This window comes from Methanosarcina sp. MTP4 (genome assembly GCF_000970045.1).
Classification (GTDB): Archaea; Halobacteriota; Methanosarcinia; order Methanosarcinales; family Methanosarcinaceae; genus MTP4.
The window spans coordinates 3228441-3286111 of record NZ_CP009505.1 but is presented as its reverse complement, the minus strand read 5'-3'; the positions used below and the strand labels follow the sequence as shown (position 1 = coordinate 3286111).

General features: G+C 42.7%; 48 protein-coding genes and 5 pseudogenes (1 of these 53 only partly in view). 33 read left to right on the top strand and 20 right to left on the bottom strand.

Translation table 11 applies throughout. From position 1 onward, the window contains the following. Window positions 1–682: 682 nt before the first annotated feature. On the bottom strand, window positions 683–1897 hold the full coding sequence (locus MSMTP_RS13740; RefSeq protein ID WP_231582793.1) for a mechanosensitive ion channel family protein: 1215 nt from the start codon (window positions 1895–1897) through the stop codon (window positions 683–685). 150 nt (window positions 1898–2047) lie between these two features. Between MSMTP_RS13740 and MSMTP_RS13735 the strand changes: the two genes are divergently transcribed. The 4 genes from MSMTP_RS13735 (at window position 2048) to MSMTP_RS13720 (ending at window position 7312) form a co-directional block, all read left to right on the top strand. Then, window positions 2048–2866, top strand: a complete 819-nt coding sequence (locus tag MSMTP_RS13735; protein ID WP_048180498.1) for an ArsA-related P-loop ATPase — start codon at window positions 2048–2050, stop codon at window positions 2864–2866. A gap of 622 nt (window positions 2867–3488) precedes the next feature. Further along, window positions 3489–5321, top strand: a complete 1833-nt coding sequence (gene iorA / locus MSMTP_RS13730; RefSeq protein ID WP_048180495.1) for an indolepyruvate ferredoxin oxidoreductase subunit alpha — start codon at window positions 3489–3491, stop codon at window positions 5319–5321. Beyond that, window positions 5318–5959 (top strand): indolepyruvate oxidoreductase subunit beta, encoded by a 642-nt coding sequence (locus MSMTP_RS13725; protein WP_082090629.1) that lies wholly within the window; start codon window positions 5318–5320, stop codon window positions 5957–5959. The genes iorA and MSMTP_RS13725 overlap by 4 nt, the downstream gene beginning before the upstream one ends. A 255-nt stretch (window positions 5960–6214) precedes the next feature. Continuing rightward, window positions 6215–7312 (top strand): acyltransferase, encoded by a 1098-nt coding sequence (locus MSMTP_RS13720; RefSeq protein ID WP_048180492.1) that lies wholly within the window; start codon window positions 6215–6217, stop codon window positions 7310–7312. Window positions 7313–7361: 49 nt separating this feature from the next. On the opposite strand, the gene MSMTP_RS13715 is transcribed toward MSMTP_RS13720, so the two are convergent. After that, complete coding sequence (locus tag MSMTP_RS13715; protein ID WP_048180490.1) at window positions 7362–7865, bottom strand: VanZ family protein; 504 nt, start codon at window positions 7863–7865, stop codon at window positions 7362–7364. Window positions 7866–8258: 393 nt separating this feature from the next. Between MSMTP_RS13715 and MSMTP_RS13710 the strand changes: the two genes are divergently transcribed. After that, complete coding sequence (locus MSMTP_RS13710) at window positions 8259–9248, top strand: UDP-N-acetylglucosamine-1-phosphate transferase (protein WP_231582792.1); 990 nt, start codon at window positions 8259–8261, stop codon at window positions 9246–9248. An 86-nt stretch (window positions 9249–9334) separates the two neighbouring features. On the opposite strand, the gene MSMTP_RS18100 is transcribed toward MSMTP_RS13710, so the two are convergent. Together MSMTP_RS18100 and MSMTP_RS20060 are read right to left on the bottom strand one after the other, a co-directional pair. Beyond that, the gene (locus tag MSMTP_RS18100; RefSeq protein WP_082090628.1) at window positions 9335–10615 is read right to left on the bottom strand and encodes a PGF-pre-PGF domain-containing protein; all 1281 of its coding nucleotides are present in this window, start codon (window positions 10613–10615) and stop codon (window positions 9335–9337) included. A 599-nt stretch (window positions 10616–11214) separates the two neighbouring features. Beyond that, window positions 11215–14565, bottom strand: a complete 3351-nt coding sequence (locus MSMTP_RS20060; protein ID WP_231582791.1) for a putative Ig domain-containing protein — start codon at window positions 14563–14565, stop codon at window positions 11215–11217. Window positions 14566–16301: 1736 nt separating this feature from the next. Between MSMTP_RS20060 and MSMTP_RS20050 the strand changes: the two are divergent. After that, a pseudogene (locus tag MSMTP_RS20050) lies at window positions 16302–16684 on the top strand (IS1 family transposase); the annotation flags it as partial. A 73-nt stretch (window positions 16685–16757) separates the two neighbouring features. Here MSMTP_RS20050 and MSMTP_RS13680 read toward each other — a convergent pair. The 4 genes and pseudogenes from MSMTP_RS13680 to MSMTP_RS13655 all read right to left on the bottom strand — a co-directional run. Further along, window positions 16758–17042, bottom strand: coding sequence for a transposase (locus tag MSMTP_RS13680; RefSeq protein ID WP_369799643.1), 285 nt, complete (start codon window positions 17040–17042; stop codon window positions 16758–16760). Window positions 17043–17237: 195 nt separating this feature from the next. Then, window positions 17238–18593, bottom strand: a pseudogene (gene tnpC, locus MSMTP_RS13675) (IS66 family transposase); the annotation flags it as partial. A 122-nt stretch (window positions 18594–18715) separates the two neighbouring features. Next, window positions 18716–19156 (bottom strand): annotated as a pseudogene (locus MSMTP_RS13660) (IS21 family transposase); the annotation flags it as partial. A 457-nt stretch (window positions 19157–19613) separates the two neighbouring features. Beyond that, a pseudogene (locus MSMTP_RS13655) lies at window positions 19614–20453 on the bottom strand (IS256 family transposase); the annotation flags it as partial. 49 nt (window positions 20454–20502) lie between these two features. On the opposite strand from MSMTP_RS13655, the gene MSMTP_RS13650 reads away from it, so the two are divergent. Continuing rightward, window positions 20503–21318, top strand: a complete 816-nt coding sequence (locus tag MSMTP_RS13650) for an IS5 family transposase (protein WP_048180469.1) — start codon at window positions 20503–20505, stop codon at window positions 21316–21318. Here MSMTP_RS13650 and MSMTP_RS13645 read toward each other — a convergent pair. The 11 genes and pseudogenes from MSMTP_RS13645 to MSMTP_RS13595 form a co-directional block, all read right to left on the bottom strand. Then, a pseudogene (locus tag MSMTP_RS13645) lies at window positions 21314–21665 on the bottom strand (transposase); the annotation flags it as partial. The gene MSMTP_RS13650 and the pseudogene MSMTP_RS13645 sit on opposite strands and share 5 nt — an antisense overlap. Window positions 21666–21672: 7 nt before the next feature. Then, complete coding sequence (locus MSMTP_RS13640; protein WP_048180463.1) at window positions 21673–22068, bottom strand: hypothetical protein; 396 nt, start codon at window positions 22066–22068, stop codon at window positions 21673–21675. Between the two features lie 374 nt (window positions 22069–22442). After that, on the bottom strand, window positions 22443–23585 hold the full coding sequence (locus MSMTP_RS18095) for a glycosyltransferase family 4 protein (protein ID WP_052718405.1): 1143 nt from the start codon (window positions 23583–23585) through the stop codon (window positions 22443–22445). A 24-nt stretch (window positions 23586–23609) separates the two neighbouring features. Further along, window positions 23610–24719: a glycosyltransferase family 4 protein gene (locus MSMTP_RS13630; RefSeq protein WP_048180460.1), complete on the bottom strand. Its 1110-nt coding sequence runs from the start codon at window positions 24717–24719 to the stop codon at window positions 23610–23612. Between the two features lie 22 nt (window positions 24720–24741). Then, window positions 24742–25881 (bottom strand): glycosyltransferase family 4 protein, encoded by a 1140-nt coding sequence (locus MSMTP_RS13625; protein ID WP_048180458.1) that lies wholly within the window; start codon window positions 25879–25881, stop codon window positions 24742–24744. Further along, window positions 25869–27464 (bottom strand): hypothetical protein, encoded by a 1596-nt coding sequence (locus tag MSMTP_RS13620; RefSeq protein WP_048180454.1) that lies wholly within the window; start codon window positions 27462–27464, stop codon window positions 25869–25871. The genes MSMTP_RS13625 and MSMTP_RS13620 overlap by 13 nt, the downstream gene beginning before the upstream one ends. Beyond that, window positions 27436–28320 (bottom strand): glycosyltransferase family 2 protein, encoded by an 885-nt coding sequence (locus MSMTP_RS13615; protein ID WP_048180451.1) that lies wholly within the window; start codon window positions 28318–28320, stop codon window positions 27436–27438. Before MSMTP_RS13615 ends, MSMTP_RS13620 begins: the two co-directional genes overlap by 29 nt. A 443-nt stretch (window positions 28321–28763) precedes the next feature. After that, entirely contained in the window at window positions 28764–29795 is a 1032-nt protein-coding gene (locus MSMTP_RS13610) for a DUF354 domain-containing protein (RefSeq protein WP_048180450.1), read from the bottom strand. After that, window positions 29792–30907 carry a DegT/DnrJ/EryC1/StrS aminotransferase family protein gene (locus MSMTP_RS13605; protein WP_197076090.1) on the bottom strand — a complete coding sequence of 372 codons (1116 nt, stop codon included), beginning with the start codon at window positions 30905–30907 and terminating at the stop codon, window positions 29792–29794. The genes MSMTP_RS13610 and MSMTP_RS13605 overlap by 4 nt, the downstream gene beginning before the upstream one ends. Before the next feature lie 119 nt (window positions 30908–31026). After that, a complete protein-coding gene (locus MSMTP_RS13600; protein ID WP_048180445.1) occupies window positions 31027–32049 on the bottom strand; it encodes a peptidoglycan bridge formation glycyltransferase FemA/FemB family protein in 1023 nt (340 codons plus the stop codon). 2 nt (window positions 32050–32051) lie between these two features. Next, window positions 32052–32876, bottom strand: a complete 825-nt coding sequence (locus MSMTP_RS13595) for a hypothetical protein (RefSeq protein WP_048183621.1) — start codon at window positions 32874–32876, stop codon at window positions 32052–32054. Between the two features lie 331 nt (window positions 32877–33207). On the opposite strand from MSMTP_RS13595, the gene artC reads away from it, so the two are divergent. Next, window positions 33208–34044 (top strand): archaeosortase C, encoded by an 837-nt coding sequence (gene artC, locus MSMTP_RS13590; RefSeq protein ID WP_048180442.1) that lies wholly within the window; start codon window positions 33208–33210, stop codon window positions 34042–34044. 127 nt (window positions 34045–34171) lie between these two features. On the opposite strand, the gene MSMTP_RS13585 is transcribed toward artC, so the two are convergent. After that, window positions 34172–35359 (bottom strand): M48 family metalloprotease, encoded by a 1188-nt coding sequence (locus MSMTP_RS13585; protein ID WP_231582790.1) that lies wholly within the window; start codon window positions 35357–35359, stop codon window positions 34172–34174. A gap of 408 nt (window positions 35360–35767) precedes the next feature. On the opposite strand from MSMTP_RS13585, the gene MSMTP_RS13580 reads away from it, so the two are divergent. From MSMTP_RS13580 to MSMTP_RS13460, 25 genes are all read left to right on the top strand, one after another. Continuing rightward, on the top strand, window positions 35768–38284 hold the full coding sequence (locus tag MSMTP_RS13580) for a DUF1616 domain-containing protein (RefSeq protein WP_048180439.1): 2517 nt from the start codon (window positions 35768–35770) through the stop codon (window positions 38282–38284). Window positions 38285–39028: 744 nt separating this feature from the next. Continuing rightward, window positions 39029–39592, top strand: coding sequence for a PEF-CTERM sorting domain-containing protein (locus MSMTP_RS20045; protein ID WP_052718404.1), 564 nt, complete (start codon window positions 39029–39031; stop codon window positions 39590–39592). A gap of 161 nt (window positions 39593–39753) precedes the next feature. Then, the gene (locus MSMTP_RS19760; RefSeq protein ID WP_197076089.1) at window positions 39754–39909 is read left to right on the top strand and encodes a hypothetical protein; all 156 of its coding nucleotides are present in this window, start codon (window positions 39754–39756) and stop codon (window positions 39907–39909) included. Between the two features lie 679 nt (window positions 39910–40588). After that, window positions 40589–44563: a PASTA domain-containing protein gene (locus MSMTP_RS13565; RefSeq protein ID WP_048180433.1), complete on the top strand. Its 3975-nt coding sequence runs from the start codon at window positions 40589–40591 to the stop codon at window positions 44561–44563. Window positions 44564–45053: 490 nt separating this feature from the next. After that, window positions 45054–45668: a hypothetical protein gene (locus MSMTP_RS13560; protein ID WP_048180430.1), complete on the top strand. Its 615-nt coding sequence runs from the start codon at window positions 45054–45056 to the stop codon at window positions 45666–45668. A gap of 144 nt (window positions 45669–45812) precedes the next feature. Further along, entirely contained in the window at window positions 45813–46217 is a 405-nt protein-coding gene (locus MSMTP_RS13555) for a hypothetical protein (RefSeq protein ID WP_048180427.1), read from the top strand. 21 nt (window positions 46218–46238) lie between these two features. After that, complete coding sequence (locus MSMTP_RS18085; RefSeq protein ID WP_082090625.1) at window positions 46239–47834, top strand: PASTA domain-containing protein; 1596 nt, start codon at window positions 46239–46241, stop codon at window positions 47832–47834. 61 nt (window positions 47835–47895) lie between these two features. Further along, the gene (locus tag MSMTP_RS13545; RefSeq protein ID WP_197076088.1) at window positions 47896–48141 is read left to right on the top strand and encodes a hypothetical protein; all 246 of its coding nucleotides are present in this window, start codon (window positions 47896–47898) and stop codon (window positions 48139–48141) included. Window positions 48142–49199: 1058 nt separating this feature from the next. Then, window positions 49200–50213 (top strand): 50S ribosomal protein L3, encoded by a 1014-nt coding sequence (rpl3p, locus tag MSMTP_RS13540; RefSeq protein ID WP_048180421.1) that lies wholly within the window; start codon window positions 49200–49202, stop codon window positions 50211–50213. 6 nt (window positions 50214–50219) lie between these two features. After that, complete coding sequence (gene rpl4p, locus MSMTP_RS13535; RefSeq protein WP_048180418.1) at window positions 50220–50981, top strand: 50S ribosomal protein L4; 762 nt, start codon at window positions 50220–50222, stop codon at window positions 50979–50981. After that, window positions 50978–51226 carry a 50S ribosomal protein L23 gene (locus tag MSMTP_RS13530; protein ID WP_048180416.1) on the top strand — a complete coding sequence of 83 codons (249 nt, stop codon included), beginning with the start codon at window positions 50978–50980 and terminating at the stop codon, window positions 51224–51226. Before rpl4p ends, MSMTP_RS13530 begins: the two co-directional genes overlap by 4 nt. A 10-nt stretch (window positions 51227–51236) precedes the next feature. Then, on the top strand, window positions 51237–51953 hold the full coding sequence (locus tag MSMTP_RS13525) for a 50S ribosomal protein L2 (RefSeq protein ID WP_048180412.1): 717 nt from the start codon (window positions 51237–51239) through the stop codon (window positions 51951–51953). A gap of 16 nt (window positions 51954–51969) precedes the next feature. Beyond that, complete coding sequence (locus tag MSMTP_RS13520) at window positions 51970–52380, top strand: 30S ribosomal protein S19 (RefSeq protein WP_048180409.1); 411 nt, start codon at window positions 51970–51972, stop codon at window positions 52378–52380. 11 nt (window positions 52381–52391) lie between these two features. Next, window positions 52392–52847: a 50S ribosomal protein L22 gene (locus MSMTP_RS13515; RefSeq protein WP_048180407.1), complete on the top strand. Its 456-nt coding sequence runs from the start codon at window positions 52392–52394 to the stop codon at window positions 52845–52847. Continuing rightward, window positions 52848–53801: a 30S ribosomal protein S3 gene (locus MSMTP_RS13510; RefSeq protein ID WP_048180405.1), complete on the top strand. Its 954-nt coding sequence runs from the start codon at window positions 52848–52850 to the stop codon at window positions 53799–53801. It abuts the gene before it with no gap. Then, window positions 53801–54004 (top strand): 50S ribosomal protein L29, encoded by a 204-nt coding sequence (gene rpmC / locus MSMTP_RS13505; protein WP_048180402.1) that lies wholly within the window; start codon window positions 53801–53803, stop codon window positions 54002–54004. Before MSMTP_RS13510 ends, rpmC begins: the two co-directional genes overlap by 1 nt. Then, window positions 53994–54326 carry a ribonuclease P protein component 1 gene (gene rnp1 / locus MSMTP_RS13500; protein WP_048180399.1) on the top strand — a complete coding sequence of 111 codons (333 nt, stop codon included), beginning with the start codon at window positions 53994–53996 and terminating at the stop codon, window positions 54324–54326. The genes rpmC and rnp1 overlap by 11 nt, the downstream gene beginning before the upstream one ends. A 4-nt stretch (window positions 54327–54330) precedes the next feature. Further along, window positions 54331–54660, top strand: coding sequence for a 30S ribosomal protein S17 (locus MSMTP_RS13495; protein WP_048180397.1), 330 nt, complete (start codon window positions 54331–54333; stop codon window positions 54658–54660). Beyond that, window positions 54657–55055 (top strand): 50S ribosomal protein L14, encoded by a 399-nt coding sequence (rpl14p, locus tag MSMTP_RS13490; protein ID WP_048180395.1) that lies wholly within the window; start codon window positions 54657–54659, stop codon window positions 55053–55055. The genes MSMTP_RS13495 and rpl14p overlap by 4 nt, the downstream gene beginning before the upstream one ends. Window positions 55056–55065: 10 nt before the next feature. Continuing rightward, on the top strand, window positions 55066–55416 hold the full coding sequence (gene rplX / locus MSMTP_RS13485; protein WP_048180392.1) for a 50S ribosomal protein L24: 351 nt from the start codon (window positions 55066–55068) through the stop codon (window positions 55414–55416). Between the two features lie 13 nt (window positions 55417–55429). After that, window positions 55430–56137 carry a 30S ribosomal protein S4e gene (locus tag MSMTP_RS13480; protein ID WP_048180390.1) on the top strand — a complete coding sequence of 236 codons (708 nt, stop codon included), beginning with the start codon at window positions 55430–55432 and terminating at the stop codon, window positions 56135–56137. A gap of 4 nt (window positions 56138–56141) precedes the next feature. Continuing rightward, window positions 56142–56639, top strand: a complete 498-nt coding sequence (locus MSMTP_RS13475; protein ID WP_048180388.1) for a 50S ribosomal protein L5 — start codon at window positions 56142–56144, stop codon at window positions 56637–56639. A 1-nt stretch (window position 56640) separates the two neighbouring features. After that, window positions 56641–56793: a 30S ribosomal protein S14 gene (locus MSMTP_RS13470; RefSeq protein WP_048180385.1), complete on the top strand. Its 153-nt coding sequence runs from the start codon at window positions 56641–56643 to the stop codon at window positions 56791–56793. 11 nt (window positions 56794–56804) lie between these two features. Next, window positions 56805–57197: a 30S ribosomal protein S8 gene (locus tag MSMTP_RS13465; RefSeq protein ID WP_048180382.1), complete on the top strand. Its 393-nt coding sequence runs from the start codon at window positions 56805–56807 to the stop codon at window positions 57195–57197. Between the two features lie 18 nt (window positions 57198–57215). Further along, on the top strand, window positions 57216–57671 hold the 5' portion of the coding sequence (locus MSMTP_RS13460; RefSeq protein WP_048180379.1) for a 50S ribosomal protein L6. It continues 75 nt past the right edge of the window; only the first 456 of its 531 coding nucleotides appear in the window; it begins with the start codon at window positions 57216–57218; its stop codon lies off the right edge, out of view.

The window sequence follows — 57671 nt, the reverse complement described above, 5'->3', positions numbered from 1 at the left end:
ATCTGTATAATTTATATTGAATGTTTAAGACACTCAATTTTCGTTTTTCTGTTTTTCCGTTTTTCTGTTTTTCCGTTTTTCTGTTTTTCCGTTTTTCCGTTTTTCCGTTTTTAGGTTTTTCCGTTTTTAGGTTTTTCTCACAATCCTATGGGGTTAGGCGTGATCGGAAGATTTCGTTTTTCCGTTTTTCCGTTTTTCCGTTTTTCCGTTTTTCTGTTTTTCCGTTTTTAGGGTTTTCTCACAATCCTATGGGGTTAGGCGTGATCGGAAGATTTCGTTTTTCCGTTTTTAGGGTTTTTATCTCAATCGTACGGGGTTAGATGTGATAGGAAAAATTCGTTTTTCCGTTTATCTTAACTTCCCTGCTTCCCTAATAAATTCTATATTATATAAAATTTATTGACTTTTTTATATTCTTTATTTTTATGAAAATAAGGTAAATTTAAATCGCCTTATGTTAAGTTTATAGTCGGCGCAGGCCGAAAATGGAAAAAGAGTATCCTCATCAAGTTCTTTCAAGCTCTCAAATTTTGTGCAGGTATATGTACCTATTCCCGATTTTTCTCCACACTTATACTTCATTCATGGCGGGATTGAGGATTGAGGTTTCGGATGGAATTTTTAATTTCTTATGAGTTCGGAGGTATTCGAAAAAACCACTCAGGCAATCATCCTTCTTTCTTCATCCTTCAAGCAGCTCTTTTTCCTCGAATATCTTTTTCAACTCTCTTTCGAGCTTTCTCCTTCTGATGTCCAGGTGATCGGCTTTCAGGTTGAGGCTCTGGACCTGCCTTGAAAATAATTCGGGATCGGTTTTTTCTTCCTCTCCTTCTTTTTGTTTTTTCACCGTTTCAAAATCGGCTTTTACTTCTTCTTTCCGGTTTTTGAGGAGTTTCAGCTTCTCTTTTAGGGCTTCTTCCCGACTTTCATCAAGGACGCTGTTGACCTGCTGTTCGAGTTCTTTTTCTTTATTTTCGAGGCTTTCCAGGAATTTTTCGATCCGGTCCAGAATTTCGGCTTCTATGGCTTTGTCGAAGATTATTTCTTCAGGCTTTTTTTCCGGAGTCTTTTCAGCTGCTTCGGGTTTTTCCGGTTCTTTTTGGGGGATGCAGACAATCCCGTCCTTTAACACCCGCTGATTCATGAAATTGGGGGAAACGATCTCGATATCATTCCCATGGAGGGCGTCGAGTATCCCTTTTTTAAGTTCCGAACGGACCGATATGAGGTTTTCCACTTCTTTCAGGAGTCCGCCTACCTTGTAGGTGACCGAAAAGTCTCCCAGTTCCAGGACCTGGACAAAAGGGGTTTCAAGCCCGGTTTTTTCTGCGGCAAGGAGGAGGTTTTTTTCAATTTTTTTCCAGGAAACATCATAGCCAAGCGAAACGCTGGTACTTATGATCGTGCCCGAAGTCCGGATAGTTTTCAGGGGGTTTGAAACCAGTTTGAGGTTGGGAAGGGTCACCAGGTCCCGGTCAATAGACTGGACTTCCGTATGCAGGATGTGGATGTCCGTAACTCTCCCGAATACGGTTTCACTTTCAATGTAGTCCCCTACTCTGAAGGGCTTTATAATCCGGAGCATAATTCCGGACATGGCGTTTGCAATGAAGGTGGTGGAAGAAAGGGCGATCGCAGCCCCGGCAATGATTCCCAGGAGCTGGAGAATTGATTCTTTGTCGGCGTAAGGGATCGGGAGGCTGAAGATTATGAAAACAAGGCCAATGCCAAGGACTGCAAGCTGAATAAGCTGCCGGACAAGTTTCACATCTCCTGTGACCATTTTTGCCCTGCGAAACAGGTATTCGATCCCAAAAAGGAGAATAATTGTAACTCCCAGTGCAATAAAGCTTGCCAGGTACTCTTCCAGAACCAGATTCCCCTCTCCTATTCCCACTCTCTCCTCTCAATGAAATTTATCTCTTCTTATTCATATAGCTATTATCCGGAATACCTTTTTTCTATTCCTTTTCGGCATCCTAAAAAACAGGTTTTTTAACTTATTACGGAGTAACGTACTGAAAACAATTCTAATGGATGATCCTGGATGAAAATAGCAGTATGCGGAAAAGGCGGAAGTGGTAAGAGCACTGTTTCGGCTCTCCTTGCAAAGCAGATGGCAAAAAAGAAAAACGTCCTGGTGCTCGATACGGACGAGTCGAATTACGGCCTGCACACCCAGCTCGGACTGGCAGCCCCAAAAGATTTGATGGAATACTTCGGGGGAAAACAGGGTTTCAAGCAGAAGCAAAGAGCCCCGAAGACCTCTGCAATCGGCGGGCTGGGCGGTCCGGGCAGCTCGGGTGGCTCGGGTGGCTCGGGGAGTGCTCCTCAGCAACAGCAGTCCCGTTTTTTCGAAGAAAGGTGGAAACTTTCCGATATCCCTTCGGAGTTCGTGGAAGTATCCGGAAAAATCAGGCTCATGGCAATTGGCAAGATCCACGAGTTCGGGGAAGGCTGTGCCTGTCCCATGGGTGTCCTTACCCGGGAGTTCCTGGAAAACCTTGACCTCTCAGCAGACGATATCGTGATCGTGGACACGGAAGCCGGGGTCGAACATTTCGGGCGGGGCGTTGCCAAAGACTTTGACACGATTCTGGTTGTCGTTGATCCTTCCTACGAATCCCTGAAATTGTCCCGGAAATTCGAGGAACTCGGGGACCAGGCAGGAAACAGGGTTTTCTTTGTGCTGAACAAGGTCGAGGAAGATATTATGGCCGAGCTTCTGGAAGCCGTTGATTCTTCCAAAGTTGCCGCGGTAATTCCTGCAGACAGGGGGCTTTTCAAGGCGTCCCTGAAAGGGGAAGAATTCGAAATTGAGCTGGAAGAAATTGTAAAGCTTGAGGAATTTCTGGAGAATAACTAAGAGTTTCTGGAGAATAACTGATTCATGGGCAAGGTCTGTGAATCAGTGCATTTTAATTTTTCCGGGCAGCATATTTCTTTTTTGATGCTTTCACTTAGCCGGAGCTCACTTTTTTGTGACGCTTTCGCTTTGCCTGGGCTGCAGTCCCGGGTGCAAGCCCGGCCTGAGCATGTGTAAAATTATGAGATGGAATATCCTGAAGGACCACCCGTAAGTGTTCCGTGAATGTAAATGAATATTAAAATCTTTTGAATTACGGGAGGTGTCTTTTCATTCGGTCAAAGGCATTTTCTCTGTTTGCTCTGGCGGTTTATTTTTAATACTTTTTTGTTCATTCTTTGTGCAAGGGCCGCTCTCCGAGCGGAAAATCTCCATCGGGATGCGGTATTCACGCTGCTCTGGCTTTTTGAAACAATCTCATTTGAGAAACCCTTGTCCTGAATCTGATCTCCTAATGAGAAATTCCCTTCTCTATTATCCGAAAGTATATTATTGATCGTGTTATTTTGAATAGTGCAAAGTTTATGCCTGTCCGGTTACGGATGTTTTCAAAAACTCTATAATTAACTTTGTGAATACGCTACTAGACTAAATTCTTCTCATCATTCACTGGAGACTTATTATGACGACACGCGAGTACATGCTTGGAAACGTGGCAATTGCCCGGGGACTTCTTGAAGGAGGCGTACAGGTGGCTTCAGGCTATCCGGGGACTCCTTCTTCGGAGATCATCGATACCCTTGCAGCCCGGAAGGACCGGGACTATTATATCGAATGGTCCGTGAACGAAAAGGTGGCAATGGAAGTGGCTGTGGGAGCCGCCTGGGCCGGGGTGCGCTCGGTGGTTACCATGAAACATGTGGGGCTGAACGTGGCAGCCGACCCCTTCATGACCCTTGCCTACGCCGGGACAAAGGGCGGGCTGATCGCTATTGTGGCTGACGACCCTTCCTGCCACTCCTCCCAGAACGAACAGGACACCCGGCGCTACGCCCAGTTTGCCCTTGTGCCCTGTTTTGACCCGTCCACTCCCCAGGAAGCCAAGGACATGATCCCCTATGCCTTTGAGTTTTCGGAAAAGTTCGAGATGCCCGTGATCTTCCGGCCGACGACCCGGATCTCCCACGGGAAGTCCGACATCGAACTCGGGGATATCCCGACCGACAAACCGCCCGCTAATTTCGAAAAGCTGCTTGACCGCTGGGTCATGCTCCCGAAGAACGCCCGGCCTCGCCATACCCACATACTCTCGATCCAGCAGGCCATGGAAGATGCCCTGGCTGAATCCCCCTGGAATTCCCTTGAGCTGAACCCGGGTGCGAAGTTTGGGGTAATCGGGGCAGGGATCGCTTCGGTCTATGCAAAAGAAACCCTTGAAGAACTCGGGGTTGAAGCTTCCTTCCTGAAGATCGGTGCATACCCAATCCCGAAGAAGCTGATCAGGGAGCTTCTTGAAACCGTTGACGCCGTGCTCGTATTTGAGGAACTGGAACCGATTGTGGAAGAGCAGGTCAAGATGATCGCACAGGACGCCGGGCTTCCGGTTTCTATCCTCGGGAAAATGAACGGCTTTGTCTCGCGGGAAGGAGAATTGAATATAAGCAGTTTCCTGAAAGCTCTCGGGAAAGTCTTTGACCTTCCCGAAGAACCTGATTCCGAAGCTGCTTCTGGTGCTGCCGCTGGGACTGAGCCTGAAGCTCTCGAGCTTGCTCCCCGCCCGCCTGCCCTCTGTGCCGGCTGTTCCCACAGGGCAACTTTCTACTCCATGAAGAAAGTCTTTGGGAAGGACGCGGTTTACCCAAGTGACATCGGCTGCTACACCCTGGGCATCCAGAGCGGGACGGTCGAGACCACCCTCTGTATGGGTTCAAGCATCAGCGTAGGGTCCGGGCTTTACCATGCAGGCGAGAAGCGGCCGATCTGCTGCTCCATCGGGGACTCGACTTTTTTCCATACCGGCATGAACTCGCTCCTGAATGCCATCTACAACAAGGCTGACATCACGGTCACCATCCTGGACAACCGCATCACAGGCATGACAGGGCACCAGCCAAACCCGGGCATGGGCTTTACCGCAACCGGGGAGCCGACCGTGGAAGTCTCCCTTGCCGAACTCTGCAAAGCCATGGGAGCCGGGCTTGTGACCGTTGCCGACCCCTATGACCTTGAAGAAACCCAGGAAGCCTTTAAAGCCGCAAAGGAATTCAAGGGCACAGCTGTGGTAATTGCAAAGCAGCCCTGCGTGATTGTGGCAAAGAGGGCAGGAGTCAGGCGCGTCCCCTATGCGGTTGACCCTGAGAAGTGTGAAGGCTGCAAGCAGTGCGTGAAGTTCGGCTGTCCTGCAATCGAGTTTGACGAGGAAAAGAAGGTCGCGGTAATTACTGCTCTTTGCAGTGGGTGCGGGGTCTGTGCCCAGATATGCAAGTTCGATGCAATCGGGGAGGTGAAGAAATGAGCGAAAGTGGAATTAGTGGAAGTGAAGCAAATGCTGGTGAGGCCGGAAGCCCGAAACAGAGTTTCGACCTCCTGATTACCGGAGTAGGCGGTCAGGGCGCAATCCTTGCCTCGGACATCATTGGAAAAGCCGCAGTTTTAGCAGGCCTTCCCATCCGTGCCGCCGAGACTCACGGCATGGCCCAGCGCGGGGGCTCGGTCGTAAACCATATCCGGATAGGAGCTGACCTCGGGTCCATGATCCCTGAGAAAGGCGCGGACATGATGCTTGCCCTGGAGCCCATGGAAGCGATCAGGTACCTGGACTTTTTGAAAGACGGCGGAGTCGTGATCGTAAACACCGAAGCTGTAATTCCGGTAACCGTAACTTCGGGCCAGGCTTCATACCCTGAAGTCTCGAAGATTCTGGAAACCCTCTCCGAAAAATATACCGTGAAAGCCTTCAACGCGGATGACCTTGCCGCAGAAGCCGGGAACAGGCTTGCCATGAATGTGGTGATGGTGGGCGCGGTTTCAAGTTACCTGCCTATTTCAAAAGAGGTCCTGCTGGAAAGTGTGAAGGCACTTGTGCCTCCGAAGACGGTTGAAGTGAACGTGAACGCGTTTGAACTGGGAAGGGAGAAGGTTCGGGAAAGCTGAGTAGAATTCACACTTCTTAAATCTTTTAATTTAATCTCTTCCTTTTTGGCTTTCTAAGCCGTTTTTTATTTTTTTCTTTTTGATTATTTTTTCATAACTGTTTGAAGAATTCGTCGTATCTTCTATTATATCTTTTTTTTGAATTTTTTATTTTCAAACAGTTTATATAGAGTTTTACCTACTAAAATACGTATTAATTATGACTACGCTAAGATTGTGATTCTTCTATTTTCTTTTTATTCATAAGTGATATCTATGGTAACCCGTATTCAGGAAATTGACGTTCTCCGGTCAGTAGCTATTATTTTTATCATTTTTGCACACATTGATAGCTTTACCAGCTTACCCATTTTTGATGAACTTGATGAAATTTTCGCTTTCTTCGGGATTAGCATTTTTTTCTTCATTTCCGGATTTTTAATGCAAAAAAATAATAACTTTGCTACTGATAAAGACGTCTCTTTCTTTTTTAAGAAAAGAGTGCTAAAAATCTATCCTTTGTACTGGCTTTCCATAGTTGCTATTTATGCTATGGACAAAATTGGGTTTGATGTTGTATACTCAAATGACATTGCTGCGGATAAGTTTTTATTACTTTCATACATATTTGGCTTTCAAGGGCTTATTCATGAAGATTATGCTCTGTCCGTCTGGTGGTTTGTCGGTGTAATCTTGTTATACTACTTTTTGTTTTCAATAATTTTACATTATTCAAAAAGTTTTGGTGGCTTACTTGCATATTCTTTTTTTATGGTGCTCCCTCTTTTATTCTTGAGGAATGAATTCAACCTGGTAAATGTTAATGTTTTCAGTTATTACTTCATCTTTATTGCCGGAATCCTGAGTGCCGCTGCAGAAAACCTGGAATCTTTTAAGAAGATCACATTGTCTTACTCTGTTTTATTGCTATCTTTTTTGTTAATGTCATATCTAGGGATCAACACAAACTATCTTTCGGATATTAGCAAACGAGACCTCGTTTTTCTGATATTTGTGCTTATTTTTACACTATATAATATCAAATTTTCCTGCCAAAACAAGTTCAAGATACCTATGTCTGTACAAAAATTAGCTGACAGTTCTTACTCTATATACTTATTTCATATACCGCTTTTGACATTGTTTCAATCTTTTATCCTTATGTCATTTTCTCTGGAGATTCTCAATCGACACTTATTTGATTATTTGACGCTATTTCTTGGAATCCCTTTTACCTTATTTTCTGGATATTTCATCATGATATATCTCGATAAACTATGTAATAAATATAAAAAAAAGTTTAATATTATTCACATTCGTCACTTTATTGGTTTGATGCGTCAAATTATGAAAAACCGCGATTTTGTTAAGTAATACATGGATACAGTGGATGCAACATACAAATTTTCTATTATTGTGAAGCTTATTTGGTATCTCTACCTTTGGAAATTCCTTTTAATCCCAGGACAAAAACTATTGCAAGAACCTGAGCAATCGCAAGCCCGATAAAGTTCGATATCACATCTGCCATGCTTGCTACACGGAAGGGAAGATACATCTGAAATATCTCATTGAGAATGCCGTAAACTGTGCCCGTGCCTATGGCGTAAACTGCCGGGTATTTTACCAATGATGGGTTTTTGGAATTCGAGAATGCAAGATACAGTAAAACCCCGAATACGAAGTACACGGCGAGATGGGCCGGGTCTATGGACAGACCCATGACAAACCTTAAGGTTTCAAGCAAAAAATCCTTGATAAAAGAAAGGTTGTTTTCGACCAGGGCGTCTCTTGTTTTGTAACCCAGGGTCATCACCAGGAAGTGTTTCAGGTCTCCCAGGTCTGAAGTGACTGATAAGTAGAAAATCAGGACTGCGTATGAAACTGCGACTAAAGTAAAAATACTGGTTTTTTTTATTTTTGACATTTTACCTGGGATATTTATGAAAGGTGCTTATTTAAATCTATTTGAAATGTTTAAGTTCTTTGATTATTTATTAACTGTTTGATTATTTATGGACATATTTTAGATATTAATTCACCTCGGATATTCTAATTTTTGGCAGCCTCGTCAATAAAAAGGCAAGCTCGTTATATTTAATAAGATTTTTATATATGTTTTTACGATAGCTTACTGGATATTATTATCATGTGTAGCCTTGACATCGATTGATTTCAATGACTATGGCGTAAAATTCCTGAATTATGCATGGTAAAAATAGTAACGAGTTTTCACCTGGTAATTTTACGCCATTCTAAATAAAAAACAATACGAATCAAACGTAAAAATTGGAACTAATGTAAAAAATGGGAACCGGATGTGGTCATTTTAATTGATTTCCTTCTTAATTATAGGATCGGAGTAATTGAACTCTTTAGTAATTTTTTGTTTCCCTTCTTAGTTACAGCAGTGACTATGCCTTATTTCATTAATAGGCTGAAGGAAAATAATTTCGTAGTTAAAGACTACTACAAGAAAAAGCCTACAATGGTGCCGACCTCAGGCGGGCTCATAATCTTACTCATAGCGTTACTTTCGATATCCTTAAATTCTCTCTTTTTTAAGTTCACAACCCAAAACTATGTTATCCTGGTGATTATCGTACTTTTCGGGCTTTTCGGGATCCTGGATGATATGATAAACATAGGGCGCCTGTCCAAACTCATAATTATGTATTACTGCACCTATCCGCTTATCCAGTACGTACCTCATCCTCTGGTTTTATATTCCGGGGATTGGGCTATTTCTCTCGGGGTCCTCTCACTTCAGTTTATAGTTCCCACATACGTGCTTGTTGCGTCAAACCTCGTGAACATGCACTCCGGATATAACGGCCTTGCATCCGGCTTATCCGTAATTTTATTGTGTTCCCTGATCATTAAATCCCTACTACTAAACGATGTCGAAAATATAGTAACAGTAGTCGCTTTAACCGGGGCTCTGATCGGTTATTATATCTATGACCATTACCCATCAAAAATATTCTGGGGAAATGTGGGTTCCCTGGTAATAGGGGCTGCCATAGGCGCTATCATAGTCATACAGGGATTTTTGATAAGCGGGTTCATAATGCTTATTCCACACACGGTAAACTTCCTGATGTATGTGTACTGGAAAGTTAAAAAATTCCCTCCCGCCAAGTTTGGAAAGGACCGGGGTGATGGTATTCTGGAAGTCCCCAACCCTCTTACATTGAAATGGGTCCTGCCTTACTACTATAATGTAACTGAAAAACAGGCAACTTATGCAATGTTCTTGCTAACTTCGGTTTTTTGCGCTATAGGCATTTTCATTCCTGGAAGGTTGTAACGGAATGAGGATTGTAAAGAAATAAATATTGTAACCCGGATTAAAAATAAATGAAAGGTGATTTGACGAAAAAAGCGCAATCACCATCAGCTTCTTTTGAATATCAGGAGTACGGGCAAGAAAAGGATTATTCCTACTGCAACATAGATTATTGCGGTATAGTCTTTTTTACCTGCCTCTGCCTCTTTTTCCCCTTCAGGACTTTGAGTTGCTTTTGAAGTAGCTTCTGACCTCAGGGCATCGTTTGAACCCTGCATATCATTTGAACCCTGGGTTGTACTTTCAGTGCTCTTTAAGATCCCTGAGCTTTGCCCGGTTATCGCAAACGGGGAAAAACCCGGTGTTCTGGCTTCAAAATACAGGTAGAGTTTATCTTCGCCGGTCTGGCAGGTCTCAAGCACGTCCCACTTTCCATTGCTGAAATGGTTCAGGGTGATGGAGGTAAGGTCAATTTCATTTTCATCTATCCAGGCTCTTTCAACTCTAAAGCCCACAGCTCCATTTTCAATATTTTCGGGGTTTGAAATCCCGTCCGTCCCTATCCAGATGTTCATGTGCTGGTATACCTGGCCTTCCGGTTCCCCAGAGGTCAGTGCGGATTTTTCTTTGAGCATCTCGATGATTGCGGTGGTCTTCCCAAAGCTTTTTTTGGGGTCAAATTCCACATACCTTATGTCATTGATGTCCCCTCTAAACATATATCTGGCCCGGACCCCGTTGGTTATGAAGCACTGGGAAAGCTCTTTTAGCTTGACATTCTCTGAGGGCTCGGGAGAACCTGCTCCTCCCCCACCTCCTCCGCCTCCGTAACTCCCTGCGCTTGATATTGTTTCAGCAGGGGATATCGAAACATCTCCTACCCTTACAGTACCGGGTATGGCTGTTACCGGCATTGAGCAACCGCTTGAGTTGCTTACCTCTACATTTGAAAGCTGTAATTTGCATATCCCTGAACTGTCTGTCGAACTGAGATAGACTGTTGCAAAGGTCCCGGGTGTCGTCACCATATTTTTGCGCAGGACGAGGCCGTAAATGCCTTTAACAGTGCCCTGTGAGTTGTCAATGGTACCCTGGCTAAACATAGTGGTTCCTTTCTGCTTAAACAGGTCTCCTTCCCGGATTTCCCTGACATTGACCAGGGATTCATCGAAAATGAGGTTAAACTGAGCTCCGGATATAGGTGCGTCAGGTTCGATATATATACTCAGGATGAAATCCTGGTCCTCTCCAACGGATTGCGTTTCCGGTGATATGCTTACGATTGTCTCTGCCAGAGCAGTACCCGTGAATATGGTGCTCAAAGAGGCAAATAATAGTAAAATCAGACTCAGGCGTAATGTATTGTTCTGCAGGCTCTTCCTGTGCATTCGAGTTACCCCCACTCGCTATTCAAGCCAATTCGTTTTACATCTGTTATATATCTCTTAATATACATTGATCTTTATTTTACACATTTTATTATAAATTTATTTTGTCTGAAGCTGGCATTTTTATGCTGAAAGAAAGGGTTGAATAAGTCTGCATTCATGAAAATATCCGGATCTGCCAATCAGAGATATTTATTATTTGAAATTTCCAGGGCGGCAGGATGTATTTTGAAGCCTTTTTGCGAAAACTTCCAGTACTTTTGGACAGAATTTCTCATGAACCGAATTTATTCATGGATAGAGCTAGTATTGCTCAAATTAATCCGGTAACCCCTTTGCTATTACCATTCCCTCCCTTTTATTAGCCTTGCAAAGTATAAGTAACTTTTTTTATACAGTCCTGGCATATAATTATAAATAAAATATCAATGTGTTAAAAATGTAATAATATGTCAAAAAGAAGAAGAATGTCTAAAAAGTAATATGTTTCAAAATAGGACGAATTTCAAAAAGAGTAACAATATCTCAATAAGTTATATGCATTTTAAAAAAGTAGTTCTGACGCAGGTCCCCCTTAACCTGCGTCAGGTCTTTTCAATCTATTTGTATTTTTCTCCAAAGTGGTATCCTACGAGGGTAAGGTCATGGATATTTACTCTTCCATCCTGGTTTACGTCATACCTTGGATAAGGTTTGCTTACAGGGGTTTCAAAATTCTGGCCGACTGTGGCAAGGTCCACAATATCTACCTCTCCATTCATAACCACATCCCACGGAGGATAGTAGTCATTGATGTAGATTGTGTGCTGTTCTGTTACCTGGTCGATTCCATCGCTTACCGTTACTTCCACCGTATGCTCCCCACTGCTCGAGTAGTTGGTCTTCCAGATATAACTCGGATCAGTGCTGCATTTTATCCCATTGATCTTGATGATGTAATTCAGGAACTGCCCGTCCAGATCAAATGCGCTAACTGAAATGTCGATTTCTTCACTCTCATTGAAACTTGATCCGTCTTCCGGTTCAAATGAATCAATAACAGGAGCACGATTTGGCGATTTCACGGTTATTGTGGCATCTTCCGGGTTCGTGAGGTATCCATCACTTACCTCAAAGGTGACTGTATAAGTTCCCGCCTGTCCAGTTGCCGGTGTCCAGCTAAACTCCCCGGTTGCAGGATCAAAGTTCGCTCCTTCCGGAAGGCCTGCGGCTGAATAAGTCAGGCTGTCGCCGTCAGCATCGCTGGCATCCACCGTGAAGCTCAGGGTGTTCGACTCGGAAACCGATTTATCATCGATCGGATTAAGGACAGGTGCGGTATCTACCAGCACACTTGCATTTCTAATACTAACTGGCAAGTCTGTTATACTGGTGTCAAGAACCCTCACATTGGAAAGGTCGAGTTCTGATATGCCTGTTTTGTTTCCTGCAGTCATGCTGATGGTTGCAAATACCCCTTCTGAAGAGACATTTGTTTTTCCAACTATCACGCCATAGACATCTGTGACCGTTCCTTCGCTGTTGTTTATGGTGCTGTTGAATAAGGTTCCAGCTCCATCCTGTTTGAGCAGGTTTCCTTCGCTTACACTATTCGCTCTTACCATTAAACTGTCGAATTGCAGGTCAAACTGGGCTGCGACTATGGGTGTTGAAGGATCGATCCTTACATCGATGGTAAATGGCTGGTTTGGAGTGACGATTTGATCGTCCGGAGTTACCGTGACGGTTGATTCATCTTGGGATTTTAACGAATCGATTACATCCACTGTCCAGGTATGTACGATTGGTTCTTCGCCGCTGTACCCGTTCACAGTAACGTTGTATGTGCCAGGTATATCCCAGCTCTGGGTTATGGACGTTGTATTGTTCTGGATCAGCTCCCCGTTGATAGACCAGTTCGCTGTCAGAGGTTGATCCGAGCTAACACTGAAAATGACATTTTCTCCAGTGTTCCGGGTAAGTATAGTATCTGTCGGAAGGAATTCTATGATTGGTGCAGGCAGGGCACCGGTATATTCTCCGATGTTCCAGCTCTGGCTGACAGTGCCGTTTTCATTGGAGCCAATGAATTCAATTGCATGTCCACCTTCTGTGACCTTCCATGTGTAACTTAGGGATCCTTCTGATACAAGTGATCCATCAACATACCATTCCATACTGGTCAGATTTTCATCTGTCCAGACCCTGAAGATCTTTTCATCACCCGGGTTGAAGGGGTTTTCTTCACTGGGTGCGAAGCCAGTTATGTGTGGGCCGGGAGAGTCATCAGGGATTATTGCGGTGATGGTATAGGTTGGGATGTTGGGGTCGGGGCGGTACCATGAGGAATCATGAGCAGACGCACTAGTAGCAATTCCGTTTAGGTGAATTTTGGACCCTGTTGGAAGTTCTACGGTAGCAGTATGAGTGAATAAGTTATAACTTCCGTTATTCAGTCCTTGAGTAGCTATAAGTGCAGGAGAATTTTCACGGTCTTCATCCGGTAAAGGGGTTCTGCCTGAAATATCAGTGTTAAAAGTAGTTTTATTTGTTCCATACCCATCTACGCTGGGGAATCCTGAATCATCTACTTCGTTATTGAATGTTATTGTTGCACTATCTACAGGACTTCTATCACTGTCTACTACTATCATGTCTATATAATAATATTTCGTGAACTTGGAGTGGTAAATACTTTTATACATAAAGTTAATTAGTTTTGTATCCCACTCACCATCTGCATCCAAATGGTAGACATTAGTATCAATTATGAAATTATTCTTTGCGTAATAAGGTGGCAAAGAATACAACCCCAACGCAGCATTCCCATCATTAGATGTGCTTGTTGCGTTGATTAATGTATAGTTTTCTGAATTTATACCAAATCCATCTTTGATTCCTTCCTGAAGCACATTCTCAATGTGTATGTCGTATGAACCGACATCAGAGACTATTCCACCATTTAGGGTATATACGTTTTTCATGGTAATGTTTTCGGCTATAGGGGCATCCACAGTTCCGCCAGTGATCATAACGTTATTGCTATCTGGATCATACAGACTTACATTACTTATAATTGCATGTTTTGTATTGTGCATATCAATACTGTTGTGACCTGATCTATAAATTGTAATATTTGAGAAGTTACAGTATGAACTTTGTTGGGGTGCAAAGCTACTCCAAGTTGTGTTATAAATATAAAAATCTGCACCACTTATGTAATAAGAGTCTGACCACCAAATGCCCTCCCCAATGTTAATTGCGGTTATATTGTTGAAGGTTGAATGATTTGTCATACCAAAAGCTTGATCTCCAGGAACATTCTCAAATCTCAAATTGGAAAAAGATGAATTTTCTATACATTCCGTTACAAGAGATCCAAATGTATCATGCATATAGATGTCACTAACAGTTATATTCTCACTATTCCTTATGTAGAAAGTATTACTGCAATTAGTGACTTCCAAATTAAAGATTTCAGCATTTCTAAGACCCGATATATCCAGACTTGAAATATTTTCAAATTTGGAGTTTTTTATTGTACAGTTGTACACCACAAAACTCTGTTTTGATGGGTCGGATGTAACAGGACCATCTCCACTCCACCCAATTACATTCACCCCGTCTATTACAATTGAGCCAGTTGTGCTCATCATCAGCCATGAGTTCCCAGGAGCAGACCACCTAATATCTGTGACTTCTGGAGCTGTAATATACAATGTGGAGTTGATTATTCTAAGACTGGTATTTATATGCCATAGGCTACTTTCTTTATTTGAGATCAATGAATTTCCGTATTTTACAAGTAGCGTGTTATGGATGTCTGTAAGACTTATTGAAGGCTCATTCTCGATGTAAAGCTGTTTGTACCCGCTATCGTAATAAATTGCTGCGGAACTTATGCTTACTGTGTTTATAATCAATCCTATCAGTAAAGCAGAAGAAATGAATTTGTATTTTATTTTACACACTTATATTCCCCCTCCCTTCTTTCCATTTTTTTGTGCAGATTTGATTATTATTGGCCTGGGCCTGGGGTAAGGCTGTAAATTGTACTATGATGTTATCCTATTTATTAACTTTCTACTTTATACACTATAAGTGTTACTTAATGTTATTTTTATCATCTATTTTTGTTACATTTGTTTAATCTTACAGCATTGTTCTAATGTTATTTCACTGCTTTAACCGGAGTTTATAAGATGCCATGAAAATCCTGCTATAGCTATTGAAATTGTGTAGGTATAACAAAAAATTAATTAAGTTCCAAACCCATTAAGGAACGATTCAAATATAACATCAAGGATTTTTACTGCCAAGAACCACAGATGGACACGGATAAACACGGATTAAAGCCATCTGTGTGCATCTGTGTGCATCTGTGTGCATCTGTGTTTATCCGTGGTTTATTGAGGTTGTATGATTGATATACACAGAGCAATCTCAAATGAAAACTTGAAGATATGTTTTCACCGTTCCTAAATTCAGTTTTGACGCCATCACGTCTTGAATTCGCCCAAAGATTGGCACTATAAGTATTCCCCCTCCTTGTAAGGAAGAAGACAATATAGCAGGCTGTCTCAAAACTCAAGCCATTTCTACAATTGGATAATGGACAATGTTTATTTTAAATTTAAAGAAGATATTTTTCCACACTTTAGGCACAAATTAACCTTATAGTCGAATATTTTGCCCCAATTGTAGAACCAAGTTTACTTTTGAGACAGGCTGATAGGACGTCTTTTTATAGGGATTAAGGGTTATACCCTACATAATGGGAATTCAGAGATTTGTTATACACCTAATTATATTAATAGTTCCATATTTCTCTATTTTATACTAAAATGTTTTGAATTGGTGCCAAACATAATTAATTTCTTGTTATACACTACATTTTATGCGCCGCTTGATGCGGTTTTATACTACAAAATATAAACTCCGGTTTAATATGCTTGTTTATTCTCATATTAAAATTTCAGATCTTTGAGAAATCTTATTTTGTATTCAATAATAGGTCACTCTTCTTTAGGTTATTCCGAAAAGGATTATGTTCCTATTTTCCTAAATCCCAATATTTATGGATATTTTTATAAAAGTGTGGCTAAAACTAATATTTCTGGACGTCTTCTTTGTACTTCATTTAATCCACTATCCAAGGTTCAATACTTTAAAGAGGGTATTCCTGTATATTGTTCAAGCTTCAAATTTAATTGTACAAATTATCTTGGAGTGGAAGTCTATGGTTAAGTGTGGATTTATCGATCCATTGGAAATGTGATTGCTGACACAATCAAGCCTATATCAAGGAATCTAAGGGAAAACGAAAGTAGAGTTTCAATCCCGTACATTAAGGAAATCGAGGCAAAGAAGAATCGATTTCTAAGTTTCTGAGATCTCAAGCGTGCGACCTGAAGCATTCCCTTCTTTATGAGGGGTGGTTGCACGCAATTTGATTTGAGTATCTCGAATTTTGCAACAATTTGCTGATAGATTCTGATTTCCTTTTTGTTTTTTGAGTCATACAGGTTCAAAGAATATTGTAACATATTGAAAAGCTTTTTGAAATTACGCTTTTTCCTTGGGAATACAAGTTTGTTACTTTGAATTTCCTTATCGAAAAATCGTATATTTTATTGAAGAGGATATATAATGGCGGTCCATTTGTATTTGGTTGATACTATATAATAGAAGAATATATATTATTACCATGGGAAAACGAGGTCCAAAACCACAGTTCACTAACATTGTTTGTCCAAATGAACAGTGTGATCTCTATGGGCTTAAAGGTCAAGATAATGTTATTGGTAATGGAACATATGAAAGCAGAGGCGAAAAAACTCGGAAATACAAATTTAAGCATTGCGGCAGAGTTTTTAATGGCCATACAGGTTCTTATTTTTCCAATCTTCGCAAGGATGAAAAACAATTCTTCTAGCTCTAAAAATGGCTATGAAATGAATAAGTATCGAAGCCATTGCCGAAATTTTGGAGATACAAGCGGCTACTGTCACTCGTTGGTTAGCTCTTGAATCTGAATAATGCGATAAGGTAAATGATAATTTGATGAAGAACCTTGATGTACCAAAAATATAAATGGACGAACTGTGGCTTATAGTCAAAAAAATAGTTCCACGAATTGTAGATTAATAGTAACAATTCACGTTTAAGAAGCTGAGGTATTTCTACTCCTTTCATTCGGAGGTATCTCAAATTTTTCCTTCAACATTTCCATAAATCTTTCTCCCCTTATCTTTGACGTCTCATAAATGCTCAGAAGCACTTCAAATACTCCCGCACCGGACCATGTCCTTCTCCCGCCACTAATTTTCCTATGCAATACTCCTTTACGCATCGCACGCTCTGCGTCATTATTGTGCCAGGGTACTCCCTCAAACTCCATGAACGTAAATAGCATCGACTGTCTCTTTCTAAGAGGCTGTCTTAAAATTCAAACCATTTCTACATTTGGATATTGGGCATTGTTGATCTTAAGTTCATACTGTAAATTAATTACATCGGACTTATTCACCCTATGAATAAAATCAAATGCATTAGACATCATGGTTAAAATTTATACTTTAGGCATTTAACGGTTTAATGCTACCGTTTTTCGGTTCAAATACGTGAGTCATATCCCAATTGTATAATCAAATTGAATTTTAAGACACGCTCTAAGCTCCTTTGATATCCTGATGACATCCACATCAATCCATTCTCTATTGAGTAGAGCCTTCATCTCTTTTTGGAACTCTTTGCAAGCATTTTTACGTATTTCCATTGATGGAGGTGGATCTTTCTGCGTAAACTCAACTGCTCTTTTCAGAATTGATCGAACACCATCAACGAATTCTATGAACTTTTTAGGTGGTCTTCCCGGTTTTGCCTTTTTTGCAGGCTTGGATGTTAAAAGACTTCGAGGTTCTATTTTGTGTTTAATTTCAGCTCTTTCCAACCACCTATTCACATGAAGAAGGTCAAGCTGATGTCCTGCACATTTTACTACATCATATGGTTTCCAGGCATCTCTTCCCAGAACACCTTTAAATCCTTCAAGTATTTTTTCCGGTACTATGTGACCACGAGTTGGAGAAACTTTATAGTAAGTACCTAATAAAGAAGTAAACCCCCATAACCAGCTATTCTTACCGTTTATTCTAAATCCCGTTTCATCGCCATTGATAGCCTTTGATCTTACTATTTCTTCATGAAGCTTCTCATAGTCTTCCTTAAGTGTATCTGCCACCCATTTTTCCAGTTTAAGAATAGTGGCTTCACTAATCTTGATATTATATGTCTCGTACAAGCTGGATTGAATCTTTTCTATACTCAACCCTAACATTCGCTGATAAGCAACCCAGGAAGCTATGGAAGGTCCAAACTCCTGGTTTGGTGGTATCCATGAAACATCTCCACGAACCATCTTTTTGCACTTTTTGCACCAATATCTTGCATAAATAATTTCAAAGATAGTAGGTTTTGGAACTGGGATTTCAGTGATGGTACGGGTTTCTTCGGCACCCTTGACAGGTTTGCCCAGAGGAGTGCCACAGCATGGACATTCTTCCGTTTCGACATACAAAGGAGGAGAGTTGGGAATTGGTGTTTTTCGCCCGTGACCAACATGTCCAGGCTGACCACCTCTGGCTTTTTTCGGCCCTTCGTGCCGATTTCGCCGGTAATAAGTTTTAGATGAGGGGACACCACCTGCTTCAGAAGTCTTGTCAGATGATGCGAGAAAAGGTGCAGAACCCTAAAATTGAGCAAGTTGTTTTTTGAGATACTTATTTTCATTTCGGAGGTTTTTTGCCCGCTCTTTGAAGCGTTCAGTTTGCTTTTTGAGGTTGTCATTCTCTTCGGTGAGTTTTTCTACGTGTTGCAAACTGCTTTGCTTTTCGTTACGCTCTTTTTCGAGTTCTTCCTTTAATTGTGTGATTTTTTGTTCCAAATCACTGAATTGTTCCTTCATGTCTTTTGTTTCATCTTGAGAAACGTTCGTCATTGAATGGTTAATATATTTTTCAACGTAAAAAAATGTTTTGAAAATATTATTTTTTAGTTGCGGACCTTTGAACAAAGTTTAAAAATTAATATGGAAATCTTCTAAAACGTGAATTGTTACAATTCAACAAATCTCATCCTGGAATATCCAAGAATCATGTTGAAGCAAAAGAGTTTCTTTACCTTTCCATCAACCTCAACTGTTCCTAACTCTCCCCAGTCAACCTGAGCCTGGACACCTGGTTTTGTTTCATAGCGGAGTACGGCAGGGATTCCCCGCTCAGGTCGGACTTTTTGGACGAAGTCCTTGACTATGGTTTTTCCTCCCTCAAAACCCATTTCTTTGATTTCCCGATAGAGGCGAGCAGCAGTATAGGGACCTTCTTTGAGTTTTTCAAGAATGTAAGGTTTGAAAGGATCAAGCTTGCTCTTTCTTCCAGGACGTTTCTGGGGTTCAGGCAAGGTTTTCAGCCGAAGATATTTCCTCACAGTTTTCTTGTCAAAACCTGTTTGTCTGGCGATTTCATTGATGCCAAAGCCTCGTGAATACAAATCTCGTATCAATAGCCATTCGTCGAATAAGAAAGAGCGATTGCTCGCTCTCCCTCTTCTAAGAACCGTACGTGAAAGTTTCCCTTCATACGGCTCAAGCGTTCTATAACCCTTTCTGCATCGGGCAGCTGTTAGACTTTCCGTTATATTTATCTTGGCACCATTTGTCTCTGCTTTCTCAGATAATTTGTTCTCCATTTGAAATATTCTCTGTCTACATAGGGATTCTTATCCATTTTTATACATGGATGTCTTATAATCTTTGTATCTACAAAAGACTTGAGTTTACACCCATCTGCAGAGAATACCCAATTCCTTGACCCTATCCTGTGCCAATATCTATTTACTATCCATTGGTGAGATTTGTTTGGATGTCGCCTTTTAGCCCACGTCCATAGCATATTCCATAAGGGCAGTGTGCTTAATTTTCTGTAAAATCTACTCTCTACCCCTTACTCTTCTTTTTTGATTACTGTTCCATTACTATATACTTGTTTCCTGTGATCCAGTCTTCATTTATATCAATTAGTATCGAGACTACCAGTCTCAATACTGAGTCCTGGTTAGGAAATGCTCCAACTACCTTACTTCTTCTTTTGAGTTCCTTGTTGGTCCTCTCCATCATATTTGTTGTCCTTATTTTTTTCCAGTGTTTTTGTGGAAACTGCATATAATTCATTACATCATACTGAAAACTTTCAAGGGTATCAGCTGCGCTTTTATACCCCAAACTATCCAGTTCCATAATCAGGTCATTCAACTTCTGACGGTCTACTAATGCTTCTTTTATCTTCTCAGCCACTTCTTTCTGCTTCTTTTTTGGCACTTTCTTGAGAACTTGTCTTGTCAGATGTACATGGCACATCTGCCAACTTGATCCAATAAAGGATTCTCTTACTGCTTTCTGTATTCCTTTATGGCCATCAGAAATAATTAACTTGACACCTCTTAACCCTCTTTTTTTCAGATCATCGAATAGATCTTCCCAGAACATAGAGGCTTCACTGTCTGCTAATCTTGTTCCAAGAATCTCACGGTAACCGTCATCCCTGATCCCAGCAACTACAAAGAGAGCTTTGTTTTCGTAATGAAGCCCATCTCTTACCTTGAAATAAGTCGCATCGATAAGCAAGTAAGGGATTTCATGTTCTATTGGCTTTGAGAGAAATTCTTCAACCTTCTCATCCAGTTCTTTTGTAATCCTGGAAACAGAAGAGGCTGAAATTTCTCCTACTCCTAATGCAGTCATGACCTTTTTCACCCTTCGGGTGGAAACTCCTTGCAGGTAAGATTCAGCTACAGCGGTTAAGAGCCTATCCGAAAAGTAAAAATACTGCTATGAATGGTAATGATTATTAGTGACAAAACGAAAAACAGGACACGACTACGAGATCTCAGACGAATTCTGGAATGTAATCAAGTGTTTACTACCAATTCCAAAACCGAAGAAGAAGCTTGGAAGGCCGCGAGAGGATGATAGGAAAATAATGAACGGTATTTATTATCTCCTTCGCACTGGCTGTCAATGGAAAGCCTTGCCAAGATGTTATGGAGCTTCAAGCACTGTACATGACAGATTTCAGGAATGGCAAAGGGCAGGATTATTTGAGACAATGTGGCAAGCTGGTCTGATGGAGTATGATAACAAAAAAGGATTAGAGTGGGAGTGGCAAGCAATGGATGGAGCTATGACAAAAGCACCATTGGGTGGAGATGGAACCGGAGCTAACCCCACTGACCGTGGCAAAAAAGGAACAAAAAGGAGTATGTTAACTGAGGGTAAAGGCATACCACCTTCTGTTGCCGTGGATGGAGCCAATCGGCACGATAAAATGCTTGTAAAAGAGACTCTTGATGACATAATTATTGAAAGACCTTCACATGAAGTAATTCAGAATATATGCATGGATAAGGGATATGATTTTCCTGATATCAGAAAATTGGTTGAAGAATATGGATATACTGCCCATATCCCAAGACGTGGAGAAGAAAAAATAGAAAAAAAGATACCAGGTCATAAGGCAAGAAGGTGGGTTGTAGAAAGAACGCATTCTTGGCTGAATAGATTCAGAAGACTGCTTATTCGATGGGAAAAAAAGCTTGAGAATTACTTTGCTATGCTTCATTTCGCATGCTCCTGGATTACTTTCAGAGCTGCGGGACTTTTCGGATAAGCTCTAAGATGGCCTTTTCAACTCTTGAATATTTCTCAAAAACCTGAGTTTCAAAGGGAAACTCACGGAATTGAGGCTTTAATAATTCGAGTTTCCCATGCTTGGTCAGGAGAGTTCGGGGTTTGTAGCCATTTCTACTAGCTTTACGTGAATCTGTCCTCTCATAACGTTGTGCACCAGCTTGGAGAAGGGCTTCCTCCTCCATTACAAGGTTTAAAAACCAGGTAATTAGCTGGCGAATTCCATCTTCCTGATCGACAAGATAATCTTTTATGAGTGGGAATAAATTAACCATTAACTCTGCATCCTCTTTTTTTTGTGGTGAAAGGAAAAGGATACAGAGTCAATCATATTTTACAGAACTTTCGGTACACTGCCTTTCCCGTAGTAAGGATCATCTGTAAGATCAATAGCAAATGCATACTTTTTGCCGGGTTTTATGAAAGGTTTAACTTGTTCAGCAAGCATAAGATGATTTACTGTTTCTAACTGCTCTATGTCGATTTTTTTCAGATTATGATGTAACGAGTTTTCGCTGGGTATGTTTGAACCTGGACGTTGAATTGAGTGAAGGGATAATTTTTGGATAGCCAGTGACGTTAGAACCTTGAAAAATTGATTAGGGGTTTGGCTTGATCTAATAGAAATTGGAACATGCTTAACAAGCAATTTAACAACGGGGGTTATACATTTGGCTCCATCCAAAGTACAAACACCAATATTTTTTGATTTGTGTTTTGTCTTAGCCATAGGTTGTGAATTAAATAACCCAGATATGTATAATTTGGGTATTATATTGGAAAATCGATATTAAAATCGCTGCTTACGAGTTGGTGAAGTACTGGATGAGGACAAGTTCAGATTTAATAAGTTTATAATTCTCGTTGAGGAATGGATCCCACATTTCTAATTAGGGCATTTTTGTACAAAATCATGGTACAAATATGTTACTTTGGTGATATTCAATTAAGTAATTGGCCAATATACATGAATTATGTTCCCCTTTTGGCAGGGGGTAGAAATGTGGGTGGATGAGACGGAAGTTGAAGGTTAGGACAGTAGTGGAGTGTCTGAGGTAAATGAAGAAGAGGAAAGGAGGGGTGATTTTTAGAGAAGTACTGAAGTTACATCAATTTGTCAAATTTAGACCCCATTTTTTTAACAACTTTGTCCCAAGTAAATCTTTCTTCAACTCTTTTTCTCCCAGCATCCCCCATTTTTTTCATTAAATTTTCATTGTTTAATAAGTATATGATCCTTTCTGCAAGCTGACTGGATTTATAAGGTTCTACCAAAAATCCAGTTTCAGCATCTTCTATTATTTCTGGAATACCTCCCACTCTACTGCCGATACATGGTAGCCTATAACTCATAGCTTCGATAAAAGCATTAGGAAACGGATCTCCAAAGGAAGGCATTACAAAAATCGACGCCAAGTTGTAATATTGGATCTTTTCTTCATAGGACACAAAACCTTTAACTTCAACACCTTCAATATTCAACTTTGGATTAGATCCCAATATAATTAATCTTGCATCTTTTATTTCATTTTTTACTTTTTTGAATGCATCTAATAGGACATATCCTCCTTTTCTCTCAAAATCAATCCCAACAAATAATATGATTTTTTTATTGTACTCTTTTTTTATGCAAGGTAAATAATCTACGTTTGTACCAGAATATACTGTAACAACTTTGTCTTCGCTAATCTCATAGTCATTTATCATTGATTGTCTGGTATGATTACTAAATGTAAAAACAATATCCGCATTTTCATAGGATTTTGTCTCCATGTCAGTCCAATATTTTCTATCATTTTCACTCAAAAATTTACTCCATTGGGGCAATTCTTTCTCAGATAGCTTCGTGGTATAGTCTGTGTAAATGCAACGAGGTACATCATTTTTTTGTAATATTGCAGGTAACCATCCCGTCTGAAGAATTAAATTGTAATTCTTTTTATTTTCTTTTAGCATTTTATTTGCAATTTTTGTTCTCTCGCTCACATAATAATTATTTCTGAATCTGTAATAAGCTACACTACCTTCTAGAATTTCATTGTAAGGGTGGATGTATTTTTTGTATCCAGGTGTTCTTAAAAAGGAATATATTGCATCATAGTACTTTCCAAATCCATAAAGTTTAGTGTCAAAGACTTCTATTAATTCACAATCTTTTGCGATTGTATTGAAAAGTTTTCCATTGACGCCTGAAAAGCCTTTTAATCCTCCTGAAGTTATTCCTATGATCTTTATAGTGGTTTTCATATCAATTTCACTCTCTGATTTTATTTAAGAATTGTTTATCGCGTTTTCGAGGGCCTTAAACATTTTCTCATAGTCGTTTTTTTCCTCGAAAATGATTCGTGAGTTTTCACCCATCAATTTTAGCACTTCACTGTCCGATAGTATCTTTTTCATAGCTTCATACAATTCCATGATATTTTTTTCTTGAGCTACGTATCCATTATGCCCATTTTGAATTAGGTCTTCACTTGCTCCAACAGCATTTGTAGCTATAACGGGTTTACCAAAAGCCATAGCTTCATTTATGACTAAACCCCAGGGTTCGTACGAATAATTGTAAAAAATAGAAGGTAAAACAAAGATATCACATGCTTTGTAATATGAGGCTTTTTCATTTCCATAACTTGAGCCTAAAAACATAACGTTTTTAACTTTTAATTGATCAATGACCTTTTCACATTCATTCCTATGAGGACCTTCTCCGATTACTATTAGAAAAATATTGTCATAATTACTTTCTAATTGAGAAAATGCTTTGATTAAGTAATCTAGCCCTTTACTTTGTACAATTCTACCTAGATATAATATTATTTTTTTATCTTCTAATCCTAACTTTTTCCTAGCATCAAAAGAGGTTTGTTTACTATAGTCAACGGAGCATTGAGTATGTGCGAATATTTTATCTTCACTCACTCCAAATTCAAGATAAGATTGATAGGTTTTTGTTCCCATTGCAAAAATAGAGTCAGAAGATCTCGCAATATATTTCGTAAATTCATTCAAAACTTTCCTAGTAAATGATGTGTTTTTCCAATACCAAAATTCCGTAATAAGTATGAATTTGTTTCTACATAGCTTAGACATTAGCCAACATACATGCCAACTGGTTGATGTCAAAATAAGGTCGTATTTTCCAAATAGTAACTCCTTCATCAACAATAAATACATCCCAATATCTCTATTACCAAAAGTGAGTCTTGTTCTTAATATTTTGCTCTTCCATTTCAAAGGAATGCTTGCTTGTTTTTCTTTTACATTATCCTGTCCTCTCCCATGTTTTGTAAATATGAAAGTAACATCGTATCTATCATCTAGTTTATCAAAAATCTCTTGTCTATAATCCATATGGGCAGGGTGTACAAGTGCAATTCTCATAATAAGAACTCACAACACAGATTTAGTTACTATTAATATCATCTATGACATTAGTGTACAATTTTATGTAGTCAAATACCACAGAATCAAAGGTATACTTCTTAGCAAATTCTTTTTGTAATTCACTTTTATCAACAAATTCTTTTTGTTCGATTATTTTTATTATGTTTTCTACAGAAGGTTCAAAAGCATGTAATTTAAAACCATCTTTTATGACAAAATTGTATATTCCTGCTTTTTTCGAAAAATAAACATTGCAATTAGAACAGGATAAAGCTTCTAATATCGCCAGAGAAAAAGCATCAAAACGAGAGGGATATATTGCCACATCAACATCTTTGAGGAACCACTTTATAGTTTTTTTATCTAAGTTTCCTAGAAACACTACATTATTCTCTATGCCTAATCGGCAGCAAAGTTTCTCCAAATATCTCCTACTTGGGCCATCACCTGCAAGATAAAGTATAATGTTTGAATAATTATTCTTTAAACAAAAAAATACTGCGTCTATTAATAGATCCACTCCTTTTTCCCAGGAAAGTCTCCCATGGTAAAATATGTTGTAGCTCTTTTTATTAATTGATTGTTCAATGCAAATCTCTTTTTCCAAAGGTTTTAACCAATCTGTTTCGATGGCATTTGATATCACAAAACTTTTATTCACCCCATAATTGTGAATAATGTCATTCATATAATTAGAATGTACTAATACGGCGTCGGCACTTTTCAAGATATTGGGTACAAATAAGTATGTAAGAATGTGAGCCAGTGATACAACATCTTTATAACTTATTTTAAGTTCTCCCCTTACGTCACCATGATATTGTAAAACAACTTTTGTTTTTTTAATATGAGTGCAATAGATGTAAAGTAAAAACTTGCTATTAGGAAGTATTGAAGGTAATACTGGAATATGAATCAGACTATTATGAGATATTTTTCCAAGATCAGAATAAGTAATTATATTTACATCTTTTAATTCCTCTTTTATTTTTGTAACATTTTTTTTTTTGCAAAATATCTTTATGTTCTCAAAAGGCAGATCTTCCCTATGGACTAGTAAATATTTAAAAATTTTTCTGCTTATGTCAGATGGAGCACCACTTCCCATTGGATAGTAATAAATCAAATCTTTGTTTGAAGTCAGTTTTAGATTAACCATAACCTCATCCTTCCTCCATCATATATTTTGTTTTTATTATAGGACAACGAGTTAGTAAAAGTGCTTGGTACATATCCATCTTCAATAAAAAATGAAACATTAAGTTTATTTAAGAAACCTTCAACTCTCATATCTGTAACTGGAAACTCGGAAAGCCAACTAAGTAAGCCAGCAGAATCAGTATTATCTTCCAAAAAATAAACACCTTCAAAATAATAATTTTTGGAAAAAATTGGGGTTTTGCATAAGTCCGATTTATTGAAGGTAATGAAACCGTTTATGTAGTTCCAGATACTACTTCTACTATATAATGGAGGTATTCCACCATAGGATGCGTACATTCTGTCAGTCTCAAACCCATTAGAAATACCGATTATATCGGGGTTTAAATTGTTTTTCATCCACTGTCCAGTTAAGTAGCTTTCTTCTGTCATGTACCAGTCAGTGTAACCTCCTTGGGTTCCAAGTTTCCAATGGGCAAAGAAACCTGAAAAAGTGATATTTACAATTAAAATCAAAACTATAAAATACAGTACAAGTTCCCGATCTTTTCTATAACTTCTAACTAAATTTATTATACCCTCAGCACCTAAGATTATAAAGAGTAAATAAGTAATCAGATATCCATATGTTTGATTGTAAGAAAACACAATTGTAGGCAGAATGCATGCAAGTATTGACCATTCTTGGTAACTTTTAAATTTTTTAAATGAGATGTACACAAAACCTCCTATTGATAGTGGAAAAACTGGACCTAGATTACGAATGGAGGTGATCACAATTGAGATAATCCACGAGTATCTTGAGCCATATTCAATCAAACCAATTTGGCCCGAAAACAAAAAAGGGGTTATAATAAGAAAGAAAGCTATTGCAAAATATAGATTATTTAGATTTAAATATTTTATATCTGGTATTTGTATTTTTGAGCCTAGTTTGTAGAAAAGGAAAGTAATGACAATTAAAGCTGAAAAAAATATTAAAAAATAAGCATAATGATGAGTGGCAAACACAAATAAAAAAGTTATAATTAGCAACAAACTGAATTTTTTTTCTCCTTTCAGTGCTTTATATAATTGATACATAAAAAATGGGAAGAATACTAAAAATTGGGCACGTGTTGTTATTTGCCACGTAGTGAGAGTCATAGTTGACGCTGAAAGCGAAAATAAATATGAAAATATATATCTGGAAATAAAACTTTTATGAAACACACCTGCAAATAAATACGATGCAAAAATGGTGAAAATACCTAAAAAAATACAAAATATAAGTATTGTAAATTCCATTGGAATTCCCGTAAGCTGAGATATTCCAGAAAGAGAAAAAGGCACAGAACTTGCGTATGAATAAGGATATAGTCCAAAAATAGACAACCAGCTGCCCCACCATTGAGCTTCTCCAAAATTTGTAATTGAGTTCGCAAGTCCATGGATGAAAAAAGAATCGTATCCTTGCTCATGAGGCACGCTCGGAATTCTGATAACTATATTTAGTAAAAGAAGTAAACTAATCAATAATAATTTCATTTTTAGGGATACATTATAATTTAAATTACTGGTTAAACTGGAACTTTCTTCCATAGTAATCAATTAGCTCTTTGTGTTTGTTTCTATAGTACTTCCTCACTTCTGGGATTTCTATCTTATTTTTAATTTTGAAAATTCCATCTATGTATCCACATAGATATGGAACCCCAAGATAGTGTGGAGATCTAAATGTATATTTTAAAAACTTGAAGATAATATATGCTGGGTGATAATCTCTGTAGTAGTCTGATTTCCCTTTCGTTTTAAATCCCTTCCACATGCCTTCTGCACTACTTGTTTCTCTTGTTTGAATCCCAATGATATCTCTATATTTTACTGTATCCCACCCACGCAGGGTTGCAATAACATTTGAAACCGAATCTGCAGAATAAGAAATAGGGAAACCTCCTGTGTCCAAAAAACATTCTTTCCTCCAAACTCTTAGCCCACCAATCGGAAGATTATCTCTTCCTTTTTCGAAGACTTTTTTTTCTCCTTTCTGATACACGACGGATCCACTTGCAACGCCGAGCTTGGAATTACTTTCAAACTTACCCATTATTTTTTCAAAAAAATCAGTATATAATATCATATCCGCATCTATTAAGCCGATATACTTACAGGAAATACCATTTTCTTCAGAAATACCCAATGCAAGATTCAAACCATCATTTACAACTTCAGCATAATGGAAACTCAGATCTCTTTTTCCATTTCCAAGAACATTTACACGAATCCAATCATACCTTGAGGTCAGAGTTTCTAGAAGTCTAGGAGTAGAATCCGTGCTCCCGTCATCTACAACTACCCACAGCTTAGGCTGAATTGTCTGGTTTATAATAGATTCTCCAAGCTGTAGTATATTATCTTCTTCGTTTTTGCATGGTGTTACAATTATGTAATCTTTCATACTCCCAATTCCACTATGTTACATTATGTTTGAGTTTCCACAGTTTTGTCTGAAGCTAACAATTGATATAACTTTTTGAAATAATAACTTCTCGTAGATATATATCATCTTTTAATTAGTACAAATTATAAATCATACCTTTTTATTACATCGGGAGCACGGAGGGCCACGAATACCCCGCTCTTCAGGTCGGGGATGAAGTGAACCCTCGCACTTTTTTTTGTGCTCCTTTAGATAGATAATCCCTTACTCCTTTTTAATTTGAGGTTTCTTGGTATCATGATTACAGGAGTTCGAATTGTTACTCTAATATTAAGGAAACTTTGTTAAACCATACTAAAAACTTCCCAAGAAACCGGGCAGGCGGCTCGAAGCATACCCCGTACTTTAGGCGGGGTGGTTGCCCACAATTTGATTTCACACAAATTACCTTATGAAAAATTTTATTTTTTTCCATGTTCTCTGATAACACTCATTATAAATTCCACAATGTCAATTTTCTCATCAAGCATTTTTTCTCTCTTTGAATGCCACAGCTTTTTTAAATTCTCTTCTTTAAGCAAGGATATCGCTTTAGTGAGTGCTTCATCTTTGTTAGGAATTGTATATGCCATATCGTATCTTTCTTCAAGCTCATCGAGATATCCTCTCCTTGTGTTCGAAACATATATTGAAGGAACTCCCAGTATTGCACCTTCAGAGGCGGTTTTTGCTCCCTCTCCAATGTACATTGTTGCATAGTAGAGAAAATCGTGCCATTTGTCAGAGGGTACATTCAGTTTGTACTTCTCGAATTTACTTCCCATTTTTAGTTCTGATGTAATAACTACTCTCTGAAAATCTTCAATTCTTTCTATGAATTCTAGCACCTCGCCCTCGTTTTTGAAATCGAACCCTTTTGCTGATAGGTCGTGATGTGAATCCAGAGCTGAGAATCTGATGAGAACGTAACGGTCTTTCTGAAGTCCCAGTTCTTCTACAATACTCTCGTCAGGAGTGAAATGATTGGGGTGCAAATAAGTTAGCTCATTAAAACTGTTGAAGCGTTTCTGCTTCTTACCAAAATCCCTTTTAAAAAAAGTAGGTGTACATATCAGGTCGGTGAAGGGTTTACTTAAATATATAGCAAGTTTAGCATGCTCGGTGTTCGGAAAAGCAATATGGGGTTTTCCTAACATTTTGCTAACCTGCGCAGCATAAGGTGTTCCTGCACTAACAAAAACATCCGGCGAGAATTTTTTTGCTACTTTATATACGAAATAATCAGCTCTTGGAAGCCCTAAGGCTTTGTTCATCATACCTTTATAATGTGGGCTGACTTCGTAGTCTAAACCATATGTCTTAAGTAACTCAACAGTATTTTCTTTATCTCTTGCCGTTACCTTTGTTGAATGTCCTTCTTTTTCTAACTTTTTTATGACATTCCTGAATACATTGACATCCGTGGGATGTCCTACATCAAATAAAACCCTCAAACCTTAGCCCACCCTGTCATTTTTATTGCATTTATTATATGGTCAAGCTCTCTTTTTTTAAGAGTAAAATGATTAGGTATAACAAGTATGCTTTCTGCAACTTTTTCGGTATTTGGGCAGCCTTCTTTATACCCATAATTCTTTTTCGCTATCTCAGGTGTTTTACTGAAGAGTTTGGCTGTATCTATTCCTTTTTTTCTGAGTAACTCACTAACTTCATCTCTCTTTAATTGGCTTTCTACTTGTACCGGGAAAAGGTAATAGTTGCAGTAAGTATCTTTAGTTTCGAAGGGTAATTTTAGACAAGTGTCTCTCAGATTTTCGATCAAATATTGAGAATTTTTTCTCTGCTTTTCGACTTTTTCCTGGAAACTCTGTATCTTTTTAGCAGCAACCTGAAGGTCAGTATTTCGGATTTTTGCAGTTTTGAATGAGTACTTGTTCATCAGGTCAACTTTATTTTCAATCCTGCTCCCTATTGGCAGCGATACCAATCCGAACCACGGTCTGTGATATAATGTGGAACGTGCACAGGTTTTTATTATGTGTTTGATTTTGTCGGTGCCGGAAGGTTCTGGTAGTTTCTGTATCTCTTTTTTTATGTTCTCTGCAAGCTCCAGATTTCTGGTGGTTACCATCCCTCCTTCTCCGGCTGAGATGTACTTACCAGTTCGGAAACTGAAGAAGCCTGCAGTTGCGATCGTTCCTGTCAGTTTTCCTTTATATTTACTTAAAAGGGCATGTGCACAGTCTTCAAGAACCGGCTTCTCGCCTGCAATTTTTTGGATTTTGTCCAGGTCTGGAGGCCTTCCGAAAGTATGTATTGCAATAACGGCTTCGATTTCTTCAATTTTCTCTTCAAGGTGCTCAGGACTTATTGTATAATTGTCAGGATCTATATCAAGAAATAGTGGCTTGTGACCAGCCTGGATTATAGCGTCAAAGACACTCGGGCAGCAATAAAGTGGAACGCCAATGTTTGAATTCTGGGGGAGATCTAAAGCCTTCAGTATTACATAAAGGGATGTTCTTCCGCTATTGGTAAATCCTATGGATGAATTGTGAAATAGTTCTTTTATTTTTGTAATATCCGCTTCAGAATTGAGATTCATTAGAGAATGCACGAAATCTTTCGTACCATAGTCTATATTGAACCGCGGAATCAACATCGGATTTGGTTTAATGAAATTCATCCCCTTAGCTCTCGAATTGAATTATTGGTTTTGAATAATTATGCTTTTATGTTCATGTATTTCCCAACAGTTTTGTAAATTTTCAATCCCGATTTCATAATTTCTTCTCTACTTTTATTATGGACTTTCTTATATCTCCCATGGTTGACTTCCTTCCCGCCAAACCTCTTTTTAAACTCCCTTACGCCGTAGGGCTTGCCCGGATGGCCTGCTCCCCCGAAATCAAACACTTTTTCTTTTTCGGCATACTCACACAGCATGTGCCACACAGCCGCCTCATTAACATAATTTATTTCCTGTTTTGAACCTGCATACCAGTCGTGGACCAGGCCTTTGTACTTCAAAACCACTCTGGACCCGACAACTTCTCCATCTAAAGTGGCCAGGTAGAAATCAATAAATCCTATATCAAAGAATTTTTCGTATGCACTTTCAAGAAGAGAAATATCTGCAAGAGGCAGCCTTACATTTTTGTAGGTCTCCTCAATTAGCCTGTAACAGTCTTTTATTTCATTTTTATTTTCAATTTTTCGAAGCTTGATGCCTATTTTTTCAGCCCTGTTGATCCCTTTTCGGCGGGGTTTGTGGATGTCTTTCCACATCTCTTCGCTGGGACGGTCGAGGTCAATAAGGTAATTTAAGTGCGGTTCGTACTGGTATCCGAGGGGTTCCAGAGTACTTCTGGAGTTTTCCATGTCCCATATATTGCGTATCTGGGTGTAGATCGCTCTGTTTTGAAGAACCTGCTCATAGTAATTGAGCAGTTTTGTAACTGCTTCGAATCCTTTTTTATCTTCGATAAAAATAGGGCCGCCATTAATTATTGATCTTGAAGAAATAGCTCCGATCATTCCCGAGGCATCCCTGATGATTACTGCCAGGAGAACTGCCACTATTTCATCATTCTCTGATTCAACTGCAGCCAGGGAAATTGGCTCATAGTTCTTAGTTGAGCTGTAAACATCTGCCATATAACTTGTTTGAAAAATATTCCCCTTTGGATGCTTGAATACAAAATCATCCCATTTTTCCCGGTCGATTGAATCTTTAATTTCAATCATCGTTAAACCCCGTAATTCCTGCTTTTTTGAACCCTGTTCCTGTACCACACAATTCCCGCTTTCCCGACATTTTTTATGTTCTGGAATGCCAGTTCCCTGGCCCAACCCCCAAAATCATCACACCATCTGTTGGGATGTGCAAGCAGGCATATCCGGGAAATTTTTTCACTTTGGATCAGCCGGATGACGTCATCAGTAGAGGAAATGATCTTAAGGTCGGTGCATGCTGCATTAACTCCGGCCCCGTCAATCGTATCTTTTACTCTGATATTCAAATCTGCCCAGGTCCGTCCGGTGTCTGTGAGGTAGAGGACTTTGTTATAATCGATTGAAAGGTAAGGCTCTCCCAGAATTCCGAAATCCCTGAAATCGTATTTCTGCCACAGATCCCGGTTTGACCAGGGCTTGAGGGGGTTTCCGTGCATGCATACCGTGTTTATTTCGGTGATGTTTTCGGTTACTTTCCTGAGGTCTTCGAGTTCTTCTTTGAATATCTCGATTGCTTTTTTGGGGTTCCCGTTTGCCTTGTCCATTACTTCGTAGTGGAAGCCGATCTCGTGCCCCATGTCTGCCATCTGGCGGATGATCTCGGGTTTGAATGTTTCTTCCACATGCCGGAAATAGTAGGTTGACTTTATTCCGTAGCTGTGCTCAAGCTTTGCCATTTCCAGGTTCCGCCTGACTGCCCGGTCCACGTCGTGCCTGAGTATTATACACTTTTCGGGTTCTAATTTCAGGAAATCCCGTACCGTGCAGGTGGAGTAATCCGTGTTTCTGATTGTCTGCAGCAGGAATTCATATTTTTTTAAGGTGAAATCCCTCACCATCTGCCCCCAAATCATTCATTTTTGCAGGAGAGTCACAGTTTATTTTCCTTTCCGGGTTGGGAATATTCCGGAGTAAATAAACATTAATAGTCTCTGTTTTGCAAATTTTCAGCTTTATATAATCCCCTTAGATTGAATTTGTTTATTTAGTTTGTGATTTTCTTCTGTAGAATATTTTGCAAGTGGGTATTTTTTCCGTTGTTTTTTTGTTTGAGGGTTATTTCGGTTTCCCTGGTCTAATTTCCTGGCAATCGATAAGAAATATTTAAAAGGCTTAATACAAAATAGAATAAATAAGTGCAAAAATGAGAGTTTGAAATGAGAGCTTGTAATGGGGAATGAAACTAAAAACCTGATACTTATTTTGCTGGTACTGGCACTTTTTACCGGGATGGCTGTTGAAATTAGTGAGGGCTCGACTGTTGTCGGAGTTGTTCTGTTCCTTGTTTCCGTGTTTCTGCTGACAAGGATTGACTTCAAGAACCTGGGGGATTCAGGTCTCCTGAAAAAATCAAAAACCTGTTTTGTTGTGGGGGCTTTTATAGTAGCAGCAGACCTTGCCTATAATTTCAAAAATGGCGGGGAACTTGGGACCCTTGACGTCATGACGGTATTCTTCGGAGCTTCCCTGGTCGGGACCCAGCTCCAAAACCCCCAGATAAACCGGGTCTCCAGGTTTGGTGCGTATATTTCATCTGTTTTTGTTATTCTTTACCTTATCTTTTACACTATGTTTGCTTTCTTTAACATCGATTTCCTTCACAAGTTCGACCACTACTTCATACTTCTTCCCACAGTGGGAGTTTTAAATCTGGCAGGTATTCCTCTCGAAGTGGTTGCAACGGAAACCGTTCGGATAAGCGGAGTTGAAGAAATGACCCTGGTTATCGGAGGGCCCTGTTCAGGCCTGTATTCCATGTTCCTTTTAATAGGGATTGTTTTCGGATACAGCAGAATTGAAAACCTGAATAAAAATAAGACCCTCATGATGCTCGGATTTTGTGTGCTTGTCGCCTACATCTCAAACCTGTTTCGGGTAGTAGTTCTCTATTTCACCGCTTATATGTACGGACAGGAAGCAATGATGCTTGTGCACACGCATCTCGGATGGATTATATTTGCAGTAGTTGCAGCTTTTATAATGTATTTGATAGAGCTAAAAAGCTAAGTTTGTGGCAAAAACAAAACTTGTGGCAAAGAGGCAAGACAAAACTTGCGGCAAAAACAAAATTTACGGCAAATACAAACGTTTTTGCTATCAGGCAATTCAGATTTTCTTCATTATCTTTCTATAATTATCTTTTTACAAAATGCTTGAAAGCCTGCCTTGAATTCCGGATAATTCTTTTATATACTGGCAGGAAACATTTTTGTTGGGGTTTTCTTCGAGTAACCTTTGCAGTAATTCTCATAAAGAGTAGGATTGACCCTACATATGCCCCGGCAATACCCCCGTTAATAAGGAAGTTGAAGTCCTTCAATGCAAAAGTAACCACGACTATGATAACGAACAAAAACATCATGTAAGCGACAAAACTCGTTCCCATGGCAAGTTTCCAGCTTTTCGAATCAAAAAATCCCGGGACTCTGGAATACCTTGTAGTTAAAATGCCGTTTTCTTTATAGTTTGAATAGTTGAGGATGTGCATTACCCTGTCCCCGGTATCGGGATGTGTGTCAAACATAGATATGAACATGGCACGGTCTCCTCTGATCCGCTGGGTGTGCGTGCTGAAGAGGTGGAAATGTCCCGGATTGAACTTGCCGGTGACCGGCTGGAAGGGAATGTAATTTTCGAGATATTCGAGGTTTTTGGCAAGGATCTGGGGGTTCCTGGTAAGCTTGATGGCAACTTCATCGGCTTCGAGTTCCCTTCTCTGGGGGTTTGTAAGCTGTACCAGGGTTGCCGCGGGGGGGGCTGCGAGGGCTGTTGCTGCAAACCTGAAGAACCTGGGTGCCGGGTCATGGGGCTGCCCGAACCCGGAGAGGATTGAGCCCCATATTGCAAGCTCCGGAAAGAGCATTATCGCCCCGGCAAAAAGTGCGGTGACTGTGTTCAGGCTGACATCCCTGTTTTTTATGTGTCCTACTTCATGTGCCAGCAAAACTTCCAGGTTCAGGTCGTCAAAGGTTTCAAACATTGACGTTGAAATGGCGATGAAGGCTTTGCTTCCGTTTCCCACCGTAAACATTCCGGGAATTTCGGCTTCAAAGCTGTATAGTTCGGGGGTTCGGACCTGCGCCCTGCTGGAAAGCTCTTCCAGAATCGAGTACAATAAAGGATTTTCACTTCTCTGGATTTTCCGGGCTTTATACAATTTGAGAATCAAGCAACCGGCTGAAAGGTAGATATAACTGCTCAGGATAAACATCAGGAAAGCTACACTTACCACGACAATAGCGTTTTTTGTAAGCCCTGCGAGCAGGATCAGGAGAGCCGAAGGAACTGCAAAAAACAGAGATGCTCCAAACCTGTTGCTCATAATAACCCCCATATAGTTTTTTGACTTACGGTTAAAGTTCCGGATTATTGTAACTTTACAAAATCACTTTATTTTTTGAAACAATCCGGCTGAATATATTTACATTATAAACATATTCACATAATAAATATATTTATATCAACTATAATTATTTCATTTAAAAATTAATAACCATTATATAGATAACTTAATGGCTCTTATGAAACTTTCGATTTTAATCTAAATCATTTTTGCAAAAAGTGCCCCCTCAAAAAATGAAATGTGCCTGGAAACAAATCTCTATAACTATTTTAAGACCGGTAGTATACTATGGCTGTATTCTATCATATTATACTTGATCCCCCTGCGAAAATCTGGTAAATATAATTAGGAAAAGTTATATCTCTTGGTGAATTACTTTATGGCATAATGCCAAACTTCAAAAAATGTATTTTTGTTGAAGATTTGCTTGCAGTTACTATTTTTTCATGTCTTGGGGTCCTTTTCGTACTTATCCCTCCATTCAATGATACTTTTCTCAGGATCCCGATAGCTTTATCTCTCTTTTTTTTCATTCCAGGTTATGCATTTATAGCTGCACTTTTTCCCGGAAATGAAGAAATCAGCGGCATTGAACGCTTTACATTAAGTGTCGGCTTCAGTCTTGTACTCACGGTTTTTGACGGTTTTTTTATAAGTTTGCTGCCCTGGGGTTATCGTCCTGCTCCAATCGTCGTCTCCATCCTGGGCATGACGGTGTTTTTCAGCATAATTGCAATTTTTACAAGGAAACTCCGGGACGAAGATAAACAGTTTTCCTTTTCGATAAAAGAATTCATAGAACAGATCCGGTCTGAAGAGATTAATGGAAATGATGGGGCTAATGAAAATGACGGGTCTCTGGAAGAAACTCCTGTACCTGCCGAAAGCAGGCGTTTTCACAGGTCAAAAAGTAAAGTCAAAGCAAAAGGTCTGAAAGCTCAATCTACCGATACTAAGTCTAATTCCAATTCTAAATCCAATTCTAAATCTAATTCTAAATCTAATTCTAAATCTAATTCCAATCTTAAAGCTAATGCTAAAACCAGAGAAATGCCTCTTCCCCCTGAAATCGAAAAAGCTCTGGTAATCGCCCTGATCGGTTCAATAATAATTGCAAGCGGAATGCTTGTATATGCCAAGATGACCCGTGAAAAGGAAACGTTTACGTCACTGTACCTCCTGGGGCCGGAAGGGAAAGCCGAAGGGTACCCTTCTGAGAGTTTTATCGATATCCCTCTCACAGTTACGGTTGGAATAGACAATCATGAACTTCAGGAAGTCAATTATATCCTCCAGATGAAAGTAGATGGGCAGGTTATTGAAGAATTAAACGTTCCCGTCGAAGACGGGGGTACCTGGCAGGAAAACCTGATCTATACCCGTCAAAAATTGAAAAATGACAGGTCCAAACTTGAATTTGCACTTTTTAAAGAAGAGGTGGGATACTTCCCTTACAGGTCTGTTCATCTCTACCTGCAGAACAATAACTCCCTCACTCACCTCGGGGATAAATACGGGGACGTTGCCCGGCTTCCGGTAATTGTAAACGGAGATATGGAATCCTCTACAGGCTGGAATTTTGTTTCAAGCATGGAATTCATTAACGGTTCGTATGTAAATAGTTCGGGTGTGGATTCTTCCTTCGCATACCGGATAGTTAATTCATACAGCGGGACTTTTTCCGAATTTGCGCAGCATTCCGGGTCACTCTCTCAAAGTATATACTGTCAGGAAAATACCATGGCAGTGGTTTCTGTCTTCGTGAAAGACAACTTCAGTTCAGGACCCACTGAAGTGGGGAATACCCAGTTCAAGCAGATCGTTCTGGACAATGAAGTCCTCTGGGAAGACGGGATCTCCGGGGATGAGGGCTGGCAGCACATTGAGGTTCCCGTTTCCTTGAAAGAGGGCACAAATAATCTAACTCTCCGCTTAATACAAATCGGAAACTCCGAACTTGTGCCCGTAGAGGTGCTCTGGGACAGTGTTTCTCTCAAGTCTGTTGAAGAACTCTCTCCCTACACGGAAGGGGAGTATCTTGTCGAAAGCATCCCCCCGGTTTCAAAGGTCCTGGAGCTTCAGCTTTACATGAACAATGAGACCTTTAAAGTTGAGTGGAACGGAACTGATGAAGGTTCGGGAATTGCCGGGTATAACATTTCCTATAGTGTTGATGGGACCAGCTGGGAGTCCTGGATTTCTAAAACAACTGCAAATTCTGCAATATTTACTGGAAAACCCGGCAAAACGTATTACTTCCGTTCTAAAGCGGTTGACAGGGCCGGGAACTGGGAGTCGGAGCATACTGAACCAGACACAAAAACCGCAGTTTACAGTGGGCTTCCGGAAATTACGCTTGATATCACTCCAAACCCGTGCAAGGATGGCGCATGGTTTACTGTAACCTCTTCAGCGCCTCTTAAGGAGCAGTTCTGTCTTGTCACCATTGAAAACTGGGACCCTGAGTTTGTGGAGATGACTTCTTCGGATAGTCTGGTCTGGAGAGGTAGATATGTGGTAGACCATGGCGACATATTATATGTGGAAGCAGTATGTATGGACATGTTTTCCAATTCTGTCTCCGTGTTTGACGAATTGCTCGTTGACAACTCTCTCTCTGATTTTGAGATTGAGATCAGCCCTAAGACTATTGACAAAGGCGAACTCGAGATTAGAGTCACGCCCTCAACAGCTTTAAAAAGCAAGCCTTATGTTTCCATATCAGCCAATGAGGATATCGATGTGGTTTACCTTACTTATTCCGAAGACGGGGAGTATATATATACGGCCAAAATCAGAAGCGATATAAATGAAGGGGCTCACAAAGTCTCCGTAACCGGATATACGCTGGATTCTGAAACAATAGAAGGTTCAGGCTCATTTACAGTCGAACACCCGGACTAAATTATGTATTAAAATAGTTTTTTATTTATCCGGAGGTTCCGGAGATATGCGCCAGAAGCAAGTTCAGACAAAATAGAAATTAACAGGAATCTTTGTGGACAGGACTAAATTTTATCCTTTAGTTTTTTCCTCTATAGTCCTTACTCCTGCATATTTTAGTTTCAGCTTTTAATTATCTTTCTCACGTCGTAAATATATTTATCAAAAATTGACACTACTTCATTATAATAATCTTTTTGTCATTTTGTTTTTAATCAAGCAATTATCTGGAATCTTAAATATTTTTTCATGTTGAAGTTAAATGACCCAAATATAAATGGATGTCCATACATCGATTTCAATACACATTTAATTTTTTGTTTTATTCGCCCATTACACTGTCCATACTCTTCGACTATAAAATCTTAATTTATATATTTTTTTTGAACATCCTTTTATACTTTTGAATATATAACATTTTGAAATGATGAAAAACGGTTTTATTTCGGGGAATTAAATAAAAATATTCAAATGTATCTTTACAGATAATAATCTACAATATTTTATTTTCCCCATGCGACTAAAAAACAACTGGGTGAATTTAATTTCATTAAACTTATCCGTCAAATGTCCCTCAATTTGTCCCAAAAACGACTGTCTAAATGAAATTATATTAAATCAGACTAAAAAATGTGGAGTATTTAGAAGTTATTTAGTTGAAAACCATAGGAGGTATCACTCCGAATGGTATAGGGGTTGTTATGAATGAAGAAAATACTATTACTATTGGTAAGTGGGATGCTTATTCTATCCCTTGCCGGGTCGGCTATTGCGTCACCTGCGAAGATTAAGTTATGCGATTTGTCTGGTAATGAGATCGTTGGACCTATAATGATTCCTGCGGATGGTACTCCGGTAACAGTAAAAATGGAGGTTTCCGACATCTTTTACTCTCAGTTTCCTCCAGATGGGACGCACGATAGGACATTTTCAGTGAAAGTAGCCAGTGGTCCAATTGAGGTACAGACCTCAAATGATGGTTCTACGTGGCTTGGCTGGACGTCTGGTGAAACTAGCTTTGGTTATACAGCAGAGGCCTCAAAAGATTATTGCTATCTTGTACAGATAAAAGGTACTAACGATGGTACTATCAGTGTAAAAGATATAAGTGATGACTACTATACGGACGATGGCTCAGAACTAGATGATTTCGATTATGGTATCGAGACTTATGAGGTGCAAATCCCAGAATTCCCGACCGTCGCTCTCCCTGTGGCAGCCATCCTCGGTCTTGTCTTCATATTCGGGCGCAGGAAAGAGGGATTATAAGTTCTTCCATAAATCCTTCTTTTTTCAAATTTTTCTTTTTTCGTGATTGATGTTTTTTTATTCATCAACGTGGGGTTAGTGTGTGCTCAAAAATACAAAAAGTGCCATTGATACCTGATAAAAAGTCAGCTACATACTGAAAAATAGAAGGTGGTATCTGAATGGAATACATAAGAAAGATTTGCCCGGTTTGTGGGAATGAATTTGTCGTCCTGAAAAGTGCGGAAGAAAAGGCTGTTTACTGTACCCTCGAATGCCTTTCGAAAGCTCAGGGACGTATAAAAAACGGTGAGATTCTCTCTCCGCTGGCAGTATGATCTTTACCGAGTTAGTGCCGCGGACGTTTCCGTATGTTGTAGAGTTGTCAGGTCTAATTTTTCGGGGCAAACTCTAAAAACTTTTTTCAACAAAATTCTCTCATTTTTTATTTTAAATGCTAAATTTTTGAACAAAGTTTATTTAAATGATGAAGTTCTATCCTTCATTGTCATTTGAAATTTAATTATAATGGGAATAGGCTGTACTGATGCACCTTTCACAACAAACGTTCTGGGGTGCTGTTAGTGTGGCTAATATGGGGGGAATTGAGGAAGTGATAGTCACTCCTCTCTTCAAGGCTTCTGGGGGGAAGCCGGGTTCTCTATATCAGGATTCTGCAGTTTTCTTTGCAGGACTCTATCGGCTCCATCTCGAAATGGACTCGTGTGAGGAAATGGTGGGGGTATGGTATCCGGGTATTTCGGTATCCTGGTGTCATATCCCTAAAACCGGTCCTGGCTTAAGATGTCGCTTTCAATGAAGCTCGGGGGAGAGCATGTCCCTGAAAGGGGTCTCATGTTTGGAGCTTCTCATTTATGCGGCGCCTCTCAATGCTTCTTCATAGTTCCCTGTACAGCTGCGGTGTTTGCGGTTTAAGTTACATTAAGACCGGAAAATCCATCCTTATTTCGTCTAAAAAGGCCCGGGAGGATTAAATGGTCTATCAGGAGGAATGAAATGGAGGAGATTGTTGAACTCAAGAATAACCTGGAAAATTTCAATAGAATAGGGGCAATTGACAGTGGCAGTTATGCTATTATCATGAATAACCTGGAAGGACTGGAGACTAAGCTTGGATCGGAGGGGGATTCACCTTCCAATAATAAAGAAAGTCTCGAGGAGTTACTTGATGAAAAAATTCTTCTGGAGCAGGAAAATGAAGCTCTCACTGCCCAGGTTGAAAAGCTTTCCAGAGACCTGAGAAGAGTGGAATATGAACTCGAATCCATGGAAAAGGTGGTTCTGGAGCATAAAGAAAGTTCCGGGAGGCTGCTTTCCGAAAAACTTCTTCTGGAGCAGGAAAAAGAGGCTCTTGCATCCCAGGTTTCAAATCTTTCCAAAAACCTGGCGAAGCTGGAAAATGAGCTCGAATCCATGAGAAAGGTAGCTTCGGGTCATAAAGAACGTTTCGAGGGATTGCTTGCCGAGAAACTTCTCTTGAATCAGGAAAAAGGACTTCTTGAGTCCCGGGTTTCAAACCTTTCGAAAGACCTGAATCGGCTGGAGATCGAGTTTGAATCCATGGAAAAGGTGGCTCTGGGCCATAAGGAAAGTTCTTTGAACTTGCTTAAGGAAAAGCTCCTTCTGGAACAGGAAAAACTTCTTCTGGAGCAGGAAAATGTTTCCCTTATAGCCCAGGCAGCAAAACTTACACAGGAAAATTCTGAATTCCGGTCCCGGCTTTTAGTGCTCCAGAGAGCCAGGCCTGCCTTAACGCCGGTAAACCTTGTAAGCACTTTCAGGACTTCGCTTGAAGAAATTAACCGGGAACTTAAGAAGACGCCCTCCGGGACAGGGTATAGCGTCGGCAACATGAACGTGAGCCTGAAGACCAATCTTGCCTTCGAAGGTGAAGAGTTGAGGTTCCAGATGCCAAAGGCCGATGACATCATACCTCCGGAAAACCTCAGCACTATCGAGTTCTCCCTCGGGACGGTTCCTGAAAAACCGGCTTCTTCTTCTTCTTCTTCTTCCTCTTCCTCTTCCTCTTCTTCCTCTTACAGGGAAGTCCCGGACCTTGTCGGGCTCTCAAAGAAGGAAGCCGAAAGTATAATGCTAAAAGCAGGTTTCAAGCCAGGGGAAATTCTGGAAAAGAACAGCAGCATTCCTCAGGATATGGTCATTTCCCAGCTTCCTGCAAGCGGGGGACTGGCAGAAAGGGGTTCGGCAGTTGATCTTATCATTGCTAAATTCCTTCCATCGAAGGTCCCGGACCTGTTGGGGCTTGAGCTTGATATCGCAAAAACGGTCATAGAACTTTGCGGGCTTAAATTCGGTGGGGTCAGGGAAAAGCTCTCAGAAGGCAAACCCGGGCTTATCTTTGCCCAGAGCCTCAAACCAGGTTCCGAAGTAGAATTGAATTCCAAAATCATTCTGGTGGTTTCGGTTTCCCCGGAAAAAGATGCATCTGAGGCTGTTCTGTCCGAGGGATTGGGGGCGAATCCCGAAGATGCCGCAGCCAGGGTTCTCATCGAGGCCCCCTCCGAGGTTTCCAATGTTCCGGCTAAGGTTTCAACTGAGACTCAGGTTGCGCCCTCTCCCTCTAAACCTGCGCCCAAAATGAAACCTCCCATCATCCAGCGTCCCGGATTTTTTAAATCCTCTAAAGCGGATGCCAAAAATGTTCCTCTTATTATCGGGCTAACTTTTGAAAATGCTTCTGAAACCTTGAACGCGGAAGGCATAAAGGTCGGGAAAATTTCCGAGCTTGTCTCCCCGATTTCCCCCGGTACGGTGCTTCACCAGAGCCCTAAAGCAGGCTGCATCGCCAACCCGTTGATTCCTGTTGATCTCGTGGTTTCCAGAGGACGGCCTAAGTTGAAGCCCCCTATTATCCAGCGTCCCGGAGCTCTAAAGTCCCCACAAAAAGCTGTCCGGGAAGTTCCCCGGGTTATCGGAGTTTCTTTTGAAGAGGCAGTTGGGATTCTGAATGAGGACGGTAGTAGAGTAGGGAAAATTACCGAGATTTTCTCCGGGATTACTCCCGGTACGGTGCTCCATCAGGGGCCAAAAGCAGGTTGCATTGCTAATTCCCTGGTTCCTGTTGATCTCGTGGTTTCCAGAGAACGGCCCAGGTTGAAACCTCCTATCATCCAGCGCCCCGGATTTCTTAAATCCCGTAAAGAGGATTCCATAACTGTTCCTCCGGTTCTCGGGCTTCCTTCTGAAGAGGCCGTTGAGGTTCTGAAACAGGAAGGCATAAAGGTCGGAAACATTTCCACGATTATCTTCCGGGCTTCCCCGGGCAGGGTGCTTCACCAGAGCCTTAAGGCAGGTTGCATTGCTAATCCTCTGATCCCTGTTGACCTTGTGGTCTCTGGAGAGCGGCCTAAGTTGAAACCTCCTATTATCCAGCGTCCCGGAGCCCTGAATTGTCCAAAAACCGATGTTATGAAAATCCCTCTGGTTATTGGTGTTTCTTTTGAAAAGGCAGTTGAGATTCTGAATGAGGAAGGCATTAGAGTGGGGAATATTTCCGAGATTTTCTCCGGGATTACTCCCGGCACAGTGCTCCACCAGGGCCCAAAGGCGGGTTGCATTGCTAACTCTCTGATTCCCGTTGATCTCGTGGTTTCAAAAGCTGTGGTTTTTGAAGTTAAAACTGTGCCTCGGGTAACCGGACTTTCGTTTGAAGAGGCAGTTGCTATTATGGGACGTGAGGGGGTAAACATCGGCAAGGTTTCGAGGATTGCTTCAAGGGCTTCCCCTGGTGTGGTTCTTTTCCAGGGCCCTAAATCCGGTACCATTGCAAACCCTATCATCCCGGTTGACCTTGTTGTTTCCAGAGGGGTAATTCCGGAGGTCAAAAGGGTTCCTCGTGTCATCGATATGCCTTTTGCAAAGGCTATTGAGACACTGAAGAAGGAAGGGGTAAATGTTGGCAGGGTTTCTGAAATTGCTTCGAGGGCGTCTCCGGGCATAGTCCTTGTCCAGGGTCCAGGAGCCGGCTGTATCGCCAATCCTGTTATCCCGGTTGACCTCGTTGTTTCTAAAGCTCCAAAAATTGAAGTTAAAAAAGTTCCCCGGGTTCTCGGGCTTCCGTTTAAAGAGGCAGTTGATGTTCTGGGCCGCGAAGGAGTAGACGTCGGCAGGATTTCTGAAATTGCTTCCAGGGTATCTCCGGGCATAGTCCTTTTCCAGGGTCCAGGAGCAGGCTGTATCGCCAACCCGATTATACCCGTTGACCTTGTTGTTTCCAAAGAGGTCGTTCCTGAGGTCAAAAAGGTTCCTCGTGTCGTCGGTATGCCTTTTGAAGAGGCGGTCGCTACTCTGGGATCCGGGGGTGTAGATGTCGGCAAGGTTTCCCGTATTTCTTCGAGAATTTCTCCCGGTATGGTTCTTTTCCAGAGCCCCAAATCCGGCTGCATTGCCAACCCTGTGATTCCTGTTGACCTTGTTGTTTCTCAAGCTCCAAAAATTGAGGTCAAAAAGGTCCCGCAAGTCATCGGGCTTCCGTTTGAAGGGGCAGTTGAGACTCTAACAGGGAAAGGTGTAAAAGTCGGGAAAATTTCTGAAATTTCTTCCCGTGCTTCTCCCGGTATGGTGCTCCACCAGGGCCCCAGAGCAGGCTGCATTGCCAACCTGGCAATTCCCGTTGACCTTGTTGTTTCCAAACAGCCTCCCGAGCCGGAACCTTCTCCGGTCCAGAAACCGGAAGTTCCGCTGGAAGTTCCCATATCTTCGAAAGCAGAAGTCAAAGAGGTTCCCCTGGTTGTCAACATGCACCTTGACGAGGCGACAGAGGTCCTGAAACGGGAAGGGTTTAACGTAGGAAATATTCTGGAAACTGCTTCCCGGTTTTCTCCCGGCACGGTGCTCAGCCAGAACCCTAAAAACGGATGTTTCGCTGGCCCGGAGCTTCCCGTTGATCTGGTGATTTCTAAAAAGAGGTCGAGACTGACTCTGCGTCGGCTTGCCAGGTTGAGGCGCTGAAAGGTTTTTGTCTCCGGGTTAATCGTTTTTTCCGGATTATCTTTTTCCCGGGGGTTTTCCCGGGGGTTTTTGACCTGACTCCGGAACCTGATCCGATCGGGTTCCTGCCTTTTCTTTTTTGAGGGGTTTTCCGGTTTCAATTTATTTTCCGCTCTGATACTCTGCAATTCCTTTTATTTTATATTTTAAACCTTTTTCATTTTTATGTTTTGATTTCTGTTATTTTATTTTTTAAATATGATTTGTTTTCATCTCTCAATTTATCACGTCTTTTTCCGTAATGTCTCCCGGATAAGTTAGGATGTGTGCAATAAAATCGTATTTAGTTGCCGGGTCACTTAATTTTCTTCTAAGTTAATTTTTCTAAATATCTTTCTCATGTATTATCATTTTTTATTTTTATATCTCATTTTTTGAACAAAGTTTTTATAAACAATAAAGTGCTATTTATTACCATCCTTTGAATTTTAATTATAAAGGGGAATAGAAAATGGTTAGCGTTGGTCAGGAATTGCTGAATGTCCCGTTCGGGGATATGATTAAAGAGATGGCTCTTGCAATTGCGGAAGGGCAGATGGCACTCGACATGAACTCCGTGCAGGTCGCACAGGCGCTTGCGGCAACCGAGCTGGATGCCGGCAGTGTTGTGATGTATGTCGAGGAAACCGTGGACGAAGACGGGAACGTGACTGCTACGAATGTTGTCACGAACGACAGCCCCATGTCCCTGCTTACTTACGGGCTCGAACCCCGTTTCTATGAGTTCACCGAGTCTGTCATCGAAGTGAAGATGGCAATCACGATGATGAGGGAACGCTCCCTTGAGCTCAAGTACGGAAGCGAATTCAAGTTCACGAACCAGTCAAAGATCAAGGGCAGCTACAAGTCCGGAGGGCTTGCGGGGCTCCTCTTCGGCAAGGCAAAGGTGAGCGCTGAAAACACGACGACGGTTGCTTACACTTCCACGTTCAATGCAAAGTACAACTCCAAATATTCCTTCAAGGAAGAAGGCACAAGCCTGCTCCGGACAACCCTGAAACCCGTTCCGGCCCCCGATAGGGCAATACCCAAGGTAACGGTTAAGGAAAGCGGCGGATCCAGCTGATCCCTGCCCGTACGACTCTCCCGGCTCTCCGGGGGCTGTTGAAGGCTTTCCGGAGGGTTGGGGGCATCAACGGTACGGCCGCCCGGTGAGGTCCGGCTGTGCCTGCACACTTTTTTGCAATAATCGTTCTAAGGAGTTGTTAATTTGGCTAAAAATGGGGAAGAGATCGAGGAAGTACTGATAACTCCTCTATCGAAGCTTTTGGGGGAAGTTGGGCGCTCCGTAGCCGAGACCCAGTGGACCCTTGACCGTAACTCCATCAGGACCCAGCTCGAAATCGAGGCTGACGAGGTAATGAAAGAGTATGATGTCCAGGCTCCCTGGTACCACATCCCGGAAGTTGACCTTGAGCTTAAGATGTCGCTTACGGTGAAGCTCGAGGAAGAACGGGACTCCAAAAATGTGGTCCGGGGCTACAAGCCTGTCCTGAATGCGGCGCCTCTTAATGCTTCGTATAACTCGCTGTACAGCTACAATGTGCAGGGTTCGAGCTGCATCAAGGCTAAAATAGTGTCCATCCCGGCTTCTTCAAAGGTCAGGGAGGAGTAAGGTCCTTTCAGGAGGAATGGAATGGAGAATATTAAGGAGCTCAGGAACAACCTGGAAACATTCAGAAGGAAGGGGGTAATTGATAGCCGCAGTTATACGGTCATGTTGAATAACCTCAAAGGGCTGGAGTCAGGGTTCGAATCCGTGGAAAAGGCATCTTTGGTCTATAAGGAAAGTTCGGAAAGCTTGCTGAAGGAAAAAATTCTCCTGGTGCAGGAAAAAGATGCCCTGTCAATCCAGGTGGCAAAACTTTCCCGAGAGAAATTGGAACTCGAATCAAGGATTTCGGTGCTCCAGAAGACCCGGCCTGCCTTATCGCCGACAAACCTCGTGAGCACTTTCAAAACTTCACTTGAAGAAATGGACAGGGGGCTCAAAAAGGCGCCATCCGGGACAAAGTACAGTGTCAGCAGTATGAACGTGACCCTGAAGACCAATCTTGCCCTCGAGGGGGAAGAACTGAGGTTCCAGATGCCCAAAGCTGATGACATCATCAGCCCGGAAAACCTCAGCATCATAGAGTTCTCCGTAAAGGCGCTTCCCCAAAAACCGGACATAGCTTCTTACGGGGAAGTCCCGGACCTTGTCGGGTTCTTAAAAGAGGACGCCGAAGGCAAACTCCTGGAAGCAGGTTTCAAGCCCGGGGAAGTCCTGGAAAAGGACAGCAGTGCCCCGGAGGGTGCGGTCATAGCCCAGATTCCTTCCGGTGGGTCCCTGGCCGAACCCGGGGCTGCAGTGGACCTCATTATCTCCCGAATCTCTTCTCTGAAAGTCCCGAACCTGCTGGGGCTTGAGCTTGAAAGCGCAAAGCAGGCTCTGGATAAGTTCGGGCTTAAGCTCGGCGGGGTCAGGGGGCAGCCCTCGGATACAAAACCCGGGATCATCCTTGCCCAGAGCCTGAAACCTGGCTCGGAAGCCGAAGTGGATTCCAAAATCTTTCTGATGGTCTCAACCGAAATGAAAAAAGAGGGGACAGAGGGCGTTCTGTCTGACAGGCTGAAGCGGCCTCAGATAACTCCTCTGAAAGTTCCCGCCGAGACCCCAACTAAGGTTTCAACCGAAGCTCCCGCTAAGGTTTCGCTAGCTCCGAAAACCGAGGTCAAAAGAGTCCCCCGGGTTACCGGCATACCTTTTGAAAAAGCTGCTGAAATCCTGAAAAAGGAAGGGGTAAACATCGGCAAGGTTTCGGAGATCGTTTCCAGGATTTCTCCCGGAACAGTGCTCAACCAGAGTCCCAGGGCCGGGTCTATCGCCAACCCGCAGATTCCTGTTGACCTTGTGGTTGCAAAGTCTGCACCGGTGCGTGAACCCGAACCAAAAGCTCCGGTTGTCGAGAAGCCTGAAGTTTCGGGACCTCCGAAAACCGAGGTTAAAAAGGTGCCCCGAGTTGTCGGCCTTCCTTTTGAAAAGGCTACTGCGACTCTGGAACGCGAGGGCATAAAAGTCGGGAGGGTTTCCGAAATTTATTCTCGTGCAGCTCCCGGAACAGTGCTCAACCAGAGCCCTAGAGCAGGTTCTATCGCCAACCCGCGAATTCCTGTCGACCTTTCGGTTTCGAAAGAGAGGCCTGACCCGAATCTTCGGGTATCCAGCATAACCCGCAGGATAAGCCGCTGAAAATTGCTGAGTTTCGAAAAACATTGACCCCAGGTTTTCACCCATGTCAGTAGAATCCCATATGATCAGAATTTCTGATAATGCTAGCCAGCCTCAGATCCAGGAGGTCCTGAAAACGGTTGTCGGGGTCGGTGGGCGGATCGAAATGGTTGCCGGCAGGATCATCATTGCAAGCTTTGATAGCGCCTACGCCGGGGCAATAAAGAAAAAGAAAGGTGTGGCACTTGTAGGCGGGGTCAATTTCAGGGGCAGAAAAATCCGTAAAATCACAAAAAGGGTTTCCAGAGAGGAACAGCCGGACTCATAAGCTTTTGAGGCGGGTCCGGTTTTTTCTTTTCTTTTTTTTCTTTTCTTTTGTATTTTTTCCTGCAAAACGTGGTCCTATATAATACTATGCTGCATTCCATATTCAGGCATCAATTCCACTTATGTACTTTTTCGCGCAATATGTGGTCTTATATAATACTATGCTGCATTCTGCTCGAATCATTCTACTCAAATTACATTTGTTCCGGTCTATTCAATATGGTCGATTTTTTTGGCTGACTTCTTTCGGATGAATTATAGTTGTTTGTGGCTGCATATGGTTGAATTCTCGTGTTCTATTTCTTCTGATCAAGTTCGGTCCGGGTCTGCCGTCTCCCGGCCTTGTCATCTTTCCAACCGGGTTGAAAATTATTTTATGTTTGTCACGATGGTTGCTGATTATTTTTCCTTATCTATTCTTTTTCTGCAAAGGTTTTATATACAATATGTGATATCTAAGGGCAAAGTACATCCGACATGTGATGTTTCAGGCACTTCGGGTGCTTGAAATCAGTGTTTAACTGATCAATGTGATGCTTTAACACTTACATCCCGGATACGTCCGGGGGATACGAGTCACCTGCTGTTGATTGTGGTGGGTGCTCGGCAGTGAAGATTATCCAGTGAGAAACGTCGGATCAACATGAGTGTCAAAGGGCCAATGCTTTGAAACGCCCGCTTTTGGCGCCTTAATGGCGCCCAAAATCGCACGAAAATGTTTATGTTTTCGGTGAGTCGCGTTTAGTAGAGACTGAAATGTTTCAATTCAGGGCTCAAATCACCTGGATTTGGGTTTGTCAGGGAATTATATACAGTTCTCCCATCAATGCTGCCTTCTGAAGTAGCTGGCAGGAGGGAAATTGGAACTATCAGATGCCTGAAGGGATAAGGTGCCAAAGGGCGTATAGCTCTGGCCTGCTCGAGGCTTTCTGGCCAGGCAGGTCTGGAAAATAATCCTCTGACAGCGTTCGGAAATAATCCGGGACTTATGATTTTGTCACTCAGGTTGTGCCGACCGGAGGGACTGGTATTTCTATTAAAACATAACGGAGTAGAAATATGGCAAATGTACACCGACCAAATCGAGGTTCTCTCGCATTCAGCCCACGTAAAAGGGCCAAGAGCCACATCCCAAGGTTCAGGTCATGGCCGGAAGCCACAGGTGAACCAAGGCTGCAGGGCTTTGCCGGCTACAAGGTGGGTATGACCCACGTTATCATGGTTGATGACGTAAAGAACAGTTTGACTGAAGGCATGGAGATCTCCGTTCCGGTCACTGTTGTCGAAACTCCTGCAATCAGGGTAGCCGCCATCAGGGCTTACGGGAATGATAGCTTTGGTGAAATCGCAATTGCAGAAGCCTGGGCTGCGGAACTTGACCCTGAACTTGAAAGGCGGATGCCAATGCCTGATACGGGAAACACCGATGATTCCCTCGAAAAAATCAACACGCTGATTGAAGAAGGCAAGGTTTCCGACATCAGGGCCATCACCTACACTCTTCCAAAGAGCCTGACCGGTGTCCCTAAAAAGAAGCCGGACGTCATGGAAACGGGAATCACCGCAAAGGACCTTCCCACCAAGTTCGAGTTCGGAAAGTCCATTCTGGGCACTCTTGTAAGCGTTACCGACGTGTTCCGGAACGGGACCATCATTGATACGGCTGCGATTACAACAGGAAAGGGAACTCAGGGCCCAGTAAAGCGCTGGGGTATCCAGCTGCAGAAAAACAAGCACTCCCGTCAGGGCAGTCTCCGGCAAGTCGGGACCCTCGGACCTTTCAATCCGTCCCGTGTCTCCTGGCGTGTGCCGCAGATGGGTCAAATGGGTTACCACCAGAGGACCGAGTTCAACAAGCGCATCCTGAAGATCGGGGCCGACGGCGAGGAAGTAACTCCTGAAGGCGGTTTCATTAACTACGGGCTGGTCCGTGGGGACTATGTGCTTATCAAGGGCAGCGTGCCCGGGCCTTCCAAGAGGCTGATCAGGTTAAGAGACCCGGTCAGGGCAAAGAAAACCGTCCTCGGTGAACCTCAGATTCTCCACATTAGCAGGGAGTCCAAGCAGGGGTGATGTAATATGGCTACAGCAAAAACCATAGATCTTTCAGGTAACGTTGTCAGGGAAGTTGAACTCCCTGCCGTGTTCGATGTGGACTACCGTCCTGACCTGATCAAGAAGGCAGTGCTCGCAGCACAGGCAAACAGGCTTCAACCCTACGGTCCCCGTCTCTACTCAGGTATGGACACTTCTGCAAGGTCCTGGGGGTCCGGACGAGGCGTCGCGCAGATCCCGAGGCTTACCAACGGCAGCAGGGCTGCAAGAGTCCCGCAGGCAAAGGGCGGAAGAAGGGCACACCCACCAAAACCCGAAGCCGACAGGACCGAGAAGGTCAACACCAAGGAACGCCGCTATGCAATCCGCTCTGCAATCGCAGCAACCCGGGACCCGACCCTTGTGAGCCTGAGAGGCCACATTTACGAGGCCGAACTTCCGATCGTTGCGGACAGCGCTCTTGAAAGCCTTGAAAAGACAAAGCAGGTTATAGATTTCCTTGAAGCTGCAGGCGTCTACGGAGATGTTCTCAGGGCAAAGAACGGAAGACACATCCGGGCAGGCCGCGGGAAGCTCAGAGGCAGGAAATACAAGCACAAAAAGAGTCTCCTGATCGTAGCAGGGGAAAATGCTCCTATCCTCAAGGCAGCAAGAAACCTCTCGGGAGTGGACACCGTCACAGTGGATGCACTGAACGCTGAAATGCTCGCACCCGGTACGCATGCAGGGCGCCTTACGATCTGGACTGAATCCGCAATTCAAAAACTGGAGGGCGCATTCCAATGAATTCCGTCAAATATCCTTTTGTCACAGAAAAAGCGATGATGCTGCTGGACGATAACAAGCTCCAGTTTATCGTGGACACAAGGTCAAACAAGTACCAGATCAGAGAGGAAGTTGAAAAGCTGTACGGGTTCAAAGTAAATTCCGTGCGGACCATGACCACCATGAAGGGTATGAAAAAAGCAATCCTGACCTTTGAGGGGACCGAAGCGGCCCACGAGATTGCTACCCGAATAGGACTTATTTGAGGTGTGATGTATGGGTAAACGGCTTATATCACAGAACAGGGGTAGAGGCACTCCGACCTACAGAGCTCCTTCTCATAAATTCAAAGCAGAGCTGAGGCACCCCCGCGTGGATGAAAACACCATCCTCGGAGGGGAAGTAATCGGGATCGAACACGACCCTGCCCGTTCCGCTCCCATCGCAAAAGTAGCCTTTGAAAACGGGGAAGAACTCTTCCTTCTGGCTTCAGAAGGCATTTCCGTCGGGACAAAGGTTCTCTGCGGAGACGACGTCGAGATCAAACCCGGTAACATTGTTTCCATCGGAAACGTGCCGGAAGGTTTCCTCGTCTGCAACATTGAATCCAAACCTAATGACGGAGGCAAGTTCGTCCGTTCCTCCGGAGTGTACGCAACGGTTGTAACCCACGAAGAAACCAGAACAGCTGTGTCACTGCCCTCCGGAAACATCAAGTGGCTGAACCCCAAGTGCCGGGCAACTATCGGAATTGTTGCCGGCGGCGGCAGGGTGGACAGGCCCTGGCTCAAGGCAGGGAAAAAGTACCACAAGATGAAGACAAGAGCTGCAAAATATCCCAGGGTATCTGGAGTTGCCATGAACCCGGTTGACCACCCATATGGTGGGGGTAACCGTAAGCATCCGACTAGACCGACCACTGTGAGCAGAAACGCCCCGCCTGGACAAAAGGTCGGGTTGATTGCAGCAAGAAGGACCGGAAAGAAGCGCTGAACAAGGGGTATTCATTATGGCAAGAAAAGCAGCATCAAGGTTACCGAAAAGAAAGGGTGAGTACACTTATCGCGGCAAGACCATTGCAGAACTTCAGAAGCTGAGCATTGAAGAGTTTGCAGAGCTTCTGCCCTCCAGGGAACGCCGGAGCATTAAGCGCGGGTTTACCGACGGGCAGAAGAAGGTCTTGCACGAGTTCAAGAAAGGAAAGAATGTCAAGACTCACTACAGGAACATGATCATCTTCCCGGAAATGATCGGAACGACGGTCGAAATCTACAACGGAAAAACATTCGTAAGTGTGGAGTTCCAGCCTGAAATGGTCGGACACCGCTTCGGAGAGTTCGCACCCACCCGGCCAAGGGTTTCCCACGGCAGTGCAGGTGTCGGTGCAACCCGTTCAAGCAGGTTTGTTCCGCTGAAGTGAGGTGAAAGGGAATGGCAAAAATTAATTATTCAGTCGAGATGGACCCTGAAAAGACCTCCAAGGCAATGGGCTCCGAACTTCACATTTCTCCTAAGAAATCCCGAGAAATCTGTTGCAAGATCAAGGGCATGAAAACCGTTGAGGCAAGAAAGTTCCTCGAGGATGTCATCGCCCTGAAGCAGGCCGTACCCTTCAAAAGGCACCATGATGGAGCCGGACACAGGAAAGGGCCTATGGCAGCAGGCAGGTATCCGGTCAATGCTTCCAAAGAATTCTTAAAGATTCTCAAGAACGCAGAGAGCAACGCCGAATACAAAGGTCTTGAACCCAGTCAGATGTACATTGCCCACACGGTCGTGCAGCGCGGCAGGGTGATCCACGGGATCATTCCGAGAGCCCGGGGCCGGGCCACTCCCAAAAACACAGATACTGTAAATATTGAGATGGTTCTTTCCGAGGTGCGCTAAATGGCAGTTGAGAAAAAGTTCGTCAATGATGGGTATGTTAAGGCCTCCATGGATGAGTATTTTGCTAAACAGCTCAGCAGGGCCGGATACGGTGGCATGGAGCTGAACCGGACTCCCATGGGTACCCAGATCGTTATCTACTCCGAAAAGCCGGGGATGGTAATTGGGAAGGCCGGAAAGGTTATCCGGAAACTTACCCGGGATGTCGGGATCAAGTATAATCTGGAAAACCCGCAGATCGATGCTCAGGAAGTCAAAAGGCCGGAACTGAATGCCCAGATGATGGCATCCCGGCTTGCATCTTCCATTGAGAGAGGTTGGTATTTCCGCAAAGCCGGACACAACACCATCAGGGCTATTATGGGCGCTGGAGCCCTCGGCTGCGAAATCGTGATCTCCGGTAAGCTCACAGGTTCAAGGTCAAGAGTCGAAAAGTTCGTTAACGGCTACGTTAAACACTCCGGAAAACCTGCCGAAGAGCTGGTGGACGAAGGCTTTGCCGTGGCAGTCAAGAAACTCGGGACCCTGGGTTGCAAGGTCCGGATCATCCATCCGGATGTTGTGCTTCCTGACTCTTACAGGGTCAAAGAATCAAGCGAAGTCCCTGAGGAAGCTCCTGAAGTGAAAGCGGCTGAAAAAGAAGAAGTGTCTGTGAAAGCCGAAGCAGCTCCCGCAAAAGTCGAAAAGGTTGTTGAAGAAGCAGCTGAAGTTGCAGAACCGGAAGTTGTTGAAGAGGCAACCGAACCCGAAGCAACCAAACCCGAAGCAACCGTAACTGAGGAAGCCAAGCCTGAGATGCCCGCAGAGGGCGAAGAGGGCGAGGAAAGCGAACTCATTTACGTTGAAGGTTCGGACGAGGTTCGCAGGCAGGTCAACGGCGTCTGGCAGCACAAGCATGAAAGCTATGACTACTGGCATCCAATGGCACGTGTGCACAAGGAGGCTAAGGAATAATGGCAATTCTGAGGACCAAAGACATCCGGACCATGACAGTCGAAGAAAGGGCTGACGAGCTGGAAAATCTTAACAATGAACTGGTCAGGGAACGCGCCCTCACCTCTGCCGGCGGAGCCCCGGATAACCCGGGCAGGATCGGGGAAATCAGAAGGACGATTGCCCGGATAAAGACTATCCAGCATGAGTTAAATGATATCTGATGTGGAAATACTGCCTTCTACTCTTCCTTATCACGAATTGATAGGGCTTGAAGTTAAGGTAATTCATTCCACTAATCTAGCAATGATAGGAACCCGGGGACGGGTAATTGACGAAACGAAAAATATGTTTATCGTGGAAGATTCGAAGTCCCGGGAACTGAATATCCCAAAGGCGGATTCGGAATTTATCTTCCGGATCCCTGCCGAGCTCTCAGAAAAAGGCCGCAGATCCGATATATTCGTCAAAATTCAGGGAAACCTGTTGCTCTCACAACCCGAAAATCGGATCAAGAACATTAAGAAGTTACGCAAATGGGGCTAAACTCATGGCAAGAGACATTGGATTAAACATACCGGCGCCATCAGAGGAATGTGACGATTTATACTGTCCCTTCCACGGAACACTCCCGGTTCGAGGCCAGATCCTTGTGGGAACCGTGGTCAGCAGCAAGATGGACAATACGGTAGTTATTGAAAGGCAGCATATGAAAATGGTGCCGAAATACCAGAGATACGAAAAGAGACGCTCGAAGATTCACGCACACAATCCGCCTTGCGTTGGCGCAAAAATTGGTGACATCGTCACTATTGCGGAATGCAGGCCAATCAGCAAGACAAAATCATTTGTGGTCGTCAAAGCGGAGGTCCCCCAATGAGAGGGATTCGCTCAAACATCCCAAGAGCCCTGAATGCCGGGGCCAAGGTTCCCTGTGTAGACAACACCGGGGCCAAGGTTGTTGAGATCATATCCGTTAAGAAATACCGCGGAGTCAAGAACAGGATGCCCTGTGCAGGAATCGGCGACATGTGCGTTGTGTCCGTGAAGAAAGGCACACCCGAAATGAGGAGGCAAATCCTCCTTGCCGTGGTGATTCGCCAGAAGCAGGAGTTCCGTCGGCCTGATGGTCTGCACGTTTCTTTTGAGGACAACGCCATGGTGATCACGGACGAAAGCGGAATCCCGAAAGGGACCGACATCAAGGGTCCGGTTGCCAGGGAAGCAGCTGAAAGGTTCCCGAAAATCGGGACAACCGCATCCATAATTGTCTGAGGTGGTGAGGATGGTTTCAAAACTGCCAAGAAAGCAGAGAAAGTCAAGGTACAATGCCCCTCTCCACAAGAGACATAGTTTTATGGGTGCAAGGCTCAGCGATGAACTTACCAAACAGTATGGCACAAGGAGTGCCGCAGTCGTCACCGGCGACACCGTGAAAGTCATGCGCGGGGATTTCAAAGGAAAGGAAGGAAAAGTCCAGTCCGTATCCCTGAAGGATGGAACGATTTCAGTTGACGGTGTCATTTCCACAAAGGTGGATGGTACCGAAGTCTCAAGGCCGATCTATCCCTCCAACGTACTGATCACGAAGCTGGAAATGGACGATCCGCGGAGAGTATCGAGCATAAAGAAGTGAGGCAGGTGATTTTGTGACACACCAGAAAAGATTATCCATTCCAAAAAGCTGGAAAGTTGGAAAGAAAGCCAACAAGTGGGTTACCGCCACCCGCCCGGGACCCCACAGCAAGGCACGCAGTCTTCCTCTTGGAGTCATTATCCGGGACGTACTTAAGCTTGCGGATAACCGCAAGGAAGGTAAAAGGATTCTTGCTGAAGGCAAGATCCTGGTGGACGGGATCCCCAGAAAGGAACTTAAGTTTCCGGTAGGGCTCTTTGACGTTATTTCAATCCCGCTCATGAACGAGGCATTTAGGGTTCTCCAGGACGAAAAGGGACGCCTCATTCTCCACAAACTGAGCGAGACTACTGTAAACAAGCTGTGCAGAATCGACAACAAGACTACCATCAAGGGTGGTCAGGTGCAGCTTAACCTCAGCGATGGGACCAACATCTTCGGGTCTAATGATTACAGGACCAAGGACTCTCTGATTCTGTCCATTCCTGGCAAGCAGGTCGTAAAACGTCTGGAGTACAAGGTTGGAAACCTGGCAATGGTTGTAGGCGGCCAGCACTCCGGGGAAATCGGAACGATCAAGGATATCCGGGAAGTCAAGAGTTCCAGGCACAACACGGTTACAATTTCCGGAGATACGGACTTTGACACCATTGAAGATTATGTTATCGTAATCGGTGAGGACAAGCCGGAGATCCGCCTCGGTGGTGAGATCAGTGACTAATCCCATGCGCACTCCAATGGTCGAGAAGGTTATCGTCCATATGGGCGTAGGAGAAAGCGGGCAGCACCTTGTGGATGCCGAAAACATCCTCAGGAGCATTACCGGTCAGGAAGTCGTGCGGTGTCATGCCAAAAAGACCCTGCCTGCTTTCGGGATCAAGAAAAGTGAGCCCATTGGCTGTAAAGTAACTCTCAGGGACCAGAATGCCCAGGGGTTCCTTGAAACTGCTTTCGAGATCGTTGAGAAGACCCTGAACAGGTACCAGTTCGATTCCCTCGGAAACGTTTCCTTCGGGATTGAGGAACACACCGATTTTCCGGGAATGAGATATGACCCGAACATCGGGGTTTTCGGAATGGACGTGACCGTTGTGCTCAAGCGCCCGGGAGAAAGGATTAACAAGAGAAGAATCGCAAAGCGGAAGATTCCGACATCCCACAGAGTTACTGTGGATGATGCGATTGTTTTCCTGAACGAAAGTTATGGTGTGGAGGTCGTGTAATATGGTACAGACCAAGAAGATTTTCGGAAGAGGTGCAAACGAGTGCAAACGGTGTGGCCGAAAGCAGGGCCTTGTCCGTAAGTACGGGATCTACCTCTGCAGGCACTGTTTCAGGGAGATGGCCCACGACATGGGCTTCGAGAAGTATTCATGAGGTGATGAAACATGGTATTACTTGATCCTCTTGCAAACGCCCTTACCACAATCAAGAATGCGGAAGCCGTTGGAAAGAGCTCCTGCGTTGTCAGGCCTGCTTCCAAGACCATCGGCAATGTGCTGAAGGTTATGCAGGACCTGGGCTACATTGGGGAGTTTGAGTTTGTTGATGACGGAAAGGCCGGGGTCTATGATGTAACCCTTGCCGGGAAAATCAACAAATGCGGTGCAATCAAGCCGCGGTATTCCGTTGGTACTGACAATTTTGAGCGCTGGGAAAAGCAGTTCCTTCCGGCAAAGAACTTCGGGGCGCTCATCGTAACCACCTCAAACGGGGTTATGTCCCAGCACGATGCTCGTGAGAAAAATATCGGCGGGCAGCTTCTGGCTTATGTATACTGATCGGGGAGGGATCTAAAGATGGTAAAGGAAATCGCAAAAAGAATCGCCATTCCCGAGGGAGTTACAATAGCTTGCTCCCAGAATGTCTTTACCACCACGGGCCCTAAGGGGTCCGTTGAAAGAAGACTCTGGTATCCTGGGATTAACATTGAAATCAATGACGGCGAACTTCTCGTGGACGCTGTATCTCCCCGGAGAAAGGAAAGAGCCATGGTAGGAACCTTTTCCTCTCATATTAGAAATATGATTAAAGGTGTAACCGAGGGCTTTGAGTACAGGATGACTATCGTGTACTCTCACTTTCCGATGCAGGTCAAGGTCGAAGGCAGCCAGTTTGTTGTTGGTAACTTCCTTGGAGAGAAGAAGCCCAGGACGTCAAGGGTCCTCGGCGAGACCAAGGTAAAGGTTAGTGGAAACGAAGTAATTGTTTCCGGAATCAGCAAGGAAGATGTCGGGCAGACTGCCGCAAACATC

What these genes read in the sequence shown, in the direction of transcription:
- MSMTP_RS13560 (WP_048180430.1), top strand. Translation starts at nt 45,054, where the DNA reads ATGGTTAGCGTTGGTCAGGAATTGCTGAATGTCCCGTTCGGGGATATG.
- MSMTP_RS13510 (WP_048180405.1), top strand. Translation starts at nt 52,848, where the DNA reads ATGGCAGTTGAGAAAAAGTTCGTCAATGATGGGTATGTTAAGGCCTCC.
- MSMTP_RS13580 (WP_048180439.1), top strand. Translation starts at nt 35,768, where the DNA reads ATGCCAAACTTCAAAAAATGTATTTTTGTTGAAGATTTGCTTGCAGTT.
- artC (WP_048180442.1), top strand. Translation starts at nt 33,208, where the DNA reads ATGGGGAATGAAACTAAAAACCTGATACTTATTTTGCTGGTACTGGCA.
- MSMTP_RS13470 (WP_048180385.1), top strand. Translation starts at nt 56,641, where the DNA reads ATGGTACAGACCAAGAAGATTTTCGGAAGAGGTGCAAACGAGTGCAAA.
- MSMTP_RS13735 (WP_048180498.1), top strand. Translation starts at nt 2,048, where the DNA reads ATGAAAATAGCAGTATGCGGAAAAGGCGGAAGTGGTAAGAGCACTGTT.
- rpmC (WP_048180402.1), top strand. Translation starts at nt 53,801, where the DNA reads ATGGCAATTCTGAGGACCAAAGACATCCGGACCATGACAGTCGAAGAA.
- MSMTP_RS13630 (WP_048180460.1), bottom strand. Translation starts at nt 24,719, where the DNA reads ATGAGAATTGCACTTGTACACCCTGCCCATATGGATTATAGACAAGAG.
- MSMTP_RS13525 (WP_048180412.1), top strand. Translation starts at nt 51,237, where the DNA reads ATGGGTAAACGGCTTATATCACAGAACAGGGGTAGAGGCACTCCGACC.
- MSMTP_RS13640 (WP_048180463.1), bottom strand. Translation starts at nt 22,068, where the DNA reads ATGGCTAAGACAAAACACAAATCAAAAAATATTGGTGTTTGTACTTTG.
- MSMTP_RS18085 (WP_082090625.1), top strand. Translation starts at nt 46,239, where the DNA reads ATGGAGAATATTAAGGAGCTCAGGAACAACCTGGAAACATTCAGAAGG.
- rpl3p (WP_048180421.1), top strand. Translation starts at nt 49,200, where the DNA reads ATGGCAAATGTACACCGACCAAATCGAGGTTCTCTCGCATTCAGCCCA.
- MSMTP_RS13725 (WP_082090629.1), top strand. Translation starts at nt 5,318, where the DNA reads ATGAGCGAAAGTGGAATTAGTGGAAGTGAAGCAAATGCTGGTGAGGCC.
- rpl4p (WP_048180418.1), top strand. Translation starts at nt 50,220, where the DNA reads ATGGCTACAGCAAAAACCATAGATCTTTCAGGTAACGTTGTCAGGGAA.
- MSMTP_RS13620 (WP_048180454.1), bottom strand. Translation starts at nt 27,464, where the DNA reads ATGGAAGAAAGTTCCAGTTTAACCAGTAATTTAAATTATAATGTATCC.
- MSMTP_RS13625 (WP_048180458.1), bottom strand. Translation starts at nt 25,881, where the DNA reads ATGGTTAATCTAAAACTGACTTCAAACAAAGATTTGATTTATTACTAT.
- MSMTP_RS18100 (WP_082090628.1), bottom strand. Translation starts at nt 10,615, where the DNA reads ATGCACAGGAAGAGCCTGCAGAACAATACATTACGCCTGAGTCTGATT.
- MSMTP_RS19760 (WP_197076089.1), top strand. Translation starts at nt 39,754, where the DNA reads ATGGAATACATAAGAAAGATTTGCCCGGTTTGTGGGAATGAATTTGTC.
- iorA (WP_048180495.1), top strand. Translation starts at nt 3,489, where the DNA reads ATGACGACACGCGAGTACATGCTTGGAAACGTGGCAATTGCCCGGGGA.
- MSMTP_RS13715 (WP_048180490.1), bottom strand. Translation starts at nt 7,865, where the DNA reads ATGTCAAAAATAAAAAAAACCAGTATTTTTACTTTAGTCGCAGTTTCA.
- MSMTP_RS13530 (WP_048180416.1), top strand. Translation starts at nt 50,978, where the DNA reads ATGAATTCCGTCAAATATCCTTTTGTCACAGAAAAAGCGATGATGCTG.
- rplX (WP_048180392.1), top strand. Translation starts at nt 55,066, where the DNA reads ATGGTTTCAAAACTGCCAAGAAAGCAGAGAAAGTCAAGGTACAATGCC.
- MSMTP_RS18095 (WP_052718405.1), bottom strand. Translation starts at nt 23,585, where the DNA reads ATGAAAACCACTATAAAGATCATAGGAATAACTTCAGGAGGATTAAAA.
- MSMTP_RS20045 (WP_052718404.1), top strand. Translation starts at nt 39,029, where the DNA reads ATGAAGAAAATACTATTACTATTGGTAAGTGGGATGCTTATTCTATCC.
- MSMTP_RS13565 (WP_048180433.1), top strand. Translation starts at nt 40,589, where the DNA reads ATGGAGGAGATTGTTGAACTCAAGAATAACCTGGAAAATTTCAATAGA.
- rpl14p (WP_048180395.1), top strand. Translation starts at nt 54,657, where the DNA reads ATGAGAGGGATTCGCTCAAACATCCCAAGAGCCCTGAATGCCGGGGCC.
- MSMTP_RS13585 (WP_231582790.1), bottom strand. Translation starts at nt 35,359, where the DNA reads ATGAGCAACAGGTTTGGAGCATCTCTGTTTTTTGCAGTTCCTTCGGCT.
- MSMTP_RS13515 (WP_048180407.1), top strand. Translation starts at nt 52,392, where the DNA reads ATGGCAAAAATTAATTATTCAGTCGAGATGGACCCTGAAAAGACCTCC.
- MSMTP_RS13600 (WP_048180445.1), bottom strand. Translation starts at nt 32,049, where the DNA reads ATGATTGAAATTAAAGATTCAATCGACCGGGAAAAATGGGATGATTTT.
- MSMTP_RS13595 (WP_048183621.1), bottom strand. Translation starts at nt 32,876, where the DNA reads ATGGTGAGGGATTTCACCTTAAAAAAATATGAATTCCTGCTGCAGACA.
- MSMTP_RS13520 (WP_048180409.1), top strand. Translation starts at nt 51,970, where the DNA reads ATGGCAAGAAAAGCAGCATCAAGGTTACCGAAAAGAAAGGGTGAGTAC.
- rnp1 (WP_048180399.1), top strand. Translation starts at nt 53,994, where the DNA reads ATGATATCTGATGTGGAAATACTGCCTTCTACTCTTCCTTATCACGAA.
- MSMTP_RS13475 (WP_048180388.1), top strand. Translation starts at nt 56,142, where the DNA reads ATGCGCACTCCAATGGTCGAGAAGGTTATCGTCCATATGGGCGTAGGA.
- MSMTP_RS13465 (WP_048180382.1), top strand. Translation starts at nt 56,805, where the DNA reads ATGGTATTACTTGATCCTCTTGCAAACGCCCTTACCACAATCAAGAAT.
- MSMTP_RS13495 (WP_048180397.1), top strand. Translation starts at nt 54,331, where the DNA reads ATGGCAAGAGACATTGGATTAAACATACCGGCGCCATCAGAGGAATGT.
- MSMTP_RS13545 (WP_197076088.1), top strand. Translation starts at nt 47,896, where the DNA reads ATGATCAGAATTTCTGATAATGCTAGCCAGCCTCAGATCCAGGAGGTC.
- MSMTP_RS13605 (WP_197076090.1), bottom strand. Translation starts at nt 30,907, where the DNA reads ATGAATCTCAATTCTGAAGCGGATATTACAAAAATAAAAGAACTATTT.
- MSMTP_RS13720 (WP_048180492.1), top strand. Translation starts at nt 6,215, where the DNA reads ATGGTAACCCGTATTCAGGAAATTGACGTTCTCCGGTCAGTAGCTATT.
- MSMTP_RS13615 (WP_048180451.1), bottom strand. Translation starts at nt 28,320, where the DNA reads ATGAAAGATTACATAATTGTAACACCATGCAAAAACGAAGAAGATAAT.